This is a genomic window from Cytobacillus citreus (genome assembly GCF_018343665.1).
In the GTDB taxonomy this organism is placed as follows: Bacteria; Bacillota; Bacilli; order Bacillales; family Cytobacillaceae; genus Cytobacillus; species Cytobacillus citreus.
This window is the reverse complement of sequence record NZ_JAGYPM010000004.1, coordinates 410,370-460,370: the sequence shown is the minus strand read 5'-3', so window position 1 is coordinate 460,370 and position 50,001 is coordinate 410,370. Positions and strand designations below refer to the sequence as shown.

General features: G+C 36.3%; 54 protein-coding genes, 1 pseudogene and 1 riboswitch (1 of these 56 cut by a window edge). Of the genes and pseudogenes, 16 read left to right on the top strand and 39 right to left on the bottom strand.

The window, feature by feature from the left end:
* Window positions 1-104: 104 nt before the first annotated feature.
* The 8 genes from KHA94_RS18785 to KHA94_RS18750 form a co-directional block, all read right to left on the bottom strand.
* On the bottom strand, window positions 105-536 hold the full coding sequence (locus KHA94_RS18785; protein WP_213103652.1) for a GNAT family N-acetyltransferase: 432 nt from the start codon (window positions 534-536) through the stop codon (window positions 105-107).
* Between the two features lie 190 nt (window positions 537-726).
* The gene (locus tag KHA94_RS18780; protein WP_213103651.1) at window positions 727-1,227 is read right to left on the bottom strand and encodes a GNAT family N-acetyltransferase; all 501 of its coding nucleotides are present in this window, start codon (window positions 1,225-1,227) and stop codon (window positions 727-729) included.
* Window positions 1,228-1,315: 88 nt separating this feature from the next.
* Complete coding sequence (locus KHA94_RS18775; protein ID WP_213103650.1) at window positions 1,316-1,630, bottom strand: hypothetical protein; 315 nt, start codon at window positions 1,628-1,630, stop codon at window positions 1,316-1,318.
* 470 nt (window positions 1,631-2,100) lie between these two features.
* Complete coding sequence (locus KHA94_RS18770) at window positions 2,101-2,892, bottom strand: DUF817 domain-containing protein (protein ID WP_213103931.1); 792 nt, start codon at window positions 2,890-2,892, stop codon at window positions 2,101-2,103.
* A gap of 106 nt (window positions 2,893-2,998) precedes the next feature.
* Window positions 2,999-3,220, bottom strand: a complete 222-nt coding sequence (locus KHA94_RS18765) for a helix-turn-helix domain-containing protein (RefSeq protein WP_057775318.1) — start codon at window positions 3,218-3,220, stop codon at window positions 2,999-3,001.
* 10 nt (window positions 3,221-3,230) lie between these two features.
* Window positions 3,231-3,713: a DUF2975 domain-containing protein gene (locus KHA94_RS18760; protein ID WP_213103649.1), complete on the bottom strand. Its 483-nt coding sequence runs from the start codon at window positions 3,711-3,713 to the stop codon at window positions 3,231-3,233.
* A 292-nt stretch (window positions 3,714-4,005) separates the two neighbouring features.
* Window positions 4,006-4,557, bottom strand: a complete 552-nt coding sequence (locus KHA94_RS18755; protein ID WP_213103648.1) for a GNAT family N-acetyltransferase — start codon at window positions 4,555-4,557, stop codon at window positions 4,006-4,008.
* 236 nt (window positions 4,558-4,793) lie between these two features.
* Window positions 4,794-5,339, bottom strand: coding sequence for a Chromate resistance protein ChrB (locus tag KHA94_RS18750; protein WP_213103647.1), 546 nt, complete (start codon window positions 5,337-5,339; stop codon window positions 4,794-4,796).
* 114 nt (window positions 5,340-5,453) lie between these two features.
* Between KHA94_RS18750 and KHA94_RS18745 the strand changes: the two genes are divergently transcribed.
* Window positions 5,454-5,846, top strand: a complete 393-nt coding sequence (locus KHA94_RS18745) for a YkvA family protein (RefSeq protein WP_338030840.1) — start codon at window positions 5,454-5,456, stop codon at window positions 5,844-5,846.
* 157 nt (window positions 5,847-6,003) lie between these two features.
* A complete protein-coding gene (locus tag KHA94_RS18740) occupies window positions 6,004-7,809 on the top strand; it encodes a transglycosylase domain-containing protein (RefSeq protein ID WP_213103646.1) in 1,806 nt (601 codons plus the stop codon).
* Between the two features lie 86 nt (window positions 7,810-7,895).
* On the opposite strand, the gene KHA94_RS18735 is transcribed toward KHA94_RS18740, so the two are convergent.
* A complete protein-coding gene (locus KHA94_RS18735) occupies window positions 7,896-9,065 on the bottom strand; it encodes an oxalate decarboxylase family bicupin (RefSeq protein WP_213103645.1) in 1,170 nt (389 codons plus the stop codon).
* 241 nt (window positions 9,066-9,306) lie between these two features.
* Between KHA94_RS18735 and KHA94_RS18730 the strand changes: the two genes are divergently transcribed.
* Window positions 9,307-9,759 (top strand): AraC family transcriptional regulator, encoded by a 453-nt coding sequence (locus tag KHA94_RS18730; RefSeq protein ID WP_213103644.1) that lies wholly within the window; start codon window positions 9,307-9,309, stop codon window positions 9,757-9,759.
* Window positions 9,760-9,949: 190 nt separating this feature from the next.
* Here KHA94_RS18730 and KHA94_RS18725 read toward each other — a convergent pair.
* Both KHA94_RS18725 and cax read right to left on the bottom strand, forming a co-directional pair.
* Window positions 9,950-10,304 (bottom strand): annotated as a pseudogene (locus KHA94_RS18725) (ester cyclase).
* A 148-nt stretch (window positions 10,305-10,452) separates the two neighbouring features.
* The gene (gene cax / locus KHA94_RS18720; RefSeq protein ID WP_213103643.1) at window positions 10,453-11,511 is read right to left on the bottom strand and encodes a calcium/proton exchanger; all 1,059 of its coding nucleotides are present in this window, start codon (window positions 11,509-11,511) and stop codon (window positions 10,453-10,455) included.
* A gap of 327 nt (window positions 11,512-11,838) precedes the next feature.
* Here cax and KHA94_RS18715 point away from each other — a divergent pair, with 327 nt between their 5' ends.
* From KHA94_RS18715 to KHA94_RS18705, 3 genes are all read left to right on the top strand, one after another.
* Window positions 11,839-13,017 carry an MFS transporter gene (locus KHA94_RS18715; RefSeq protein ID WP_213103642.1) on the top strand — a complete coding sequence of 393 codons (1,179 nt, stop codon included), beginning with the start codon at window positions 11,839-11,841 and terminating at the stop codon, window positions 13,015-13,017.
* 42 nt (window positions 13,018-13,059) lie between these two features.
* The gene (locus KHA94_RS18710; protein ID WP_213103641.1) at window positions 13,060-13,884 is read left to right on the top strand and encodes a DUF4362 domain-containing protein; all 825 of its coding nucleotides are present in this window, start codon (window positions 13,060-13,062) and stop codon (window positions 13,882-13,884) included.
* 233 nt (window positions 13,885-14,117) lie between these two features.
* The gene (locus KHA94_RS18705) at window positions 14,118-16,037 is read left to right on the top strand and encodes a heavy metal translocating P-type ATPase (protein WP_213103640.1); all 1,920 of its coding nucleotides are present in this window, start codon (window positions 14,118-14,120) and stop codon (window positions 16,035-16,037) included.
* A gap of 264 nt (window positions 16,038-16,301) precedes the next feature.
* Here KHA94_RS18705 and KHA94_RS18700 read toward each other — a convergent pair whose 3' ends face one another.
* From KHA94_RS18700 to KHA94_RS18690, 3 genes are all read right to left on the bottom strand, one after another.
* Window positions 16,302-17,126: a YihY/virulence factor BrkB family protein gene (locus KHA94_RS18700; RefSeq protein WP_213103639.1), complete on the bottom strand. Its 825-nt coding sequence runs from the start codon at window positions 17,124-17,126 to the stop codon at window positions 16,302-16,304.
* 24 nt (window positions 17,127-17,150) lie between these two features.
* Entirely contained in the window at window positions 17,151-17,519 is a 369-nt protein-coding gene (locus KHA94_RS18695; protein ID WP_213103638.1) for a YtxH domain-containing protein, read from the bottom strand.
* A gap of 115 nt (window positions 17,520-17,634) precedes the next feature.
* Window positions 17,635-18,105 (bottom strand): low molecular weight protein-tyrosine-phosphatase, encoded by a 471-nt coding sequence (locus KHA94_RS18690; protein ID WP_213103637.1) that lies wholly within the window; start codon window positions 18,103-18,105, stop codon window positions 17,635-17,637.
* Window positions 18,106-18,348: 243 nt separating this feature from the next.
* On the opposite strand from KHA94_RS18690, the gene KHA94_RS18685 reads away from it, so the two are divergent.
* Window positions 18,349-18,573 carry a DUF1128 domain-containing protein gene (locus KHA94_RS18685; RefSeq protein WP_213103636.1) on the top strand — a complete coding sequence of 75 codons (225 nt, stop codon included), beginning with the start codon at window positions 18,349-18,351 and terminating at the stop codon, window positions 18,571-18,573.
* Between the two features lie 57 nt (window positions 18,574-18,630).
* On the opposite strand, the gene KHA94_RS18680 is transcribed toward KHA94_RS18685, so the two are convergent.
* From KHA94_RS18680 to KHA94_RS18645, 8 genes are all read right to left on the bottom strand, one after another.
* A complete protein-coding gene (locus tag KHA94_RS18680; RefSeq protein ID WP_249365598.1) occupies window positions 18,631-19,221 on the bottom strand; it encodes a molecular chaperone TorD family protein in 591 nt (196 codons plus the stop codon).
* A gap of 22 nt (window positions 19,222-19,243) precedes the next feature.
* Complete coding sequence (locus KHA94_RS18675; RefSeq protein ID WP_213103635.1) at window positions 19,244-22,342, bottom strand: molybdopterin-dependent oxidoreductase; 3,099 nt, start codon at window positions 22,340-22,342, stop codon at window positions 19,244-19,246.
* Window positions 22,335-23,624 carry an NrfD/PsrC family molybdoenzyme membrane anchor subunit gene (gene nrfD, locus KHA94_RS18670; RefSeq protein ID WP_213103634.1) on the bottom strand — a complete coding sequence of 430 codons (1,290 nt, stop codon included), beginning with the start codon at window positions 23,622-23,624 and terminating at the stop codon, window positions 22,335-22,337. Before nrfD ends, KHA94_RS18675 begins: the two co-directional genes overlap by 8 nt.
* A 40-nt stretch (window positions 23,625-23,664) precedes the next feature.
* Window positions 23,665-24,573, bottom strand: coding sequence for a 4Fe-4S dicluster domain-containing protein (locus KHA94_RS18665; protein WP_213103633.1), 909 nt, complete (start codon window positions 24,571-24,573; stop codon window positions 23,665-23,667).
* A gap of 15 nt (window positions 24,574-24,588) precedes the next feature.
* Window positions 24,589-24,795 (bottom strand): twin-arginine translocase TatA/TatE family subunit, encoded by a 207-nt coding sequence (tatA, locus tag KHA94_RS18660; protein WP_057775361.1) that lies wholly within the window; start codon window positions 24,793-24,795, stop codon window positions 24,589-24,591.
* A gap of 196 nt (window positions 24,796-24,991) precedes the next feature.
* Entirely contained in the window at window positions 24,992-26,329 is a 1,338-nt protein-coding gene (locus KHA94_RS18655) for a sigma-54-dependent transcriptional regulator (RefSeq protein WP_213103632.1), read from the bottom strand.
* Window positions 26,326-28,419, bottom strand: a complete 2,094-nt coding sequence (locus KHA94_RS18650) for a PAS domain-containing sensor histidine kinase (RefSeq protein WP_213103631.1) — start codon at window positions 28,417-28,419, stop codon at window positions 26,326-26,328. Before KHA94_RS18650 ends, KHA94_RS18655 begins: the two co-directional genes overlap by 4 nt.
* Window positions 28,416-29,417, bottom strand: coding sequence for an ABC transporter substrate-binding protein (locus tag KHA94_RS18645; RefSeq protein WP_213103630.1), 1,002 nt, complete (start codon window positions 29,415-29,417; stop codon window positions 28,416-28,418). The genes KHA94_RS18650 and KHA94_RS18645 overlap by 4 nt, the downstream gene beginning before the upstream one ends.
* A gap of 297 nt (window positions 29,418-29,714) precedes the next feature.
* Between KHA94_RS18645 and mnmH the strand changes: the two genes are divergently transcribed.
* Window positions 29,715-30,773 (top strand): tRNA 2-selenouridine(34) synthase MnmH, encoded by a 1,059-nt coding sequence (gene mnmH, locus KHA94_RS18640; protein WP_213103629.1) that lies wholly within the window; start codon window positions 29,715-29,717, stop codon window positions 30,771-30,773.
* 226 nt (window positions 30,774-30,999) lie between these two features.
* The gene (locus KHA94_RS18635; RefSeq protein WP_213103628.1) at window positions 31,000-31,323 is read left to right on the top strand and encodes a helix-turn-helix domain-containing protein; all 324 of its coding nucleotides are present in this window, start codon (window positions 31,000-31,002) and stop codon (window positions 31,321-31,323) included.
* 184 nt (window positions 31,324-31,507) lie between these two features.
* Here KHA94_RS18635 and KHA94_RS18630 read toward each other — a convergent pair whose 3' ends face one another.
* The 6 genes from KHA94_RS18630 to sipW form a co-directional block, all read right to left on the bottom strand.
* Window positions 31,508-31,639 carry an anti-repressor SinI family protein gene (locus KHA94_RS18630; RefSeq protein WP_338030821.1) on the bottom strand — a complete coding sequence of 44 codons (132 nt, stop codon included), beginning with the start codon at window positions 31,637-31,639 and terminating at the stop codon, window positions 31,508-31,510.
* Between the two features lie 33 nt (window positions 31,640-31,672).
* A riboswitch (cyclic di-GMP riboswitch) is annotated at window positions 31,673-31,835 on the bottom strand.
* A 331-nt stretch (window positions 31,836-32,166) separates the two neighbouring features.
* Window positions 32,167-32,463 (bottom strand): DUF5658 family protein, encoded by a 297-nt coding sequence (locus KHA94_RS18625; RefSeq protein ID WP_213103627.1) that lies wholly within the window; start codon window positions 32,461-32,463, stop codon window positions 32,167-32,169.
* A 310-nt stretch (window positions 32,464-32,773) separates the two neighbouring features.
* Window positions 32,774-32,968 carry a hypothetical protein gene (locus tag KHA94_RS18620; RefSeq protein ID WP_213103626.1) on the bottom strand — a complete coding sequence of 65 codons (195 nt, stop codon included), beginning with the start codon at window positions 32,966-32,968 and terminating at the stop codon, window positions 32,774-32,776.
* 64 nt (window positions 32,969-33,032) lie between these two features.
* Entirely contained in the window at window positions 33,033-33,875 is an 843-nt protein-coding gene (locus tag KHA94_RS18615) for a TasA family protein (protein ID WP_213103625.1), read from the bottom strand.
* Window positions 33,876-33,943: 68 nt separating this feature from the next.
* A complete protein-coding gene (locus KHA94_RS18610) occupies window positions 33,944-34,549 on the bottom strand; it encodes a CalY family protein (protein WP_213103624.1) in 606 nt (201 codons plus the stop codon).
* An 81-nt stretch (window positions 34,550-34,630) separates the two neighbouring features.
* Entirely contained in the window at window positions 34,631-35,221 is a 591-nt protein-coding gene (gene sipW, locus KHA94_RS18605) for a signal peptidase I SipW (RefSeq protein ID WP_213103623.1), read from the bottom strand.
* 336 nt (window positions 35,222-35,557) lie between these two features.
* On the opposite strand from sipW, the gene KHA94_RS18600 reads away from it, so the two are divergent.
* Together KHA94_RS18600 and KHA94_RS18595 are read left to right on the top strand one after the other, a co-directional pair.
* Window positions 35,558-35,896: a helix-turn-helix domain-containing protein gene (locus KHA94_RS18600; protein WP_249365640.1), complete on the top strand. Its 339-nt coding sequence runs from the start codon at window positions 35,558-35,560 to the stop codon at window positions 35,894-35,896.
* On the top strand, window positions 35,893-36,513 hold the full coding sequence (locus KHA94_RS18595; RefSeq protein ID WP_213103621.1) for a class D sortase: 621 nt from the start codon (window positions 35,893-35,895) through the stop codon (window positions 36,511-36,513). The genes KHA94_RS18600 and KHA94_RS18595 overlap by 4 nt, the downstream gene beginning before the upstream one ends.
* A 51-nt stretch (window positions 36,514-36,564) precedes the next feature.
* On the opposite strand, the gene KHA94_RS18590 is transcribed toward KHA94_RS18595, so the two are convergent.
* Complete coding sequence (locus KHA94_RS18590; protein ID WP_213103620.1) at window positions 36,565-37,476, bottom strand: pseudouridine-5'-phosphate glycosidase; 912 nt, start codon at window positions 37,474-37,476, stop codon at window positions 36,565-36,567.
* A gap of 17 nt (window positions 37,477-37,493) precedes the next feature.
* Window positions 37,494-38,588: a carbohydrate kinase gene (locus tag KHA94_RS18585; RefSeq protein WP_213103927.1), complete on the bottom strand. Its 1,095-nt coding sequence runs from the start codon at window positions 38,586-38,588 to the stop codon at window positions 37,494-37,496.
* Between the two features lie 186 nt (window positions 38,589-38,774).
* On the opposite strand from KHA94_RS18585, the gene KHA94_RS18580 reads away from it, so the two are divergent.
* Window positions 38,775-39,395, top strand: coding sequence for a nitrous oxide reductase accessory protein NosL (locus KHA94_RS18580; protein ID WP_213103619.1), 621 nt, complete (start codon window positions 38,775-38,777; stop codon window positions 39,393-39,395).
* 47 nt (window positions 39,396-39,442) lie between these two features.
* Here the strand turns inward: KHA94_RS18580 and KHA94_RS18575 are convergent, their stop codons facing one another.
* From KHA94_RS18575 to nosD, 4 genes are read right to left on the bottom strand one after another with little or no spacing between them, the layout of a single operon-like run.
* The gene (locus KHA94_RS18575; RefSeq protein ID WP_213103618.1) at window positions 39,443-40,174 is read right to left on the bottom strand and encodes an ABC transporter ATP-binding protein; all 732 of its coding nucleotides are present in this window, start codon (window positions 40,172-40,174) and stop codon (window positions 39,443-39,445) included.
* Complete coding sequence (locus tag KHA94_RS18570; RefSeq protein WP_213103617.1) at window positions 40,167-40,991, bottom strand: ABC transporter permease; 825 nt, start codon at window positions 40,989-40,991, stop codon at window positions 40,167-40,169. The genes KHA94_RS18575 and KHA94_RS18570 overlap by 8 nt, the downstream gene beginning before the upstream one ends.
* Window positions 40,988-41,449 (bottom strand): nitrous oxide reductase accessory protein NosL, encoded by a 462-nt coding sequence (locus tag KHA94_RS18565; RefSeq protein WP_213103616.1) that lies wholly within the window; start codon window positions 41,447-41,449, stop codon window positions 40,988-40,990. Before KHA94_RS18565 ends, KHA94_RS18570 begins: the two co-directional genes overlap by 4 nt.
* Window positions 41,446-42,807 carry a nitrous oxide reductase family maturation protein NosD gene (gene nosD, locus KHA94_RS18560; protein ID WP_213103615.1) on the bottom strand — a complete coding sequence of 454 codons (1,362 nt, stop codon included), beginning with the start codon at window positions 42,805-42,807 and terminating at the stop codon, window positions 41,446-41,448. The genes KHA94_RS18565 and nosD overlap by 4 nt, the downstream gene beginning before the upstream one ends.
* Window positions 42,808-42,988: 181 nt before the next feature.
* Here nosD and KHA94_RS18555 point away from each other — a divergent pair, with 181 nt between their 5' ends.
* Both KHA94_RS18555 and KHA94_RS18550 read left to right on the top strand, forming a co-directional pair.
* Window positions 42,989-43,408, top strand: a complete 420-nt coding sequence (locus tag KHA94_RS18555; protein WP_213103614.1) for a MarR family winged helix-turn-helix transcriptional regulator — start codon at window positions 42,989-42,991, stop codon at window positions 43,406-43,408.
* Between the two features lie 51 nt (window positions 43,409-43,459).
* Window positions 43,460-44,665, top strand: coding sequence for an MFS transporter (locus tag KHA94_RS18550; RefSeq protein WP_213103613.1), 1,206 nt, complete (start codon window positions 43,460-43,462; stop codon window positions 44,663-44,665).
* Window positions 44,666-45,108: 443 nt separating this feature from the next.
* On the opposite strand, the gene motB is transcribed toward KHA94_RS18550, so the two are convergent.
* The 3 genes from motB to KHA94_RS18535 all read right to left on the bottom strand — a co-directional run bounded on the left by motB (window position 45,109) and on the right by KHA94_RS18535 (window position 48,474).
* Window positions 45,109-45,885 (bottom strand): flagellar motor protein MotB, encoded by a 777-nt coding sequence (gene motB, locus KHA94_RS18545; protein ID WP_213103612.1) that lies wholly within the window; start codon window positions 45,883-45,885, stop codon window positions 45,109-45,111.
* Window positions 45,878-46,672, bottom strand: a complete 795-nt coding sequence (gene motA, locus KHA94_RS18540) for a flagellar motor stator protein MotA (protein ID WP_213103611.1) — start codon at window positions 46,670-46,672, stop codon at window positions 45,878-45,880. The genes motB and motA overlap by 8 nt, the downstream gene beginning before the upstream one ends.
* A gap of 704 nt (window positions 46,673-47,376) precedes the next feature.
* A complete protein-coding gene (locus KHA94_RS18535; protein WP_420828182.1) occupies window positions 47,377-48,474 on the bottom strand; it encodes a CotH kinase family protein in 1,098 nt (365 codons plus the stop codon).
* Window positions 48,475-48,846: 372 nt separating this feature from the next.
* Here KHA94_RS18535 and KHA94_RS18530 point away from each other — a divergent pair, with 372 nt between their 5' ends.
* Complete coding sequence (locus KHA94_RS18530) at window positions 48,847-49,008, top strand: CotG/ExsB N-terminal domain-containing protein (RefSeq protein WP_213103609.1); 162 nt, start codon at window positions 48,847-48,849, stop codon at window positions 49,006-49,008.
* Between the two features lie 123 nt (window positions 49,009-49,131).
* On the opposite strand, the gene KHA94_RS18525 is transcribed toward KHA94_RS18530, so the two are convergent.
* Window positions 49,132-49,506, bottom strand: coding sequence for a DnaJ family domain-containing protein (locus tag KHA94_RS18525; RefSeq protein ID WP_213103608.1), 375 nt, complete (start codon window positions 49,504-49,506; stop codon window positions 49,132-49,134).
* 174 nt (window positions 49,507-49,680) lie between these two features.
* Between KHA94_RS18525 and KHA94_RS18520 the strand changes: the two genes are divergently transcribed.
* Window positions 49,681-49,860: a hypothetical protein gene (locus KHA94_RS18520; protein WP_057776053.1), complete on the top strand. Its 180-nt coding sequence runs from the start codon at window positions 49,681-49,683 to the stop codon at window positions 49,858-49,860.
* Window positions 49,861-49,905: 45 nt separating this feature from the next.
* Here the strand turns inward: KHA94_RS18520 and hutH are convergent, their stop codons facing one another.
* A protein-coding gene (gene hutH, locus KHA94_RS18515; RefSeq protein WP_213103607.1) for a histidine ammonia-lyase crosses the window boundary here: on the bottom strand, window positions 49,906-50,001 show its 3' portion. Its footprint extends 1,404 nt past the window's final position; 96 of the gene's 1,500 nt are visible here — the last part of the coding sequence; its start codon lies off the right edge, out of view; the stop codon is at window positions 49,906-49,908.

Sequence of the window (50,001 nt, the reverse complement as noted above, 5' to 3'; positions counted from 1 at the left end):
ATCCCTACGTGCGTCAGTATCAGCAATACTGGGGCTTTAGATAAATTAAATAAATAAATCTATCGGCATGGCTAATCCATGCCTTTTCTGTGTACCTGTTTGTCTCAAAAGCAACAAGAAGGAGTTATTTCGCTTCTCCAACTAAACTGCTCCGATAGTTCAATACCTTGTATCAAGTGACAACCACGTTCTTCTGCACGTTGAATTGCCCATTTTATTAGCTCAGTACCCACACCTTTACCTCTTACAGAAGCTGATGTTCTCACTCCTTCGATAGTAGCTCTCCATCCACCTTGATGTGTTATATAAGGTGTAAAAGTAATTTGTTGTACCCCAATCACTTCATTGCCGTCACAAGCCACTACTAACTCGTTATTAGGGTCAGATGTAATAGCCTCAAATGCTTTTATGTAACTAATAGGAAGTGGATGCTCATAACGCTCACGTTTACTTCCCAAAACATCATCAGCAAGCATTGCAACAATACTATCTAAATCTTTTTCAGTAGCCATTCTAAACCTTATTTCTGTCTTCAATCAAATCCCCCCCAGTAAACCTTTTATTAATTTCTATGCTAATTCAATTCAATCTATAAGTTAATTGCAATTGTTTTATGATATTTAATAAGTTTTACTTATTAACAGATATTCTTATTCAACTATTCTGCCCGTTAGATAATAAAAGGTTTCTTAATCAAGAACCACGTCAACCGTCTTACGGTATTTATTACATATCTGAAGGTTCAAGCTTCAGAATAAATTCTTCAACATCCTTGCCTCTTACGTTGGAAAAACCCTTATCTTCAGAGATGATTTTAAACCCACATTTTTCCAATACCCTGATGGAGGCGACGTTATCTTTAGCGGCACGAGCATAAAGCGGACGTACCTTAATATACTCCAGAAACTCGGACACCGCTTTAGTTGCAATACCTTGACCCCAATATTCCTTCCCAATCCAGTAGCTTACTTCGGGTTCGCCGAACTGTTCAAAGTTTGAGACGTATCCAGTGACAATGCCATTGAATAATATAGTCTTAATTGTGATGGTCTCGTCAGCGATAATATTTGTCCAATGGTCAAAAAATGCGTCCTTATCAGTGGGGTCTTTAGTTGTAAAGGCAGCCATATAGTTCGCCGTTGAATCTAGTTGTTGTTCGAAAAAGATAGGAAGATCTTCATATGTGATATCCCGTAGCTTCACTTCACTTTTGCTAATGGATTCCATATAATTCACAAGCTCCTTAACATATTTTTGAGTATTAATTCTTCCAAGTTTAAAGAAATTCCTTCTTCAACCGTACAATTTCGACATCCTACTTTGCTGTTCTGTCACGATATACAATCATAGCAATTGCATTTAATATGATGGTAACGATGAGAAGAACTGCAGAGACGTACGCCGTAGCACCCGATATGTCCATAAGAGCAGACCAGTCCTCAACCTTTACCAAATGATAGTTATAGAAAATCTGGAAATATAGCGAAATAGCACAAGCACTGATGCTAATAATGGAAAGAGAGACCCAATTATGATGGAAATTCTTTTTATATCGCATAAGATTAACAACAGGAAGTATCCACGCAATTAGTCCAAGCACAAGACTGCCAAGATTAAGCCAACCAATCATGTCAAATTCTCCTTTGTATATTTTGATTCTTCATTTCTTGTTCAGTAATTCTGCCTCGTTAAAATAATGACTTCAATAATAAGAGTGTCAATCCTTTTCGAATTTCCCTCCTAAAAGTTACTTCTTGTTATTAGACGAAAGTTCCAGTCTTTACGTTTCCATACATTAAGTGAATTTTTTCACAAGAATCCCTAATAAATGCATTTCGGCAGTATTAGCAAAAGCTATTTATAAAGAAAAAAGCAACATTTCGAACTCTGCTTTTTCCAATTTATCGCAGATTAACGGGCAGTAAGACCCCACTAGAAGGTTGCGAGAGAATCGAAGAAACCTAAGTGGGGGATGAAAGAACGCCACCGCTGATGGAAGTTTCACTTTATCTTATTCGGACTTTTGTACGCTAGGAGAACTTCAACCGAAAAAAAGTCGAATTCCCTACTATGCTAAGGAACCGACTTTTTTAAAAACAGTTATAAAAATTGACTTGCATCTATCCTAGTGGAATTTTTCCCCTTAACCTGCTTTAACGTCGCTACTATAAGGAAGCTAACAATCACTAATAGGAGCCATGAACTCACCTTTCCTAGATGAACGAGACTCCAGCTATCTGTTTGGTTTGGATATTTCCAAGCTCCAAAGAACGTTGCGATATTTTCCGCTACCCATATAAAAAATCCGATGAGCACAAAAGAAAGAGCGAGTGGCATACGGTAACGAGTTCCACCAACCTCGTATGTGACCCATGATTGCCAAAACACGATAATGACAAGTCCAGATAGCCACCAACGAATATCAATCCAAAAATGATGGGTGAAGAAATTCAAATAAATTGCAGCTGCAAGAGGTACAACGACCAAAAACGGTGGCCACTTAATCAGTTCAACCTTCAACCTCCTCCACGCCTGGCAAAGATAACTCGCTACACTTGCGTACATGAATCCGCTATACAAAGGCACTCCAAAAATTTTGAAATATCCTTCCTCCGGATAAGACCAGGAGCCCATATGTACCTTGAAAATTTCAAGTGCAAGTCCAATAAGGTGGAACAATGTGATAACCTTTAGTTCATCTCGTGTTTCAAGCCCAGAACGCACCATCCACCACTGCATCAGAAGACAGATGATGAGCATCCAGTCATACCGTGGCAGGAAGGGAAGTGGCATGAATTTTGTAAAAGCCAAAGAGGCAAAAATAACAACAGGAAACAAACATGATAGGGCCTGCTCCCAACCAAAACGAACGAGTTGTTTTAGTGCTCTCATGATTTGTGCCTCCATTTTTTTAATGGTTAAATTCATGAGTACCCCCCTTTTAAGATTTGATTCATTGAAATAATGGAAAAAGTTCAAACGTTAAATTACCATTTTTTTAATCTTGGGTGTCTTCATCACTTCGGTATTCTAAAATATCTCCGGGTTGACATTCTAAAGCCTTACAAATCGCCTCTAAAGTTGATAATCGAATCGCTTTTGCCTTTCCATTTTTCAAAATAGAAAGGTTAGCCATTGTTATTCCAACCCTCTCCGAAAGTTCCGTTACGCTCATTTTCCTTTTAGCCAGCATCACATCAATATTGATTATAATTGCCATGTTATTCACCTCAGACCGTTAAATCATTTTCTGATTTTATATCAATCGCTTCTTTTAACAGTTTTTGAAGAACAGCAGCAAAGACTGCAATCACCATGGAAGCAAAAGGAACAAGTAATCCGATAAAGATGACAACTGGGGCGTCGTCCCTCTCCGCAAAGAGATAGAAGAGTGGCAAGACTAGCACATGCAAAATGCTGATTGTGATCGCACATTGTTTGATTTTCTTTAAAGCTTTTACAGAAATTTGCGAGAAAGCTTTATTTTTGTCAATATAGCGTAAAAGTTTGAAAGCCTGATACAAAGCAAAATAAAACGGAATCACCGATACATAAAAAACGATGTAAACGAGATATTTTATATAAGCAAACTCTGGAAGTAATTTTGCTGCAATATTCGCAATCTCAGGCACCAAAAAGATGCACAATGCAAGAATCGGAATTCCAATAAGAATAACAGCTATCTTTAAAAAGAGCGTTGACACTTGTTTCATAAAAAGCACCCCACTTATTCATTGTCAATTTGAATTTAACACACTATTTATCGTTTTACAATAAATTTTTATTTATTTTAATGATATTTTTATTGATAAAAAATGTTGATTTTAGACAAAAATAAAAAGCATTCCTCATTACAAAGAAATGCTCTATAAGACTTAAAACTATTCAATTTATAAAGTGAAACTTCCATCAGCGGGGGTTTTCTTTCAACCCCCACTTAGGTTTCTTTAATTCTCTCGCAACCTTGAAGTGGGGGTCTTACTGCCCGTTAATCTGCGATAAAATCTAGAATTCTATTGAATTAATTATTCCATAATGCACTAAATCTTCATATCGATTTTCTTTCCTCACCTGGTCAATTAAAATCCCTTCTTCTTTCATGCCTAATTTTTGCATAACTCTTCCTGAAGCTTGATTTGAGTTAAAGTAACGAGCAAATACTTTATGGTATTGTTTTTCATCAAATGCAAATTGTAATATAGCTTGCGCTGCCTCTGTAGCATATCCATTTCCCCAAAATTCTTCACCAATCCAATAGGCTATTTCCCCATTATTAAACTTTTGGTTATTAGATAGCGCTATAGCTCCATATAATTCTCCACTTTCCTTATCTGTTATCGCAAATTCATATGATTTATTAGCATTAAAATTATCAAGATGATGTTCAATCCACGATAAAGCATCCTCTATAGAGTATGGATAAGGCAGGTACAATGTATTTTTAAAAATATTATAATTATTACAAAGTTTAGCAACAGCTGCTGCATCAGATTTTTGAAATAGTCTTAGTTCTAGTCTTTTAGTGGTAATTGTTTTATTTTGATCATCATATATCATTAGAAATCCTCCCTGCTTGAGATAGTACTAATATCGAGGAAGTTAATTGCACAAATATTCCTTCACTAATTTATCTATCCGATTTCTATACTTCGACGAAAAAAGGCGATAACCTTTATTAAGCTATCGCACCAGTTAGCCAAATAAGAAATAAAAGGGTATTTTAAGGTATGTGTTTTCCTCATACTCGTTTACTTATTACAATAAGGAGAGGAAGGACACTTGCCATTTTAGTGTCATCCCTCTAGAATCCCTTCTTGCTTGTAAACATTATTAGTAAACCGTTCAAAAGCAAAATTGCACTCCTCAAATAAAGCTACGGACTTGTCTTGTAATTCACATGAAAAATAATCCCTGCTCTTAATTAAAAGGAGCCATTTTTTTAACCTCCGCAATTCCACCTCATTTTCTTCAATCTCACTAAAGGAAAAGTTAGCTTTGTTGCTTTCATTTTCTATTTCAGCCAGGAATTTATTTGCTTCCTGAATGAATTCGGTGTATTCAATCATGCGCTCTTTATTGAATTCAGATAAAATCAATGCTTCAGATTGCGCTGAAAGTTTTTCTATTTTTAATATAGTCGTCTCTCCTCCATTTTCAGCAATAAGCAACTCCAGTTTTTTTAATTTCTTTATTAATTCATCCCGGTATGGAGTTATGCAAACTGATTGCTGGATGTAATGTACACCTAGTGTTTTCAAATTCCTCCACACCCTCACTCTAACAGAGGAAGGCTCAGCCGGTATTTTGTAAGAGAAAATAATCCAATGTAGCTCAGGCATGTGTTTTACCCCCTAAAGATGTTTTTCTTATTTTATCACAAAATTTCCAGTGTAACAGTTGTTGCATCATACAATAACATAAGATACAATTTATTCGAATTCAATCCACTTAGGGTGATTTACTTGAACGAAACGATGTTGAAAATAAAAAAAAGGGCAAAGCATATAAAGCAAGAGGTATTTGTGCTGGTCGAAGCCAATAAACATCCAAAAGTACCTTTGTATGTCAAACTCCTGTCAATTCTGATTATTGCTTATACCTTCAGCCCTATCGATTTGATTCCTGATTTTATACCTGTTCTAGGCTATCTTGATGAGATTATTCTTGTTCCCTTAGCTATCAGTCTCGTCCTTAAATTAATTCCGGATGATGTATTGGAAGAATGCCGGGAAATTGTAAGAAGATCAGAAAAGGTAAAAAAGAAAAACTGGACAGCTGGAATCATCATTATACTGATATGGATTGCTGTACTATATTGGATTACTTCATTTTTTTTGAATAAATAAGGATTAAAATTTAAAATAAAAAACCGGATTACAGGGACAATAAATAATTATGGTTATATAGATAGCATTCGAACCTTGCATATTTTGTTCTTTGCATGTTTATTCGGATAGCAGTTCGTTTTTCAAGAAAAAAAGAATAAAAATAAAGAGGCGCATCATGATTAACAGAAGAAATAAACTAATTTTGTGTTGTTTTTTTATCCTACTCGTCTTAACAAGTTGTTCACCCACGGAGTATGTAAATGATGTAAACGTAGATCTCAGTAAACTTGATGTATACAGCAATACTGTGATTTATGATAAAAACGGTGAAAAGATCCAAGAACTCCATAATAAAGAACACCCGGAAGTCGTATTCCTGAAAGATCTACCGGAATATCTGAAAATGGCTTTCGTGGTCACAGAAGATAAACGTTTTTTTGAACATAAGGGAGTAGATCCAAAGGGGATCCTGCGGGCATTATACAAAAACATTAAATCAGGGAGTCGCGCTGAGGGAGCAAGCACCATCACCCAACAGCTTGCAAGAAACGTTTTCCTTTCAAACGAAAAGACAATCGAAAGGAAAACAAAAGAGATGGTAATCGCAGCAGAGATTGAGAGGAAATACACAAAGGAACAAATATTGGAGATGTACTTGAATCATATATACTTCGGCAGTGGAGCATATGGGATTCAGGCTGCAGCACAAGAGTATTTCGGGAAGGACGCAAAAGATTTAAATATAGCGGAATCAGCTTTATTGGCTGGGCTGCCAAAAGCCCCGAGTAAATATTCTCCGCGCAATAATATGGATCTTGCCAAAGAAAGAAGAGCAACCGTCCTTTCACTAATGAGAAAGAACAACATAATCACAGAGGCGGAAGAAAAAGAAGCCAACAAAGAGGAAATCAAACTTCCACCTAAAACAACTCAAGAATATAGTGTCTATCAGTCCTACATTGATTACGCCTTGAAAGAGGCTACTTCGGAATACGGTGTGACATTGGAAGATTTATATAGGGGTGGTTATAAAATTTACACAAACCTCGATACCTCCATTCACCACGCCATGAACCAGGCTGTTGAAAATTACCATTTTACGGAAGATGAACCGGATCAGCAAGTCGAGGTCGGCATGACTGCAATTGATCCAAACAGCGGTGCAATCTTAGCCATGTATGGGGGTAGGAACTATGTGTACCAGGATTTCAATCATGCGACAGCAAAATACCAGCCAGGTTCAACGATTAAGCCGCTTGCTGTATATGCACCCGCATTAGAAACGAATGAATGGGAACCCGATTCTTTACTTAAAGATGAGCCGATGAATTTCGGAAACTACTCACCTGAAAATGCAGGGCACCACTATTATGGTGATGTATCAATGGAGGAAGCGGTTGGACGTTCCTTGAATGTGCCTGCTGTTTATCTGCTACAGCAAATTGGTATTGATAAGGGATATGACTTCGTAGAAAACGCGGGTATCGAGTTGGATCCTAATGACCGCAACCTTTCCTTAGCATTAGGTGGTTTAACATATGGTGCATCCACTTTAGACATGGCACAGGGCTATTCCGCTTTTGCAAATGGAGGAAAGATAATAGAGGCTCATGCAATTAGGGAAATAGTTGATTCGCATGGAAAAGCATTGCCACCGCCAGCAATAGAAACAAAAACCATCATGAGCGAAGAAACCGCCAGTGAGATGACAAAAATGCTGCAGGGTGTCATATCTAAACCTTACGGGACTGGAAGGCTTGCGGATATAGGAACACCTCTGGCAGGGAAAACAGGCACCACAGAAGCCAATCTTGAAGGAATTAATGGCAATAAAGATGCATGGTTTGTCGGATACACGCCAAATTTAGTCCTATCTATCCATAGCGGTTTTGATAAAACAGACCGAAACCATTACCTTACAAGCGGCGGAGGAAAGACGCCTGCTGAATTGTTTAAATATGTTATGATGTATGGAATTTGAAAAATTTGACCTTAAAGTAGCACTGGGGAGGAAATAATTCTTCCCCACGTCAAACCTCATAAAAAATTAATTAGTCAGATAGAACCTCATATGCTCTTTTTAACAACTGGCCATTTTTCCTTGCGTAAAGAATCGATCAATTCTGCTCCAACCTTTAAGTTGCTCTTAACTAATTCTTTAGGAGTCAGTGCCAACCATTGATTTAGCGACACGTCTTCAAAGCGATTGCTTTTGAACATCTCCAAAAACCATAATGTTTCAGTACCGGTGTTTTGAATATAGTGTCCAGTAGCAAAGGGTACATACCCGACGTCACCAGCTCTATAATCAAATGTACGGGCTGCGCCGTTTCCAGTAAATACAGTCATTCGCCCTTGTCCGGTAAGGTAATACTGCCACTCGTCGTTATTGGGATGCCAATGAAGTTCTCTCATTGCACCTGATTCAATCTCAACGAGTGCTGCTGCGATTGTTTTTGAAATTTGAAAGTTAGAAGAGTCCACAATTCGTACACTACCACCAGGAGTCCTAATTGGTGTTTGTTTCACCAGCTCGTGCTTGAAGGTTAAAGGAACTTCTCCGTAGGGTGACTGGACTTCTTGACTTTCCAGTGGGCCTGGTACCTCTCCCTGATAAATATATACCTGTTCAGAAGGAATAGAGTTAAATGCACTCTCAGGTACTCCAAAATTGGCCGCCAGAACATCTTTGGGAGTATGTGCAAACCAATCGGAGATGGATAAGGTGGACAGATCGGAAAAGTTTCCGTCATCGAAGACGAGTAGAAATTCACAATGTTCCAACCCTTGAATCGAATGAGGAATTCCTGGGGGAAAGTACCATATATCTCCCGGTCCGATGTCGGCAATAAAATTTCGTCCTTGTTGGTCAACCGCAGTTATACGTGCCCGTCCTAACAGCATATAAGACCATTCTGCTTGTTTATGCCAATGGAGTTCACGTACTCCGCCGGCCGTTAAACTCATATTTACTCCTGCAAGTGTGGTGGCTATTGGAAGTTCTCTCACCGTGATCTCGCGGGACCATCCCCCGTGATCTAATTTCATAGAAGTATCTGAGAATGAGAATTTCAAGTTTGGGAGCAAGCCTGCATCCGTAATTGGCGGGACTAGCATATTCGGATTTTGAAGATCACGCATAATATTACGCGGTCCGGAATCAATCCCTCCAGCTCCATCACTTCGGATTGGTTGAGGCACATTCATCCCCACTTGATTAATCGATCGTTTTTCCATAACTACGCTCCTCTTTTATGGGATTATATAGGAAAAATTCTATTTCATAGTGTATGACTTGGGCTTCAAATGGTACCTATTGATTAGAATTTACTTCAAAAAGAAAAAGGCTGCCTTACTTCTTATTTAAGTAAGCACCCGTAAGAAAATTATCAATTTTAAAAAAACAAATGAATACATTTTTATATCATGATAGCATTTGAAATGTATTAAATAATAATAAAGAAAGGAAAAGGAAACTATGAATATGAAAGTTGAAACTCTTCCAGAATATCGCATTGCATATGTGCGCCAAGTTGGTCCATATGGTCCTGCCAACATTCAAGCAATGGAAAAGTTAAAGAAATGGGCTAAAGAGAGAAATCTTGCTAAATCAGCAATAATATTCGGAATACCACAAGATAACCCTGAAACAACACTTCCTGAAAGCTGCAGATATGATGCTTGTATTGTCATTTCAAAAGATTATCAAATGGATGTTTCTATTTGCGAAAGTAAACTTTCTGGTGGAAAATATGTTATTTTCAAACTCAAACATACAGCGGAAGATATTCAAAAAGCATGGGCTGAAATTTTTCCAGCTTTACAAGACCTTGGATATCAAATTGACAACAAACCAATTTTAGAAAGATACACTGCTGAAATGATTAACAACCATTACTGCGAAATATGTGTACCTGTAAAACCGTATTAATTTAATTGGTACATTTTTCTGGTTCGAAGCTTTATGTCCATCACAGAAAATGAAACATAGAAAAAGAAGAACAATTGGCTTATCAGTAACGATAACTTCTTGTTCTTCTTTCATTATTAAGCCCGTTCATTTAACAAGATTTTAAAAACAAATCTTGTGTAGCTCTTTTATTTTTTAAATAAATTTTGAACTACTTAATATTTTTATTGCACTCTAATTGTTTTTGAATTCCTGATCTATCAATCTGAATCCAATACTCTGAAATTCTTTGATCTTCTATTCTATACACCGCACTAGCCATTTGTATTACTTGGAGTCCTGTAGGTTTGTATCCATCGATTTCTCCTACATGAGTACCTATTTGTTTCCAACATACATATACTTTATTTCCATCTACTAAAAATTCTTGAATTTCTAAAGAAAAACTACCATATGCTTCAATCATTTCTCTTACGTGTTCAGCATAATCTTTAGGTGTCCTTTAATTGATTTGCGTAGTCAGGATTATTACCTGAAATAAATTTATGAATGATTTCAATTGTCATGTCACCCCCCAATCAAAATGGTTAATAACCTTGATAAATAAAGAAAATAACGTGTGCCAATTCACACGTCATTGCATATGCTATCAATCAAGTGTACCGAAAACGGAACCCTTTAGATTTCGTCAGAGTCGTTTTTGTGTAGAATATTTCATAATAAATAAAACCCAATTCCCATAATAAAATACGCAGCTAAAAGGGTGGCCCCTTCAAACCAGTTGGTCTCTCCATCATTTGAAATCGTAATCATCAGGAGTGCCGCAGTAACCATAGTGATTAACTCTGGCAAGGTGAAAACTAATGGCATGGCTACAGGAAACAGCAATGATAAGAGAACTAGCAATGGGGCAACAAACATCGCAACCTGTAAAGTAGAGCCGACTGCAATTTCAACCGCAATATCCATTTTATTTTTGTACGCCATAATAATAGCGGTAGCATGCTCTGCTGCATTTCCAACAATGGCAACAATCACAACACCAATAAACAACTCTGACCATCCAAAGGCTTCACCTACAGATTCAAAAGTATGTACTAAATTTTCGGAAACATAAGCAACAGCTAGTGTGGCTAGCCCGAGTATTGTTAATGCCCTGCTTGTTCCCCACTCTGGCTCTTCCTCGTTATTCCGACCTTCATTCTTATCATCTGTCAAATAAACTCCACGGTGGGTAACAAGCTTGAAAAATAATGCTGCCAAATATAAAGTGATTAAAATAATCGATATGCCTATACTAAAGTTGAGCGTATCGCTTTTTGTCATTGTCTTTGTAAAGATTTCCGGAATAACAAAAGCAACAATGACACCAAACATAAGCAATCCTGAATTATGCCTTGCATCAAAAACATTAAAGGACTGGCGTTTATACTTTAATCCGCCCACAAAAAAAGAAAAACCAGCAACTAATAGCAGATTTCCTAAAACAGAGCCTGTTAATGACGCTAGGACTACCCCAATTAATCCCTCTTTAAGGGCGAAAATAGAGATAATTAATTCAACAGCATTTCCAAAAGTCGCATTCAGCAATCCCCCAATCCTCGGACCTGCCACAATGGCCAGACTCTCAGTAGCCCTCCCCATAAAGCTTGCAAGAGCAATAATCGTTATACAATAAATGATAAAAAGTAAGATACTAGACCAATGCATAAGCGTACCTACAACAGAAAGAGGCACACCAATAAAAACAAGCACGGTGAATATTTTATTCATTAAAAGATCCTCCCAACATCAAAACCAAGTCTAATGAATATTCCATTCATTACTATGAGGGTTCATTCCCATTTAATACAAATTCGCAATTGGGTCATGAGCGGTGAAAAGTTTTTTAAGGATATCCACCCGCTTGACTCCCTATGCTTCTACTTGCAGAAAAGAGTTCACTCCTCGGTCAAACCTATTTCTTCCTATTCTTCCCTAAAAACTGAAAAAAATGATTTTTCTTGCCAAGGATTCTTATTACAGATACCATTTTTATTGTGGCTCTTTTTTTTGTGTATTTTTAATTTAGAATTTTCATTCAGAGTAGAGGTTAGGAAAATGAATAAAGAAAATGTGAGATTTTGGATTTTGGTAAGTATTGTTGCTATTTCAGGATTTAGCCAAGGCATGCTGCTGCCTTTAATCGCGATTATTTTTGAAAATGAGGGCATTTCCTCCAGTTTAAATGGATTAAATGCTACTGGATTATATATTGGGATTTTGCTTGTATCGCCATTCATGGAACACCCTTTAAGGAAATATGGCTATAAACCAATCATTGTTTTGGGAGGACTGCTTGTCGTTGTATCACTCATTTTATTTCCTGTTTGGAAGTCCTTCTGGTTTTGGTTTTTCCTACGGCTATTAATCGGAATTGGCGACCATGCCTTGCATTTTGGAACACAAACATGGATTACTTCTTTCTCTCCGGAGCATAGGAGGGGCCGTAATATTTCAATATATGGATTGTTTTTCGGAGCGGGGTTTGCGGTAGGACCTTTGATGGCACCGCTGATTAAGATTAATGAAGCTCTTCCTTTTATAATTTCATCAGCATTATGCTTAATTGCTTGGTTATTTTTATTTACTCTAAAAAATGATTATCCAGAGCAAACAGTAGAAGTAAATTCATTTAAGGAAACAATGAAGAGGTTTTCAAAAGCAACAAAATATGGCTGGGTAGCCTTTCTACCTCCATTAGGATACGGTTTCCTTGAATCATCATTAAATGGAAGCTTTCCTGTTTACGGGCTGCGGATTGGTCTTGATGTTTCGAGTGTCTCCCTGCTCTTAACCTCATTTGCTATTGGAGGGATTGTCTTTCAATTGCCGCTTGGACTATTAAGTGATCGATATGGGAGAAGGAATATTTTAATGGTCATTTTGTTTGCTGGATTTTTAAGCTTTGCTGCTGCAAGCCTCTTAGAAGAAATGATGATTGCTTTAGCCGCATGTTTATTTATAGCTGGTATGGTTGTCGGATCCACTTTCTCACTCGGCATTAGTTACATGACCGACTTAATGCCGAGAAATATGCTTCCAACCGGAAACCTGCTTTGCGGAGTGGCATTTAGTATCGGCAGCTTAATTGGCCCCTATTTCGGAGGAGTATTCATCCAATATTTTAAATCAATCAGCTTCTTTAATATTATTAGTGCTATGCTTTTACTTATATTCTTAACTATTGTCATATTTGGACAAAAACAAATGGTCTCAAAAAAAGAATCGTATATGTAACTTTTTCCCAACATAGACGTCAATTGGTATGAGGTGAATGAGATGAAAAAATTTCAGTCTATTCTTTTCGTACTTTTATTCTTATCAGGTTGCTCAAATCTAAATCCAGTTCCAAGTTCCACTACATACGAGCCACAACAGAAAGATGTTATTAACAATCACGGAGGAATTGAAAATATCGAACAAATTGATCAATTTGTCAATAATATAAACAATGGAGAAAACGATGAAGTTCGGATTATTCATTATACAATTGAAGGGGACCCAATAATATGGGATTTAACGTACGATGGGACATCCATTCAATCAAGATACTATACTACCTATGACAAATTCGGAGTTGGCAAAGTTGAAAAACACAGTTGTGAAAGAATAACAAAAAGTGAGACGGATACTGAAATTGCGTATAAATTAGAATGTAACGGGCAACAGGAAGATGTATTAACCGTTCAATACGATACTGAAAAACAAGATAAATTCGAATTTCATTTCAAGTACGGGGTAAATAAGAAAAACGAAGTAGATACGGCTAATCAACGACTAGTAAAGGACCTCCAAAATGGGGAAGTTTCGACCGTCAGTGATTTCCAATTTAATCGTAAAGAATTAAACCAAATCTACAAGGCAATGGTATTAGCAAATTATCTTGATCAAAAGGACTTATCAACTAGCTGTAACAAAAAGCCATATGAAAGCTATGAACTTACGGTTTGGATTAATGGTGGGGAAAGACATTTTGAATGGACAGAATGTGATAATAGCAAACATGGCTTGCAAATGAATAAGATGAAAAATAACATCCTTCATGTAATCCAAGATAACGAAACATATAAATCTTTACCTCCAACAAAAGGTTCCTACCAATAATAAAATTTCTAATTTAATAATTATTTTTAAATAGTGAACATTTTCCTGTTCATTTCATAGCTTATATAGTAAACTATAAATAACTTGAAATATCTTTATATCGATGTCTATATTTTTTGCTGTCGCCTTTACGGTGGCAGCTTTCGTCGTTTTATAGGGGTATTGATGGTGATTATTTTTCTCAATTAAAAAGGGTAATTGAAAACAAAATTCAATTAGGGGAGGAATTTTACATGAATGCAGAAGCAAAAGTAATTATAAAAAGCTCGCTAAATGAAAATGAAGGTATATTTGCTAAAGTAAAACAGCATGCCGAATTAATTGCCGCTCTTTTAAGTGGGGTACTCATTGCAGTAGGTTGGCTATTAGATAGAAATGAACTTACTACTGCTTCGGTTGTCACCTATGTATTTGCCTTTATTATTGGAGGCTTTGCAAAAGCAAAAGAAGGTATTGAAGAAACAATTGCCAATAAAGAATTAAATGTTGAAATGCTCATGATATTCGCCGCCGTTGGTTCAGCTATTATTGGCTACTGGACAGAAGGAGCCATCCTTATTTTTATCTTTGCTGTCAGTGGGGCTCTTGAAACATATACGATGAATAAAAGTCATAAAGAGATTTCAGCGTTAATGGAAATTCAGCCAGAGGAAGCTTTAAGAGTTACTGGTGGGAATGAAGAAAAGGTTCATGTATCTAAATTATCAATTGGAGACCTTATATTAGTAAAACCTGGGGAAAGGGTTCCTTCTGATGGGAAAATTATTAAAGGGCATACAACCATTGATGAAGCTGCGATTACAGGTGAATCATTCCCTGTTTCTAAGGATAATGGGGATCATGTTTTTGCTGGAACAGTCAATTTAAATGGATCCATTACTGTTGAAATAACGAAACCGAATAGTGAAACCCTATTTCAAAAGATCATTCAACTCGTACAGTCTGCACAAAGCGAGAAATCTCCTTCTCAGCTGTTCATTGAACGATTTGAAGGAACCTACGTGAAAGTCGTTTTAGCCGTCGTTGTCCTAATGATGTTCGTCCCCCACTTCCTATTAGGATGGAGCTGGACAGAAACCTTCTATCGGGCGATGATTTTACTTGTTGTTGCTTCACCATGCGCCCTTGTTGCTTCGATTATGCCGGCAACACTGTCTGCCATTTCGAATGGTGCAAGACATGGTATTCTTTTTAAAGGCGGAGTTCATTTAGAGAATTTAAGCCATTTAAAAGCGATTGCTTTTGATAAAACGGGAACACTTACAAAGGGAAAGCCTGAGGTAACTGATATTATTGTGGCAGAAGGCCTTTCGGAGAACGAAGTCTTACGAATCGCTGCATCTATTGAAAGTCACTCGACTCATCCATTAGCAAATGCGATCGTAAAATATGCTAAAGAAAACCTCGAAGAATCTCTCATTCATCCTGAAAGTATTAAAGATGTAGCAGGATGGGGTGTAAAGGCTCATATCGAAAACGAGGAATGGAAAATTGGTAAAGCAGCCTTTGTAGGCATCGAAGCTGCCCAAAGCTTTAAAAACGGTGCGGCGGCTAAAATGGCTAGTGAAGGTAAAACCGTCGTCTTTGTACAGAAGGGTGAAGAAATTGTCGCAATCCTTGCCCTTCAAGATGTCGTCCGCGAAGAAACTAAAAAAGCAATTGATCAATTAAATAAGCAAGGCATATATACGATCATGCTTACTGGAGATAGTCAAAATACTGGTAAGGCCATCGCTAAAGAGTCCCATGTTCATGATTATATTGCTGAATGTTTACCAGAAAATAAAGTAGAGCATCTTAAGAATTTACAGGAAAAATACGGAACTGTAGCAATGGTCGGTGACGGAATTAATGATGCACCTGCTTTAGCAACAGCAAATGTTGGAATTGCCATGGGGGAAGGAACGGATGTTGCCCTTGAAACAGCCGATATCGTTCTTATGAAAAATGACCTGCCTCGTATTGCAGAAGCCATTAACCTTTCAAGAAAGATGAATCGCATCATTAAGCAAAATGTTATTTTTTCAATCACCGTTATTATGATGCTGATTGCTTCAAACTTCCTTCAGTTTGTTGACCTTCCATTTGGGGTTATTGCACATGAGGGAAGTACAATATTGGTCATTCTCAACAGCTTAAGATTATTGAAATAATAGGATTATCAAGGTTATGAAAATAGAGCTTGAAGAATTGTTCTTCAAGCTCTATTTCATTCATACATTAATGATATCCATTTTGTCCGTTAGCAGAACCTGAGGTTTTTTGACTTGGTTTGTTCTGACCCTTTTGCTTTGTTCCACCGTCTTTTTTCGTTTTCTTCGTCATAAATATAAGCCTCCTTTAAAGACCAATATCTTTCCCCTGTCTTATTCTTTGATAATGGCTCCATATTATTGTAGGAAACTTATAGCATTTTCTTAACAATTCTCATTTTTGTATTTACTATATACGGCATTGATTTCTCCACCTATGATGATGATAACTCCGGTTAAGTAGAACCATATCATAAGGACAATAATCGCTCCAATACTTCCATATGTTGCTGAGAAATGGCCGAAATTAGACACATAAAATGAGAAGGCTAGGGAAGATAATATCCAACCTATCGTGGCAAAAATGGCTCCAGGAATAACAATTATACAAGCTAGCTTTTTATTTGGGCCCATCCAATACAAGCCTGTAAATACAATAAACAGTATGATGGAGCTTATTAGCCAGCGAAAAGTGTTCCAAACAGACATAAACTCATCCGAAAGACCAAATTTAGCAAATAAAAAAATTCCAAGATATTCTCCAAAGACAGGCAGCATCAAAGCAATAATAAATACAAACAGCATCGCAAAAGTAAATAAAATAGCCATTCCTCTAGCCCGGAAAAATGGACGGCTTTCTTTCACATCATATGCTTTATTGAAGGCTCGTACAATGGCATTGATACCATTGGATGCTGACCAAATCGTAGCAACAAATCCAAAGGAAAGCAGATTCGGATTTTTTTGTGAGAGTTGGCTAATATTAGCCTCGATTAATTCCATACTATCTTCAGGTGCGAAATCTCGAATGACTGCTAGTAAATCCTCTTGAGTAATTGGTAAATAAGGCAGGAGTGATACTAAAAAAAGAAGTAATGGAAAAAGCGATAGCAGGAAGAAATAGGCCAATTGTGCAGCAAGCCCAAATAAGTCATCTTCCATCACTCTTTTCCATATTTGCGCAAGCAAAGTCGAAAAGGCTCGTCCCATTCCATCGCCTCACTAAATAATGTACTAATTCAAAGATCTTTTATTAGATGTCTCTTTATTATTTGGTTCATCCTGATCTTCTTCAGAAAAGGCATCCTTTGTATCCTCAACTAGCTGTGAAACCTGAGGAGTGCTCTCTTTCAACTCTTCTACTTTTTCTACAATAAAAGAAAGATCCTCGCTTACTTGTTCATATGTTGATTTTAAGTTATTGGTCATTTCTTTCACCTGACCGATCGCTTCACTTGGGTTCTTTACATAATAAGAAACCTCGCTCGTTGCTTTTTTACAATTTGTCATGACAGATTGACGCGTGTTTTTATCAAAAAGGGTTAATGCTCCACCCGCAATGGCTCCAAAAATAACACCCTTCCAAAATAATGATTTCCCCATTTCATTCACTCCATTTTTCTATAGTTTAAGGTATTTCTGGATGGTTCTTTTCTCCTCAGAATAAAAAATCCTGCCATTTATCTAGGCAGCATCTTATTAAAATTAAGCTCCCATCCTATATATTATGTGTTGTACGAAGCTCTTTTAGCAGTTGTTCACAGCCTTTTTTAACAAGCTCGTACACTTCTTCAAAGTTACCGGTAAAATACGGATCAGGGACATTTTTATTTGTAGCATCCTCTAAATAATCAAGCAATCTAACAATATGTGCTGTTGAATTACTCTTCTTTAACTTTTCGATGTTTTGAATATTGGATGTGTCCATCGCCACGACGTATTGGAAATCATGTAAATCCTCTGGACCAATTTGCCTAGCCTTTATTCCATTAGAAGATATATTGTATTTTCTTAATATATTTTTTGTCCCTTCATGTGGCGGATTTCCAACATGCCAATTCCCTGTGCCTGCGGAATCTACAATGATCTTATGCTCTAATCCTTCCCTCTTGACTAAATCACGAAACATCGCCTCAGCCATTGGCGAGCGACAAATATTTCCTAAACAAACAAATAATACTTTAATCATATGTAAACCTCCTTGCATCCATTTTCTTTTATATTTTATTCTTCTGCAACTGAAACACTTATTTTCCCGTTGACATTTAATACGGAACATGGAAAGATGAGTATACTTAATAGGAAAAATGCTGTACACATAGCAAGGAATTAACAGCTAGCTGCAGCCATAAATATTTCATAAGTAGAAAAGCGCGACGTCCTGTAAATCTGGGTTAGGAGCCGCAGCTAAACATTAAAGGAGGAGAGCAGGATGAATTTAGCTCAAAAATCAACTGAGAATGTAGAGTATATGATTGAAAAAATCAAAGAAAAGCTTAAGGTTCTGAACTTTGGAGCAATTAAGCCATCGCATTTTGATGAGGAAATGTATGAAGAATTAAAAGATATTTATGATCTCGTTATGAAAAAAAACAATTTCAGTCCGAATGAAATGCAAGCTTTAGCAGAAGAATTAGGCAATTTAAGAAAAAAATAAAGCAGCTTCGATAGCTGCTTTATTTTTATATGATTGGAAATTTAGACAAACACTAATTTAAGCTACTTCCCGCCATTCTTCTTGCATCATTTTTATATAAAATGTTAAAAACTCTTTAAAAAATGTGTGCTTTATTTTAGGATGAGCATTTTTTTCCAGTATTGGGAGAATGGGCAAAATATAATGACATATCACAAATCGTTTTAGTTCAGCTAGTTTTCCTTTGTAGTCTTCATCCTTTTCAGCATCAGCTTTAATGCTCTCCTGGATTAAAGATCCGAGAAAAGCAGTAATGCACCCAAAATGATCAGGATAAATTTCTTTTTCAAGCGGATACAAGAAACCTGTCTTCTCATATAATCCAATCAGGCATAACAAATCTTTTTTCCGTTCTTCGTGTTCATCATGCCCCTTTTTAATATAGGAAGAAAAGTAAGGCGAGACAAAATAGTCACCAGGAATGAAAAAGTGGTTTTCATACCATAACTTGACATCTTCCTGATTATAATGAGAATGAAAAGGGAAATTCTCTTTCAAATTATCATCCATATTTCGAAAAAACTCTTCATAACGATCCCATTCTCCAAGCCATATGCATGATAAAATATTAATTAGGACAAGCTGTCCATGTTGTTCCTCTTTTGTCATTATCATCATTATCACCTTTTGTTTAAACTTTTTTAATATCAACGAAAACGTCCTGCTGAGCTGGTCCTCCGATTAAAAGGTCTGCTAAAAATCCTTCAAAATAACTATCGTCATTATCAGCGAGAGCATTTACTGAGAATCCTTGTCCTCTTTCTCTCGCATATCCTGATTCTTCATGCATAGGTGTATTCGTATCAAATGGCAGATGACCGTATTTCTGTGCCGGTTTTATTGTTTTTCCATCAATTTTTTCCTCTTTTGAACCGTATGCATAGTGGCCAAAGCTAAAGTTTGCTCCTACAACACCTGGTTTGATCCCTGGTGTAACGAGTACTTTTGCCTTTTCTTTTGTACTGTTGGAAATGATATAAACAAAATCAGCTGTTTTAATTCCTTTTTTCTTTGCATCTATCGGGTTTATCCATAAATAGTTCTCATCTCGGACTTCACGAAGCCACGCATTACTTTCATTTCGATGGGTTCCCATATTTCTTGATTTCCAGTTAATAAACTGAAAAGGTTTATTGGATGTATATACTTCACCGTTATATTTTCTAATTTCATCTGCAAAAGGAACTCCCTCAAAAAACTTACCTGTATAGGAACTTTTAAATCCTGCTGCCTTTTCATCATAGAAATGAACAAGATTTGCCCATTGATATTTAATATGAGGTCCGATATGTTCATCACCTTGAGCCTCAAATCTTCCTCCACGATTTAAGACATATACAACCTTTTTCCATTCCTCTGGTGAAACTGCACTTTTCAGCTTATTTAAATCAAAATACTTTCCTAATGCTAGTTTTCTTGCTTTCTCAAAAATAGCTATTTCTTCAGGACTTGCATCATTTACTGGTTTTTTGCCATCAAAGGCAATATTCGCAGCCATTTTAATATAATAATCTTCTGGACTATGAATGGAAGATCCATCTGGAAGCGCTTTATCTCCAACACCCGGAAGACCCATTTCTTTCAAAAGATCAATATACACTTGTTCTGTTTGTCTTGCATGTGGTACAACACGAGTTACAGGCTGAATAACACTTGCAAATTTATATTTCACTATCGGGAAAATAGCCTCTGTATTCCAACTCTCTAAATAAGATAAATCAGGCAATACATAATCTGCATATTTCGTTGATTCTCCAATGACAATATCAGAAGAGATAACAAGTTCGACTACTTTTGTATCTTTTAGAAATTTCTCCTGCATATCTGACCTTGGACCTGACACAATCGGTGATGTTCGGTTCATAATAAGTGCTCTAATCTTATACGGGTAGCCTTCCGCAGAACTTGGAAGAACATCTTGAATTAGTTTGTTCCCTAAAGGATACCAAGGACGTTTTGCCGGATAACCATCTTTTTTGAACAATGACGTTTTTTCATACGGCGTTTTATGACGAGTAACTGCAATTCCCCAAGAATTATTTGGATTTGGTACAGCAGCTAAATCATAACGTCCTTCAGTTATTTTATATTTTGCACCTAGTGAAGTGTCACCACCTACCCAGTCATGATTTCCTACTAAATGATTTAGCATATTTATTGCACGAGTACTGTAATATCCATTTGTGTGCATGGCCGGTCCTCGATAGGAGTGGATTCCCACCTTCTTGCCATGGGAAGTGAACTCTTTCGCTATTTGGACAATTAAATCTACGGACACATCACACTGCTTTGAGTATTCTTCGATTGTTTTTTCAAGCGCTTTTTCTTTAAAAATAGTAAAAGTAGATTTTACCTTAATCCCATTAATTGTAGTACTTACCTCTAAGTCACCATTTGCCGCTTTTGTATGCGGAACAGGTTTTCCATTTTCAAGAACGATAAACTCTTCTTCACCTATTCCCAAATCCTTAGCCCTTAAAAACGGTCTCTTTGGATCTCCTACATTTACAAGATAAGTGGCATCACTCCAGGTTGGTTCATTGTCTAAATGTGCTGCTTTCTCATTTGGGTTTCGTAAGTAGGTCTCATCATAACGATTATTCTCAATGATCCATCTGCACATTGCCATTGCAAGAGCCCCATCACCACCTGGCTTTACCGGAACCCATGTATCTGCTTTTTCAGCCGTCTTGCTATAACGAGGATCAATTACAACCATTTTCATCCCACGATCTATCGCATTCGTAATTTGTGGGGCAAATGTAGTTGGGCCACGATTAGCTATCATAGGATTTGTTCCCCATACTAAAACATATTCCACTTTTTCATAATCAGGGATCATCCGTTTCTTCTGCTTTGTTGAATCGTAAGAACGAACATTCCCCATTACACTCGTAATTCCACAATAACCGCCATGATCATAATAATTCGCCGTACCTAGACTTTTAGTTGCTATACGTTCAATGAAATCTCTTCGATGTCCAGACATGATCGCAATTTGATTTGATTTAGGTCCAAAATCAGGATGTTTCGTATCGATTAATACATCTTTATATTTTTGATCGAAAGCTGATTTTTCCATTTCTCCTGCTTGTACCTTTTCCCAATCAGCCATAACACCTTCTTCAGGAACAAATGCCCATATTTCTTTTAATCCCGGTGTTTTTAAATCCTTACTGCCTTCTAATATCTCTTTATACGCTTCTTCCCAGCTGACTGTTTTCCAAACCCCGCTGCCTCTTTCACCTACGCGTTTTAATGGCTGCTGTACACGAAATGTATCATACGTTGTTTGAATTCCAGCTTGACCTTTTAAGCAAGTTCGTCCTCCACGGAAGCCTCTTCCGCTTTTGGCTACATCTCCGGTTCCTTTTACAGCTTGTTCAAGAGGAGTATCATAGTTAATATGACCGTAAGGAACCATATTGATCGGACTATATTGATTTCCCGCAATTTTTCTAACGATAGATGAGTATGCTCCTCCAGCACTTCCAGCAACAACATAGGCTTTAATTGTACATGTGGAGTTACATTGCTGACATGATGTAAATATGACATTTTCTGCTGTGTAGTCCTGATAATCCGTCCCTACTCCATGTAAATCATCTGTCCATACTCCGTTTATTACCTGTTTGACCGGACCAACAAACGCAGGACCAATAACGGCAACCGCTCCAAATGCTCCTAATGCTTTAAGAAAGCCTCTTCGATTCACTTTATCTTTACTCATGTTTACTCACTCCATTTTCATGAGAGTCAATTTCATCAATTGGAAATAGCTTCTCGCCAATTGTATACAGGATTAAACACATTGCGATAATTCCAAAAGATGTCAGCCACTCTGAAAGATTCATATAATAATTTCCATACGGCATTCCATCTATTTTTGGCATAATTAAAGTTGGAATGACCATATTGAACCGTACTCCAACGACTCCAATTAGCACCATAACAGAGGCACCTAGAATCCAATTTATAGATTCTCGTGTTTTTTTGATTATTAATATGACAAGTGGGAAGAACAAAGCAAATCCCATTTGGAATATCCAGAAAGACCATGAATAAGGGCTTCCCATTATTAATTGAAGCGTTCCAAGTTCTTCATGCTCTAAACCATAAAAACCAACTAAAAATTCATACCAGACCATAATGATTTCAATGACGATAAATAAGGAAAGCATGCTTCCAAGGGATCGAATCATTGAAGTATCTACTTGCTGTTTTTTTACTTTGCATTTAATCACATAAATGGCAATGGATAATGCTGTACCAGATACTAAAGCAGATATAATAAAAATTAATGGGAACAAGGCAGAATTCAAGTAAGGCTGTGCTTTAAGAACGGCAAAAATAGACCCTGTTCCACCATGTACACCAAGTATGGCAAGTGGAATCCCAATAATACCCATTATTTTTAGTCGCTTTTTATCCTTCACTTTATCGATATCTGTATATTCCTTTTTATTGAAAGTAAGGAATCGTGATAATTTTCCTTTGAAATTATCATTTTTGGCTACAACGATAAGGTCATTTCTCATTGAAAAATACAACTCAACTATAAGAAGAACAAGATAGACAATATAGAAATGAATTTCCCATGACATTGTACTCGTTACATTCCAATAAATGACAGAGTTCATGACGTGATCCGGGCGACCGATATCCAAAAAAACAAACAAAATGCCAGTAATCATACAGACAATCGCAGAAAGTAAAGCAGATCTGCCGATTTTTTCGAATTTCTCCATCCCAAATCCATAAACTAATGTGGATAATAAAAAGGAACCAGCACTTAAACCAATAAAATAGATATAAAAGGCAATCCAACCGCCCCAAGGTACTATATTAGATAGATTAGTAGATTCCATTCCTTCCATAAAATATCCAGTAATGATCGAATAAATCCCTATACCAAAAACGATTAAGATGGAAATCCAGTATATTTTTTCAAGCTTTCCATTCTTTTGTTTAGGAGCATGCATCTTGTTATCTATATTTTCTTTCAAAATCATTAAAACCACTCCTTTTATTGAAGCTATAATGATTGCTTCCTTATCTTAAATACACAACTCTCGGCTTTGTACCTAGTTCTTCCTTCAGACGAAATGCTCTTGGGCTTGCAGCGAGCTTCGACACAACACTATTCGGGTCATTCATATCTCCAAAATAACGTGCGTCTCCAATACAAGTTTCCACACATGCAGGCTCTTCCCCCCGCTGGAGGCGATGATAACAAAAACTGCACTTTCTAACCGTTTCCTCAGGGATTGCTCCTTTTTTGCGTTTCCCGCGTTCTACCCCATATTCCGGGCTTGTTACATCATTAAAACCAGCCATTTCTTGTTCATAGCTCGTGCCAAAGTCATAAGATCGTGATCCATATGGACAAGCTACCATACAATAACGACAGCCAATACAGCGATCATTATCAATTGTGACGATTCCATTCTCCATTTTATAGGTTGCTCTTGTCGGACATACTTGAACACATGGAGGATTATCACACTGCATACAAGGCTTCGGCAAATTCGTTATTGAAAAGTTAGGAAAATCACCTTTAATCGTTTCGAGTACAACATTATAAGATACTCCTGGCGGTGTTCTATTTTCTGCTTTACAAGAAACAGTGCATGTATCACAGCCAATACATTTTTTTAAATCAATGACCATCCCCCATTTGGGATCAGTTCCGGATTTGGCTTTAGAGTTCTGGTTAGTATCCATTGGTCCACTAGCATATTGATCACCAAATTCTTTTATAAGGGATGCTGAATAAACTTTATGAAAATCTTCAATTTTTAAACTTCCATTAATGACCTTTCTTGCATCTCTTGCCATATTCTTACCTAACTGAGAATCATATGGACTAGCAGCCAGCACTTTATTGGAATCAGGAACAAAATGATCTGCGAGCTTTGAATAATCTTCAGGTTGTAAATGATTATTTGAATTGAAGGCCATGCTGATGACTCCTTTCTATTTTGACAATGTTTCTTTTGCCTCTTTTATATCTTCCTTAATGTCCTCTGTAACTTCACTTGTCAGTTCACGAGCTGATTTTTTAAACTCTCTTAATGTTTGTCCTACTGCCCTCCCAATTTCAGGAAGCTTTTTCGGACCAAAGATGATAAGTGCCAAAACTAAAATTAATATTAAACCTGGAATACCTATGTTTGATAACATCGTCTGTCACATCCTTTTTTTATTGTTCATTAATAAAAATTGCAAGTTTCGTGCCAACATGTAGATTCTTTTAAAAAAATCGTTATATCCTCATTCTTGTAAGCAAAAAAAGACAGACAGAAAAAAGTGCTTTCTGTCCGTCTTAATAAATCATGACTTTTTGTCATACTATACCGAATTGTCATATGCCATTTTGTCATTCTTCAATTAAATTGTATTGATCAATTTTCCGGTACAAGTTTCTTACACTTATCCCTAATACCTCAGCCGCCTTTGTTTTGTTCCACTTTACATTTATAAGCACACTTTTAATATGGTCTTTTTCTAATTCCTCTAAAGTGCAAAGAGGATCCTGCTTTATTTGACCATTTGCTCTGCTCCGGTTCGGAAGCAATAAATCTTCCACTTCAATTTGCTTACCTGCCGATAATAATTGGCCTCTTTCTATTAAATGATGCAGCTCTCTTACATTCCCCGGAAACTCATAGTTTTGGAGCTCTAGCAGAGCTTCATCAGAAATCAATATCTCTGGAGACTTTCCATTCTTAATGAAATGGTGAATTAATAACGGAATGTCTTCCTTTCTATTTCTTAGAGGTGGAATCGCTAGCCTGACGACATTTAATCTGTAAAATAGATCCTCTCGAAAATGCCCCTCTTCCACCGCTTTCTCCATATTACGATTCGTTGCCGCAACGACCCGCACTTTTACTCTTCTTTCCCTTACGTCTCCAACTCGTCTAAATTCTCCTAATTCTAAAAAACGAAGCAGCTTTACTTGCAGTGCTAGAGGCATTTCCCCTAATTCATCCAAAAACAATGTTCCGCCATCAGCTGCCTCGACAAGTCCTTTTTTGTCCTGATTTGCTCCAGTAAAAGCCCCTTTAACATGCCCAAATAGCTCACTTTCAAGCAATTGCTCCGGAAGGGCGCCTGAATTAACGGCTACGAAAGGCTCTTCTGCACGGCAGCTCCAATAATGTAAAGCCTTCGCAAACAGCTCCTTTCCTGTTCCGCTTTCACCTTCTATAAGAACAGGAACGTCACTATCTGCAATTCTGCGGGTTAATGCGAGCACTTCTTTAAAAATTGGGCTTTCTCCAATTATATGAAATTCATTATGCTGCTTAATAATTTTTTTCATACTTTCATTTTTTACTTTTAGCTTTTTATTTTCCTCAGCTTTTTTAATCGTTAATTCTAGTTCTGATAGATTATAAGGTTTTGTTAAATAGTCAAACGCGCCAAATTTCATTGCTTCTATTGCTGTCTCTATCGTTCCATGACCAGTCAGCATTAAAATTTCGGTCTCAGGCTCAATTTTTTTTGTTTCCTTTAAAAGGGAGATTCCATCCATTTTCGGAAGACGAATATCATAAATAGCAATATCAAAAAATTGCTGTTTTAATAATAACAAGGCATCCTCTGCCGTTTCAGCGAAATGAACCTCATACCCTTTTCTCGTTAATCTTTTAACAAGTAGATCAAGGAGATCCTTTTCATCATCAACAACTAAAAGCCGCACCCCGCTCATTGCACTTCCTCCCTTTTTTTATTTCTAACTGGTATTCTAACTTTTACAGTTGTCCCTATACCTACTTTACTCTCAATTTCGATCGTGCCCCCAAATTCCTCTACAATCCCATAGCATACAGATAATCCTAATCCCGTTCCTTTTCCAACTGGCTTCGTCGTATAAAACGGATCAAAGATCTTGCCCAATCTTTCTTTCGAAATCCCGCAGCCATTATCTATTACAAGGATGGATACAAAATTCTCTTCGGCTTTTACTTCAACACCTATTTCGCCTGTTTCTTCTACTGCATCCCTCGCATTATTAATTAAATTCACAAGAACTTGCATAAGCTTTAAGCTATCACCGAGCAGGAGAGGCAATTCTTCTGCAATTTTGATCTTTAGTTGTATTTGCTTCTTTTTTAAAGATGATTCCACGAGACTTATGCTATTTTGAATCGTTTTATTCACATCGATCTGAGATAGTGTCCAGTTAGTCTTACGAGAGAAATTTAATAAATTACTAGTTATTCGCTTGCATCTTTCCGTGTTTTCTTTAATTTTACTTAAGTAAAGAGACATTTCAGTCATATCTAATTCATCATCTGGAGAAGCTAATCTGTCACTTAAATCCTCAGCATAAGCATTAATGGTTGCAAGAGGATTATTGACTTCGTGAGCAAAGCTTGATGCCATCAAGCCAAGTGCACTAAGTTTATCGGTTTGAATGATCTTTTCTTCCCATTGTTTTTGTTTTGTAACATCTTCAATCACAACGAGGAATTCCCCCTCATCTTGTATGGCATGATTTAATGCGAATACCCTATGGCGAAATAGCTTATCTTCCCCTCCATCCCTATTCATACTCATAATCATCTCTCCTTTCCACTCAATATCCGGACAAGTAATCGGACAATTTTCACACGGCACATTCTTCCCGCCTATTAATGTATAGCATGGCAATTGAATTTCCTCATTTGAAAGCCAGTTGCTCAGCCGTGGATTCATCCAAGTTACGTTATAATTTTTCGTTACAAGCGCTAAGCCTGCACCAATGCCATTTACGACAACATTTAACCTTTCCTTCTCCTGTTCGAGCCGGAGTGACTTTTCTTGAAGTTCCTCACTCATTTCGTTAAATGCTTGTGAAAGCTTTCCTAGCTCATCATGACGGATCAATCCAATCGGAGATGGCCTTTTTCCAGCTTTTAAATGATTCATCCCTTTTTCTATGTGGATAATTGGTGTTGTAAAGTATAATCCTGCATAAATACTAATTAGGCTGACGATAAGTGTAACAAGTGCTACAGCGAATAATCCGTTTTGAAACATATTATTGATTGGTTCATATATTGTCTCTGCAGGCTGTTCCATCACCATTGTCCATCCTAAATCACTTATTTCCGTTTTTAACCCCAGTACATTGCGATCTTTTTCCACAGTTCTTTTTTGCCATAGTTTGCTGTAGTCCTGATGGGCAATTACGTTTCCCTCTCGGTCCATTAGATACAAATAGGCAGAATCCTCCTGTCTCAAGGAAGAAATGTGACCAATGGTCTTCTGGAGCTGAATAATAACTCCAATCCCTTTCCGATTTCCATTTTCTACATACGGAATCGCAAGCTTCATGACAGGTTGTCCAAATCTATTAAATTCGACTTCTCCATAAACTTTATTTTTTGTTTGAAAATCAAGCCACATCTTATCAGAGAACCATTGCTCATTTGATTCAGGCATATTTAGGTTATACCTGGAAACCTTTTTTTCAACGAATCCTTTATGATCGGTCACAACTACTTCTTCTATTGATTCATTTTGCTGGAGAAGTTCATAGAAAGCTGCTTTATTTTTCTCATGCTGTTTGAGAGAAGAGAATATTTGAAGTTGCTGGAATGTTTGATTAAACTCCATTTCAATTTCACTTGATAAGATCTGAAGCATTAATTCTTGTTTATCCAGAATTCTTACTTCAAGATCAGCTTTAACATGTGAGTAATAGTAATAGCTAATGAATAATAGAGGAATTGTTGACATGATTACCCCAAAAGCAAGTACCTTAATTCGAATCGGTTGTGAAAGAAACCAATTTATTAGACGTTTAATCATCATTGGGATGCCTCACTCTCATCATCAATGAAATCAGCAATATCCATAAGATCATTATTTAATTCAATTCCTAGCTCATCCTTGATTTTTGGGTTTACGATAAAGCGGATGCTGTCAGGAAGCTCGACAGGAATATCTGCTGGCGAATTTCCTTGAATGATTAAGCTTACATATCTTGCTGCCTGATATCCTTGATCAAAAAAACTCGTTCCATAGCTTGCAAGGAACCCTTCCTCTACTTCATCGCCATATATCCCCATTACAGGTATTTTGTATTTCTTTGAAAACTGAGAGATTTCTTTTATAAGAGATTCAATTCGGAAACCTGGCAAGATTAACAATGCATCATTTTTTTGTAAATTCTGGCTTAACTTTGCTTCAAATTCTGCGTCGCTTACATTCGTTGGGAGAATTTGAAGTGAAAGATCTGCAGCAGCCTCGATTGTATTCTCCAAGCTCAGTACACTTACTTCAACGTCCTTGTCATACAAAACGTGAAACCTCTGTACTGACGGGACTAATTCATGAAAAAGCTCCAATCTTTTTCCCGCTAAACCCGTGTGAAAATTATTTATTCCTGTAAAAAGACCTCCTGGAGAACGATAATCCTCAATTATACCGGTTTCCTTTGGAGCAGCTACTCCAGCAAAAACGACTGGAATTCTTATTTTCTGCTCCTCCATTTTTTCCTTTAAGGCAATTGTTTCAACTCCGCCAAGAGTGACGATTAGATCTGGCTTCTTTTTTAGTAATTCATTAATTTTGTTATCCAGCAATCCCTGATTATCCTTAGCATTTTTAACTTCAAAATCGATTGCATCTTCCTCATAACCAAGCTCTTTCAATCCTTTTTTTAGTCCAGTTAGCTTTTCCAGTCTGCTATCGCCAATCATCAAAACACCCACTTTAAATGGAGTATTTTCATGAACGCTAAAATAGTTATTAATAAAGACTGAAACAGTCACAACCGTTAGAATGAAGAAATACCATTTTGTTTTCATTTAAAAACTCCTCGTACTAAAAGACGTTTTGTTATCTCCCTTCACTATACCGAATCATCTTCATATTCCACCTGCACAAAAAGGATAATTATATGAATTTTCTTTTATAAACTACGATAAACTTCTCTGTTGATTTCCGCTCCAATCAACAACAAAATAGCATTACCAAAACTGCTCTTTAACACAGCTTTTAAAAAACAGAAAATAAACATTTTTAATTCAAAATGCAATTGGGTTTTCAATTTGTTCATGAATGGATAAAATAGTCTTTATAGATGTAGACTCGGAGGAAATAACATGAGAGAGATTAGTATTGACCAACTCCTTACCTTAAAAGATGTCATTCCTGTTGATGTTAGATCCCCAGGGGAATTTAACGAGTTTCGGATTCCTGGAGCTGTCAATATTCCTTTATTCACCAACGAAGAGCGTGCAACCATCGGAACTCTTTATAAGCAGGAAGGAACAGATGCAGCAAAATGGAGGGCAATGGAAGTAGTATCGCCAAAACTCCCTTCTATATTAGGTCAAATAAAAGCCTTGAAGGAAAATGGCAAGCAACCTGTCATCTATTGTTGGAGAGGCGGGATGCGCAGTAAAGCAGTTGCTACATTTCTATCATTTGCAGGAATATCCATCCCTCGATTAATAGGAGGATACAGAGCTTACCGTCAATATATTTTAGAGGAAATACCGATCCTAATACCTAAAAAGGCTATTACGATACATGGGATGACAGGCGTGGGGAAAACAGAAGTACTGGAAAAGTTAAGAGAAAGAGGTATGCCTGTTATAGATTTAGAGGCAATGGCTGGCCATCGTGGCTCCATCTTTGGAACATTTGGATTATTCGAGGGTCATAATCAGAAAACCTTTGATTCGCTGCTTTTTCAAACATTAAATGAAATTAAAGATTCGCCTTTTTTCTTAGTAGAAGCTGAAAGTAAACGGATCGGAAAAGTAGTTCAGCCTGATGAATTACAAAACAAAAAGCATCAAGGATTCAATATATACCTTCAAGCATCATTATCCTCACGAATCGAGCGTATTCATCGTGAGTATGTAAAGCCTTATCTTCATGATAACTGGTTTCATGAAAAAGTAATCGAGCGTTTATCTCATATAAATAAACGAATCAAAGATAATGAAATCATTGCCGCCTTAAATGATGCAGCAATGAGCCAAAACTATAAATTAGTCATTCAAATTCTACTAGAAAAATATTACGATCCCCGATATGCGCATAAACAGCTTGACTACGAAGGGCCCTTTCATCATATTCATGCAGAGAATACTGATGCGGCTGTTGAAGAAGTCATTCAAATCATCCATTCACAAAGTGCTCTCGTCAGATGACAAGAGCACTTTTATTCTTCTTTTTCGTTTAGCCCAGTTAATTTTATTCACGCACTGTCTAGCCCCTCGATGAACCTTTTCGAATATTCCTTATTTCTTTTTTAAATATGTACAAATTTTTTTTAAAACTGTTAAAGGAATATGTTAAGATGTTAATATATATTTTGAACAATACGTTCTCAATACGGAACCATTTTATTTTTATTGATAAGGTGTGTGAGATTGGATGATCGGTGATCGCGTAAAATTACTTCGTAAAGAAAAGAAAATGTCGTTATCCGAGCTGGCAGAACAAGCTGGCGTTGCCAAGTCATACTTAAGTTCACTCGAAAGAAACTTACAGACCAACCCTTCTATACAATTTCTTGAAAAAATTTCTGCAGTACTCAATGTACCTGTCGATCATTTAATACATGAAGAGCCAAATAAAGACGAATTAGACTCTGAATGGATTGATATTGTTCAAGAAGCAATGAGCTCTGGCGTGACAAAAGAACAATTTAGAGAGTTTCTCGAATTTAATAAATGGAGAATTGATCAGAGTAAATAAAGAATAGACAATTGCTCACAAGCTATTTCAAAAATTATTAACTGTAAAGAAGACGTTTGGATCAAAGGGTGTACTCCTGCTTCTACGTCTTTTTTTTATAAATAAAAAAAGTATTCCTTAAAATGCTGTATGCCCATTAAGAAATACTTAAGTATTTCATCCATTTTTCAGCAATTCTCTATGATTAGCTTATATTCACCCCATTTTTCAAAAGAAATTCTCTTATTTCATCTTTCTCAATTCCCATATTCTTAGCTTCAACGATCAATTTCATCCATTCAAAATCTAATTCTTCCATATTCATTGTAGTCCCCACCACATTATTCCCCCTAAAATAACTTATCGTATCTCAGGCAATCCAGCCATCTTAGTATGGAGCTTAGGTCTTTCCAAAAAATGGTTACATACTATATAATATGAACCATTACCCCAGAAATTACTTAATCTCTTTTTCATACCTTAGATCTGTGACTTTGCGTCTCTATTTTTCAATAGATTTGCCATTTTCTGAATATTTATTATTAGGTAAATTTTCATCTATATGTATTTTATTGAATTTCTTAAGACTAATAGTGTTATTTTTTGTCTTCAAAAGGAAAATTTTTTGGTCATTTTTCAACATTAATTCGACATATTTCCCTTCAAAAGTCTCTTGAAAGATTATTGTTTGGAATATATCTAAGAAAAGCTTTAATATAATTGCGGATAAATAGAAGAATTTGTAAAAACCAGTCGAGCAATTTTTTGAAGAAAAAGAATAATATGTAACTTTAGTCACTGACTAATTATAAATACCTATAATCCGTTTTGGGTGAATAGGTAATTAAAATCGTGTATTTGGGATTAAAATATTTGTATGATCCATACCCCATGATAGAGGCAAACAAATGTATATAATAAGGAGGCTCCAACTGCCAAATATTTAATTGAATTGCTCATCGGCATCTTTTTCAAAATGATAAATGCAAATAGTATACATGAGAGAATCATTTTATATGCAAGAAAGCTAAGGGGATTAAATTTATACATGGCAATCATAAACGGATTACTTTCGTCAATTAAGGAGAAGTGAAGTCCCCAAAAGGTGACAGCCCCATCAAATAAATTCAGTAAAGCTAGATAGGAGAAAACCTTCTTCATTTTCATCACCTCTTATTACTAGAATAAAGTACAATAAGCCTTCCAAATGTTAAGTCACCATTGAATAACAACTTCTCAATCGAAATTTTTTATCTCATTCTATTCATTGTTTTTGAGCATTTTTTTCCAAATAGTCGATCACCATTTGTTTTTCTATACCTAAGTTTTTGGCTTCCATAATTAATTGGAGCCATTCTTGATCTATTTCCGAGATTTTGCTTTGTCTTCTACCATAGATTATTCCTCCATAACCCGAATAGTATAAGTGCTTTCAGAGTATGAATTTGTATACTAGCTTTTTAAATAAACACTAGCTTAATTTATTTTGGTAGAAGTCCATTTTCTTTTGAAATGGCAGAACCTTAACATTAATTCTTTCCAATGTCATCGCGTCTAAGAATGGATACTCTGTTAAATCATTTTTACAAATCGGACATAACCAAATACCGATTTCACTGCTGCTAAATGATGGCCGAAAACAACGATCACAATTTTTTTGATACATACGACACCTCCTTGTTAGTAAAACTAAAGCCTTAATGATTAATAGTTACCCGTCAGACCTCGTTTTAACGCTCTTGACGGAATTTTCTGAAGTATAAAAGTAATAGAATACCTCCTGAACCAAGAAGCGCTCCACCAATTAGAAGAATGTTATAATTATTAATTGCTGTATTTGGAAGAAGCTTTTCTCTCATTTCTGGGGAAACAATAATTTGGTCTTTTGATTCTACTGGATTCGTTTCTTCACCACTAACCTCTTCAGGGTCATTCCCTTTCTGTGGATCTTCTTCACTTGGAGGAGTGGTATTTTCTGAGTGATTGTCTACTTTTGGTGTGTTTTCTTCACCTGATGGGTTTTCTTCTCCAGGCGGATTCTCTTCACCCGGTGGATTCTCTTCTCCAGGAGGTCCTGGTGGATCGCCGCCACCTGATTCACCGATTGCTTCAGCTACGAATAAAATTTCTACTTCTGCTTCAGAGCTTTGAAAACTATTTCCCAGGTCATAAGGCATAGTAACTTGAAAAAATAGTGATTCAGTACTACCCTTTGCTAATTTTCTTGGTGTAAAGCCCTTAAATTCATTCATTTTTCCTTCGAATAAAACTTCCTCACCTATTTTCACAACTAGATTTAGCTCTTCTAGCAAGCTTTTAACAGATTTTTTCTTTCCCAAGACAGCCATATATTTAAAATCCTGCATACCTTCGTTTAATATGGTGATATCCCTTGGCATCCAGTCGCCTGGTTTTAAATTTCCTACTTTAAAAAGGTAGCCGTGAGGATTTGTATTGATATCAATTTCTTTTTTTGCAGCATTTACTTTTATTTGTCCTAACAACATAAAAAAGATTAAATTTGCTAGTATTAATATCTTTATCGGTCTTACTAACAATTTCCGATTATACATGGCATGACCTCACATCAATTGATTTGATAAAAGGTGGGAACGAATTCCCACCTTTCATCAGAACTTTATTATCTTTCTTCTCCTTCAGTTTGAGTAGCATTGAATGTCCACTCAAGCTGTAAGGAATCTCCTTGGAATTGGTTTTGGTCTTGACCATTGTCAACAAATTCAAATTGTACGTATAATGTATCGTCAGTACCTGGAGCTAAATAACCATTAAAAAATTGATTCCAGAATTCATCCCAGAATATGATAACGTCCGGTGAGTTCATGTCGCTATAGTTGTCTTTCAAATCTTTTAAAGTTTTTGAGAAGATAGGAACACTATCTTTGTCAGCGTTATACAGGAAGTTAACTCTGATATGCTCTCCAAAATCCTCCACGTTATTACCCTTTGCGTCTGTTACTTTATAATCTGTAGAAAGTAATACATCATCAATGTCTAAAGAACCGTTGTTGACTAACTTAAACTCTCTTAACATAGTATCGCCAGGTTTAATGTTATCAACATTTACAATTGTTTTTGGATTAACAGATAGATCCAATGTACCAGCTGCAAATGTGTTGTTCGTTACTTCAGTATCGCTAAAGTATGCAAATGTTCCTCCTCCGACTAATGATAACCCTAGTGCTGCTGATGCGATTCCTAAACCAAATTTTTTCTTAATGCTCATTCTCCATTTCCTCCTCTTACCCTTTTTGGGTATGTATAAAATTTTTATTTTGACCCTTGATTTACAAGGAGTTCAAACCGTTTAGGCAGTCTTTTCTTCGTTGTCTTGTTTTTTGGATTTTGGATCGATTTCTCTTAAGGCTTGATAAATACTAAATGCTGCATAACCTAGCAATAATATCCCTGGGCCAATTAATAGAATGGCACTGCCTTCCTTGGATTGGGCAAAGTCTATAAAGTATCCAATATAAGGGATTGTAAAACCTGTATAAATAGCCTGAACATTCTCTGATAGTACCGGGTTCATGTCAGCCGCTTGGTTATTATCCCCTTTTGTCTCATACATCACATGTTCACCACTTGTAGTGACGCCCATAATCCGGTGAGTGATTAATTTTTCATCACTTGCTACGAAAGTAATGACATTTCCCTTTTTAAGATTTCTCTTTTCATCCTTTTCCAGCGGCTTTACTGCTATTACAGACCCCGTTAGAAAGGTCGGCTCCATTGATCCAGATAAAACGGTTTTTAGCTGGTATCCCATAATTTCAGGCTCTCCACCTGATGCTTTTGAGGATACTACTAAAACAGCCATTAATATGAGATTAATAAACAATATTGTTGTCACTAGATTACTAATAAACTTTCTTGTTTTTTTCCAAGCAGATTTCACAGCTTGTCCACCTTTCTATTTGATATAGAGGTTAAGGTTTTCTATTACATACAAGCAATTACGTTCTTTAACCAAGACTACATCGTTCTTTTTATCGAACTTCCAATTTGAGTATAGTTCAATCGGATTATTTTTAAAAATTCCAAATTCAGCCGTTTTTTCGTTTTAAAGAACAATTTTCAATTATTTTCTTAACTTATCTTCATTTTTCTCAATATTTCGTATTTTTTATTGAACAATTTGTTCGTTATAATGAATTAACAAAAAATGAAGTTTCATTGTGGAAAATATAGAGCCCGTAAATTTGTGATAAAAGGGGAAATCATTGTGGTGGGGATGCGAATAAAACGATTACGAATAAAAAAAGGGTATTCTATTAATGAGCTTTCTGAAAAATCAGGAATATCTAAGTCCTATTTAAGTTACATTGAAAGGGGAATACAACAGAATCCTTCCTTGCAAGTCTTATCAAGATTAGCGAATACTCTTGATACAGATGTGGAGGATCTGCTAGATAATAAGAAAAAAGAAGAGATTATTGAGTTGCAAAATATTGATGATGACTGGATTCAGCTAGTTCATGAGGCCATTCAAAACGGAATTACAAAGAAGGATTTTGCCTATTATTTAGACTTTATAAAATTTAAGAAACTGAATGGGGGCAATGATCATTGAGAATTGGAAAAAGTATTTTCCTAATAGCTGCCATTCTTTTATTATTTGGCTCTGTTCTTGTTTTCATCTCCATATCTGATATTTATAAACTAGAGAAGAATAAAGATATTTCATTAATTGAAGCAAAGGAAAAAATCCAAATAATTGAAAAAGATTCACCTCAGCCTATGCTTAATAAAGAACAAAAGATTGAATATTCATTCAAAAAAGGGGAAGCAATTGGAATATTAGAAATCCCGCGCCTTCAAGCCAAACTTCCCATTATTGAGGGAACAAGTGAATACGAACTAGAAAAAGGTGTCGGTCATTATTCTGGCACTGTACTACCTGGCCAGCCAGACCAAATATTGCTTTCTGGTCATCGTGAAACAGTCTTTCGCCAGCTTGGAGAATTAGAAATGGGTGATATTTTTCAAGTAATCATGCCATATGGAACCTTTCGCTATGAGATTACACACGCACAAATTGTTGAGGCTGATGACTCAACTGTTATTAAGTCCACGGCACCAACCGAAACACTGACCGTCTCAACCTGCTACCCCTTTTCATACATCGGAGATGCACCTTATCGATATGTATTAACAGCTAATCGAATAGATAATCCAGTTACAAATTAAAAAAGGCCAGTCCGTCCAATGCATCGCATCTGACAGGACATGGCCCCATTCTTATTTCTGTAAATTCACAGCAATTCTTGAACCAACCTCAGCATTATGCTTAACAAGGGCAATATTTGCGATTAAGCTTTTCCCTTCAGTTAATTCCTTCAACTTTCCTAATAGGAATGGCGTTACTTTTTTACCTGAAATATTGTTTTCTTTCGCTTCTTGTAACGCTGTTTCAATTAATTTAGTAATAAAAGTCTCGTCTAGTGCATCTGCTTCTGGGATTGGGTTTGCAATTACTACACCGCCATTTAATCCAAGCTCCCATTTCGTACGGATCATGTCTGCAGCTTCTTGTGTTGTGTCAACACGGTAGTTTACGCTAAATGGGCTTGTACGTGTGTAGAATGCTGGAAAAATATCCGTTTCAATGCCGACAACTGGCACACCATATGTTTCAAGGTATTCTAGTGTAAGCCCTAAATCAAGGATTGATTTGGCACCCGCACATACAACAGCAACATTTGTTTGTGCCAATTCTTGAAGGTCAGCAGAGATATCCATTGTTGTTTCCGCTTCACGGTGAACCCCACCAATACCACCGGTTACAAAGACTTCAATACCTGCAAGTTGTGCACAATACATTGTTGCAGCAACCGTTGTTGCACCATTTTTCTTTTGTGCTATTAAAAATGGCAGGTCGCGTCGGCTAGCTTTTTCAACTTCCTTGCTTTGAGCTAAAAATTCAAGCTCATCGTCAGAAAGACCAATTTTAATTTTGCCATTAATGATAGCAATAGTTGCTGGAACAGCACCATTTTTTCGAATAATTTCTTCAACTTCTTTTGCTGTTTCCACATTTTGCGGATATGGCATTCCATGTGAAATAATCGTTGATTCCAATGCTACAATTGCTTTATTTGCTTTCTTAGCTTCTAGTACCTCAGTTGAATATTCTATCCAGTTTTCTAACATGATGTCATAACTCCTTATTAAAAGTATTGTTTAAACGTTTCTTGTAATCGAAGATGATTTAAATTTGGATTAACTGTTTCATGTGATTGAAGAGTCAATATGGAGCAGGCAATTCCAATTTTACAAGCATTTTCAGTCTCTAAGCCTTTCAAATGAGCATACATAATTCCTGCGACAAGGGAATCACCTGCACCTGTAACATCCTCAACATTGACCTTTGGAGGAAGAAGTACGCCTGCTTCACCCAATTTTGTAAAAAAGATTAAACCCTTATCTCCTCGAGTGATAACGACTTTTTCTACCCCTTTTTCCATGAGTTTCTCAGCCGATTTGAAAAAATCCCCCTCATCATTGATCTTCATTCCTGACAATGCCTCAGCTTCATCTTTATTTGCAATCAACCAAGTGACCCCTTGCAGATCTTCAGGTAGCTTTTTTGCTTTTGGCGAAGAGACAGGTGTAATGCAAAGAGGGATATTTTCCTCTTTACAACGAACAATGATTTGCTTTAACACTTTGTCTGGAAAATTCGTATCTATGACGACCATTTCTGATGATGCTAGATAGCCCCACCTTTTTTCAATAAAATCGATATCAATAGAGTCATAAATAGACATATCGGCAAGAGCGACAGCCATTTCTCCTTCATTATCAAGAACCGCTGTATAAGTCCCTGTTGCCGAATGGGCAGACACGAGAGATGGGCTAATATCAACATAGGCTTTTGTATCATTTAGAAGCCATTTCCCTTCATGATCATCCCCAACAACCGTCACAAGAGCGACATCACAGCCAAGTCTTCCTAGATTTTCTGCAATATTTCGTGCGACCCCTCCGCATGATTGAGAACTTTCGGCAGGATTAGACGTTCCAAATTGAAGATTACTTAAAGCCTGAATTTTTCTGTCTACATTGGCCCCCCCAATACAGACAATATCCTTTCTTTCCGGTAGAACATAGGCTCTACCAAGCAGCTTCCCTTCTTTTGTTAGAGAAGAGATATAGCCTGCAACAGCTGATCTTGACAGCCCTGTCTTTTCCGCTAGTTCATTTTGTGAAATAAATGGGTCATTTTTAATGAGCCTTAATATTAACTGTTCCTTTTCATTCATCATCCTTCAGTCCTCGGAAATAAACTTATGTTTTTATAATAAACTTTTGTTCACAATAAAGCAATAGTGTTCTTAAATTTGTAATAATTCCCCTTATAACCTCACTTTTATTCCTTATTCTCCTCATTTTTTTATCACAATTATTCATTAAACTGTTCTTGAGAATAATTACTGGGGGTAAGATGAATGAAGAAACTAGTTTTATTATTGCTAAGTGGATTGACAGTATTTGCTTTAGCTGCCTGTGGAGACAAATCAGCTGATAGTGGGACAGCCAAAGAAAAGCCAAAAGTAGATACTGAAAATATTAATGAGGAGACTACGGCTCAAACAGCTAGTTCAATTGAACCGACAGAAGAACATAAATGTGCTTTTTGTGATATGAAAATTTATTTAAAGGATGAAACAATGGGCGTCTTTACTGCACAAGCACTTAACTCAAAAGGGGAGAATCTTTTTTTTGATGATTCTGGCTGCCTGTTAAACTATGAAAGAAAAACCGGTGAAAAACTAGATGAGAAGTGGGTTCGGGACTATCTATCAGCCGATTGGATTGACGCAGAGAAAGCAATTCCAGTCCACTCTGACATGCAAACACCGATGAAATATGGATATGCTTTTTTTGAAACACAAGATAGCGCAGATAAATTCACAAGTGAGAAAACAGATATGGAAGCTACCCTTTCTAGTTGGGAAGAGATAGATAAGGTTTCAAATGAAAGATATATAAAAAAGATGGAAAAGATGAAAAATAAAGAAGAAGACGATCATAATGAACATGACGATGAATCTGAAAATAGTCATTAAACATTAATATTCGAATAAAAACCGCTGCAAACTTTGCAGCGGTTTTACTATTTTACACCGACTATTTGTTTTTCAAAAAAAACTTTTTCTAGAGAATTATACTTTCCAGCAGTATTTGTTAAAACATCTATATTTTCATGATATATTAGCTTTCCTTCTTCAAGGAAGATAGCTGTATCAGCAATTTCCTCTACGATTGACAGAATATGAGTGGAAAAAAGGATCGTTTTCCCTGCCTCTTTTTCTTCTTTTATTATTTCTTTAAAACGAAATACCCAGAAAGGATCAAGCCCGTTCGTTGGTTCATCAAGGATAAGGAGGGGCGCTGCTGAAAGGAGAGCCTGAGCAAGCGAGAGCCGCTGCTGCATTCCTTTTGAATAATGCTTAATCAATTTCCTACGATCTTCAAATAAACCAACCCTTTTTAGCACTTCATCGACTCTAGACTTTGCAATCCCTTGCAAGCCAGCAAAAAAAAGGAGCATTTCCAATCCTGTTAGCTGATTAGGGAATATCATATCATCAGGCATATAAGAAAAAAAAGCCTTATATCGCTCACTCATTGGATCAACTGGTTTCCCATCTGCCTTCATTGTTCCGCTCGTTGGCTTTATTATCCCTGTCAGCAATTTAATAAGCGTACTTTTTCCAGCCCCATTTCCACCACAAAGAGCTGTTATTTCTCCTTTTTTAATAGGAAAAGAGATTTCTCCAATTTGCTTATGTTCAGTATAACGTTTCGTTATACCTTCTAATTCTATTAAGTATTCTTTACTCATTTCCTATTCTCCTTTTAACAAACAGGTGGCTAAAATAAAAAGGTACTGTCACCCATAAGAGTGATGCTATAACAAATAGACATTGCCCTAACCAGCCATTTGCCCATACTGTTAAATCGTACAAATTTGGTCCAAAAACAGACGCTCCATCTAAAGAAAGGATTGCCCATACTCTAATTAGTTCCACCGGATTTAAGAAGATTGAAATCGACAATAATGTAAGAATCCACTCTTTTGTGACAAATATACTCAGTCCCATGACAATGAACTCATAAAATAAAACTGAGATGGCCCAAACAATTAAACTCATACCTAATGCCTGAAAACGCGTTCTCGACCATAAACCAATCATCATCGACAATGCTAAAAAAAATACTGCTAATAATAAAGATAGAAAATAGAATAAAAACATTACTGAAATAGAGGTATCTGCATTTCCAATAAACATGACAATGGCCGCTGCCCCATACCCAAAAGTAATAACAGACCATAGCGACAAGAAAAGACCTATATATTTTCCGACTAGAACAGATTTGACTGAAACAGGATAGGTTAAAAGCAGCATTAACCCCCTATCTTCTTTTTCGCCGGCTATAAATAAGCTCCCTATTAGAAGTGCAATTAATGGTATTAATAATAGATTTAAATTAAGGAGGCTGGCAGTCATGCGGCTGAATCCAGTATAACCAGATTGACCTGAATTTCCAAAATATGTGACAAATACAGCTAAGAGTGCAAACAGCATACCGAAACTGCCAAGCCACTTACTTCTCATAATAAGAGTCAGCTGCTGTCGAGCAATTTTGTATATACTCATTGTTTCCAACTCCATTGGTGCTTGAGAAATCGTTCGTAATTATATAACTCGCCTTTTCCCTGCTCCTTCATATAACTTTCTGCCCTTTCTTGATCTTTAAAAGTGACGATGCCATTTGCCATCGGGGTCCAAAACTCAGGGTGATAGGCATGAAAAGCGTCTTTAAGCTCAAGCCATTCTCCTGTTTCCGAATCTCTAACGAATTGTTTTGCTACTTCATCCTTAGCAAGGGACTTATCCTTTTCTAAAAACTCAACCATGCAGCCAATATCATCAAACTTAAATACATCTCCTTCTAATGAAATAATTTCAGTTGCATAATTTTCATGGGCAATGCTCATATTGCATATTTCGCAAACATCAATTTCTGGATTAATCTCTACTGGCTCAAAAGACTGTGTTCCTGCACAGCCAGAAAGTATTATAATACCGATAAAATAGACTAGTATTTTTCTCATTCCATTCGTTTTCCCTTCAATAGAATAAATACTGACGAACTCGTTAAAATTAGGCCGTAAATTAATAATGATAACTTGCTTTTCTCTTTTTGATTTTTCTTTTCTTTTTCAAAATGCACCGGTAAGGTTAGCGGTTTTTCATCATATACATTTGCTGTCCCGATGGAGGGAAACATTGATTCTGCTTTACTCCATATTTTGATAGCAGGGCTTTCAAAATAAAACTGCCAATACGGATGACTCTTTAGAATCTGATCATAAATTGAGCCTGCTTTATATGGTATTTCCCCAATACCATCACCTGTTAAATCATAGCTGCTATAATCATCCCAGTAGTTTCCTTTTTGTTGTCCATTAAGAAGGATATCCTTATCGGCAATCTTCGACTGGACTACATTCCCGATAAAATTATTTTCCGTCAACACGTTATCTATGTTATCTCCCTTAAACTCTATCCCTACTTGATTCGCAGCTATTAAATTTTGCCTAATATGTGTCTGCTCCGCATTTTCAAAATAAAGACCTGAGCTATTCTGCCTTATTTCATTTTCTTCGATAACAATATTGGAAGAATCATAAATGAGAATGCCAAAGCCTCTAAAATGAAACTGATCGGTAATTTGATTTCGATTAAACTGAAGATTCTTAGAATCCATGATCATAAAACCAGTCACATTTTTTTGAATGTCGTTTTCTTCAGCTGAAATATCTTCACTGAACATGAAATGGAAGCCGTATCTGGAATCTTCAACGGTATTATTTTGAATGTTACTTTTTGAATTAGAATCAAAATAAATCCCATCTTGGACATTTTTTATCCGATTATTCCCAATGAAGTTCCCATGCCCATAATAAAGATGGATCCCATTGCCACGCTTAGAAAAATGGGTATCAAAACTTTCAATGTCATTATTTTTGATAATATTGTTCGAACTTTTTTCAGAATAAATCCCAAACAATACATTAGAAATATGGTTAGAATCTATTACAACGTCCTTTACTTCCTTCAATAATATCCCGCTGTTATCCTTATCCTTTCCGCTATTCTGGATCGTAAATCCCTTTATGACAACTCCATCAGAAGCAATCGTTATGACATTTCCATTTCCTCTTCCATCAATGATCGCTCCATTTTGGGCGACGAGAGTTATTGGTTTAGAAATTGTGATGGATCCACGATATAACCCCTCTTGAATATTTAATGTATCACCAGGTTCTGCATGATCAATCATTTCCTGAAGATTCATATCAGATTCCACTGTCACTTCTGCTGCTGCAGCATCCGTATTCCAAGGGATGAACAAGAAAAATATGCACCCATAGAACAACAGCAGCCCGTCATTTATCACTTTCCCCATTGTCCACATCCTCTGCCTTATATATTTACCAATCTAGCAAATACTTGTGAAAGAAAGTTGAAAATATTATGGTAAATCGATGAAGTGAAATAATCTTTTTTGTGTTTTAAATCACATGTGTAGATATTTCACAAATAATACTATATAGTTAGCTAGGTAACTATTATTCAAAGGGGATTATATGAAAAACAATCAAAGCGAGCTATTTCATCATATTTACCAATTTACACGCCATTTTTCGAAGCTATTAAACGAAAATCTGGTGCCGCTGGGTCTATATTCCGCACAATGGGCCATCATCTATCAGCTAAAAACAGAAGGTTCGAGTACGCAAAAAGAGCTGTCTTCTTATCTTGGAGTGGAGGCTCCTACTATGTCACGGACATTAGGAAGGTTAGAAAAGTCAGGATGGATAGCAAGGATACCTGGCATAGATAAACGCGAAAAGAAAATTAAACTAACTGATGCAGCACTTGCAGAGTACCCTAATTGGTTAAATGCTGTTCGTTCATCAGAAGAGCAAGTTCTTCACCAAATTACAGATACAGAAATCGTACAGATGTTAGATTTAATGAAAAGGATGAAAGATAATTTTTCATAAAAAAATAATGAACTTAATAGTTAGAGGCTAATCTTTTAGTTGGAGGACATCATGAAGAAACAATCATTATGGACAAAAGACTTTTTAAGTATTTCAATTACAAGCTTTTTTCTTTTTATCGGATTTTATATTTTGCTTACAACATTACCTATTTATGTATTAGAGGATTTGAGTGGTAATGAAACACAGGTCGGGTTAGTTCTTTCTGTTTTTCTCATGGCAGCTGTGCTGTGCAGGCCTTTTACAGGCAAATGGATTGATGAGTTAGGGCGCAAAAAAATATTGATCCTTTCATTGGCCATTTTCTCAATATCCTCTATTCTTTATTTTTGGACAGATTCTCTACCTTTATTACTCGGTTTACGATTCTTACATGGAATCGGATTCGGAATGGCTACGACTGCTACAGGAGCCATTGTTGCTGATATTATTCCAAATGAACGTAAAGGCGAAGGTCTTGGCTATTACGCTATGTTTATGAACTTAGCGATGGTTATTGGACCTTTTGCAGGATTAACCATTATTCAGTATGCTAGCTTTAATTGGATATTTGGTTTAAGTTCTATCCTTGCTATTTTTGCTCTGCTCCTATCCTTACTAGTCCAAGTTCCAAAAAGCATGCCAAGTCCTAAAAATACTGCAGATGCTAAATTTTCTCTTTCTAGCTTCTTCGAAAAGAGTGCTTTACCTGTTTCCATCGTTGCCGGTATTCTAGCCTTTGGTTATTCTGGAATCCTTTCGTTCATTTCTGTCTATGCTAAACAGCTCGGCTTACTGACAGCAGCAAGCTTCTTTTTTGTTGTATATGCTGTGTTCATATTAATTTCCCGGCCATTTACTGGACGATGGTTTGATGTATACGGAGAAAATAAAATTATTTACCCGACCATTATTTTATTTGCAATCGGGATGTTGTTGCTAAGTCAGGCTAATAATACTTTTCTATTTTTACTCGCTGGTGCCATTATTGGGCTAGGCTATGGTACTCTCACCCCTAGTCTGCAAACAGTTGCGATTAAAAATTCTGATCCTTCAAGGAGAGGATTAGCGACATCAACATTCTTCACATTTTTAGATTTAGGTATTGGACTCGGCTCCTATACTCTTGGAATGATCGTTGTGTATACCGGTTTCTCATCTCTATATTTGATCCTTGTTGGCGTTATTTTGTTTGCTTTCATGATTTATTACTACCTGCACGGCAAAAAAACAAGTGCAGATCAACCAGTTACATCGAAAGCAGATTTACCAATATAAAGTGAAACTTCAATCAGTGGGGGTTTTCCTTCATCCCCCACTGATTGTTAGTTGCGGCCCACAGGAAGTGGGTCACGCAGACGTTGCCACACGATGTGGCGCTTTTAGTCTGTGTTCATTTTATGGCCTTTTACGGGCTGTTGATCCCCCACTTAGAAATTTATTCTTAACTCAACTTCTTGAAGTGGGGGTCTTACAGCCCGTTAATCTGCGATAAAATGAAATTTCAATAAGTGGGGAGAAGAAATCGGCTTACATGCCGATTTCTTTTTATAAACGGATGTTTTTATAACAAGGTTGCTTTTACCAAGTTTAATATTATTCTTTGTCAGCATGTTTGATTTATTTATCAGCCAAAATGGCTGGTTTGTCAGCCAATCAACGAAAACATCGATATTTTTGAAATGTGCCTTTAAAAATAAAAAAACTAAACCCGCTAAGGTTTAGTTCCCAGTTCTTGGTAATATTAATATTTCTACCCTTCTATTTCTGGATTTTCCTTCTGCTGTATCATTGGAGGCAACCGGTTGAAATTCTCCAAACCCTTTGGCACTAAACGAACTCGGATCTAAGTTTTCATTTTGTAATACGATTTTCATAAAATTAATTGCCCTCATAACACTTAATTCCCAGTTCGATTCAAAAGGAGCGTTCCCGATTGGTACATTATCTGTATGTCCACTTATAATAATATTTCTAGGGGGGTCCATCACAAGAAGATCTGAGATTTCTTTTGCAACCTTTATATCTTCCTCCCTTACTTCAGCGCTTCCGGGAGCAAATAAAACATTATCTCTAATAGAAACCAATAATCCTTCGTCAGTTAATGACGTTTCTAATTTTTCACCTAAGTTGTTCTTATTGATATAAGAATTTACTTTATTTTGTATCATTTCCAGCTCTTCACGATCAATTTTCTGCTGTAATTTTTGTTCTTTTTCCTTAGCTTCGTTCCCTTTATCCTTCTCACCGATATCAGTACTCGATGTTTCCATTTCTCCATCAGGCATCGGACTAGGAAATTCAAAAATTCCTGTTCCTCCATTTAAGGCGCTATTAAATGCTTTTGAAAGTTCTTGGAATTTTTGTGCATCAACAGAACTCATTGCAAAAAGAACGATAAATAAGGCTAGAAGCAAGGTTAATAGATCCGCATATGGAAGCAGCCATGATTCATCGACATGTCCATCATCATGACTTTTCTTTTTCCTTTTACTCATCTTTCTTCACACTGCCTTCTTCAAGAAAAACCTTTCTCTCTCCTACAGGCAAATAAGAAGCTAGTTTTTGTTCTATTACTCTTGGCGCCTCACCTTCGAGAACCGACAAAACCCCTTCAATCATCATTGCTTTCAACTTCGCTTCCTGCCTGGATTTCCGCTTTAGCTTATTTGCAAAAGGATGCCATAGCACATATCCTGTAAAAATCCCTAATAAAGTAGCTACAAAGGCAGCACTAATGGCATGACCTAATGTATCCGTATCACTCATATTCCCTAATGCAGCAATTAGACCGATTACGGCTCCCAATACCCCTAGAGTAGGAGCATAAGTTCCTGCCTGAGTAAAGATTAATGCTCCGGCCTGATGTCTTTCTTCCATTGCATCAATCTCTTCATTCAAAACATCACGTATGTAATCAGCACTTTGTCCATCAACAGCAAGTGAAAGTCCATTTTTCAAAAACGGATCATCTATTTCACTTGTCTTCGCTTCAAGAGCAAGCAAGCCTTCTTTTCTAGCAAGCTGAGCCCAATCAGAAATCATTTTTATTAAATCAACTGGATTCATTTGCTTTTTTTCCTTAAAAATAATGCCAAATAATTTCGGGATTCTTTTTATTTCACTCGTTGGAAATGCTATTGTTACTGTAGCTGCTGTTCCAAGTAAAATAATTAATATGGCAGCTGGGTTAATTATCACTGCTGGACTAACTCCCTTTAATATCATTCCAACCCCAACCGCGATGATTCCTAAAATAAGACCAATTATCGTTGTTTTATCCATATTCTCTCACCTATCTTAAATAAAGATTCTCTATTGTTATTTCGACATTTTTCTCGCAAACTTTAGAATCAAATTAATTATTTGTTATTAACAATAGAAAACACACTTTAATTTAAGGGTATAGAAATATGAATAAAGCTAATCACAAAGAAAAGAAAGGAATAAAACTCCCTACCTTCCTTTGATCATAGCCTTTTCAAAAAAAATTTTGTCCTAATAAATAGCTTCTATTTCCATTACGATATGCTTATACCGTTTGAGGTAAGCCATCATGAAGCAGTATCTTACCTAACCATTTCTCTTTGAGTTTTACTAGAAGAAGAAACCTCTTCTGAAACAACAACATCTTCTTCTGAAAAAATCACTTCTTCTGAAACAATCACTTCTTCTGAAGCAATCACTTCTTCTTCTTCTATCTGTTCGGCGACATGTTCGGCGGCGACGATCTGTTCTGCGATCTGTTCTGCGATCTGTTCGGCGACGATCTGTTCTTACAATAACTCTATTGGCGAAAATTGTAATTTCATTGGCTTTAATGACTTTTCTTCTTCCTGTTTGATGGGACATTAATTTCCCCCCTTTCGGTTTCACTAATATAGAATATGTTATAGGTTTAATATGGAATGGACAAAAACCCAGATTTATTTACCTATTTTCTAAAAATGCTCATTTTTTTTGATTTAAAAAACCACCATATCCCTAAACTAGTTTAGGCCTTGTTTTTTCAGTTCATTCTTCATATAGTTGTTTCTATCCATTATATATTGGCATATGAATTCCGGCTCCATATCAAATTGTTGAATATAATCTTTTTTATATGGATCTTTTAAAACAAAAGGGCGGAGAAGTGTATGCAGTTCCTGTATTCTAGGTTTCATAAAGTCGACTGTAAATTGATTATTGAGGATTTTAAGGAGGATTTTATAATATAATTTTCTAAATGAAGGAACATCGAGCATTCTTGCTGATAAGGTATTAAATCCATCTATTCGAACATAGTCATATTCCATAATATCCCCATGAACATCTCTTCCCCAAGTGCCATCATAATCCCATGGAAGGACCTCGAATAAACCTGAGTCTCCTGTCCTGCATAGGGCATAGTTTTGAACAAATCCATCAAAGTTCTGGGTACAGACCACGCCTGCAAGCCAACGCAAATACTTTTCAACATCAATGTAATTTCCTATCTCTTGTTCAAATTCTTTCCTTAAGAGTGTATTTGCTTTAAAAATAAATTCTTGTAAGATCAGTCGTTCTTCGTCCATTCCATACTTTATTTCATAGCCCATTTCTAAAGATTTCTTAGGAGCATTATCATATTCACTAATTAGTGAAAAATTAGCATCTCCATCAATTGCATAGAAAATCGACTCTACTGGAATGTTCCTTTTCTTGAAATAGTATTCATCTACTGACTCTAATTGCAGATAAACACCTTCTGGCTTTCCATTCAAAACAAGAAAAACATGCTCTGCTGAGGGAGTCATTACACCAATATTTGAAAAAAAATCAAAAGAAAGCTTATTTCTTAATAATGAATGGTCTTTATATTCTGCATTTAAATGCAGCTCTTTTGCCCCTTTCCATGTCTTAGGTTTATAAAAGTGAATATGATACGATTTCTTATTGAATTCTCGAACATAAAATCCTCGGAACAAAACATCGATGTCATACTTTTTATTATTAATGTTTATTTTTCCTATTACAGGATTTTCGGACCAAACATTCTTCTTTAAATCGAGGAGACTCTTTGGATTAATAAACAAATTATAGATAGGTATTTCTTCTTTTTTCAAAATAAATCACCCCTAACTGAGCCGTTATTAAATCGTATGACAGACATTCGTAGGGTGACAGTCCCTAATAATCCATTTTGCTAAAATAGGCATTAGTCTAAGTCAAAACTTCGCTAAAATCCGTATGCTATTAATATAAAGAAAACTCGCCGATTGGCGAGCCTTGGAAAGGCACAGACTGAGGCGTAGTTGCACTTATCGCGCTCATATATGCCACGTCCTGTGGCATTCGCCCGACTAGGACTTCCTGTCCGTTGTACTTGATTCCTAAAATTGGCAACTACGTCGAATCATCTTCTGCGCTGACAATTTATACGCTTAACGTGCGAAAAAGAATGATGTTTTAGAGTGACAATTAATAAGGAGGATTTAATTTTGAGAAGGTATACTGAAACGGAAATTCGCCGTGCAGTTGCTGAAGTAGTAGCTGCAGGAATGGAAAAGTTTCTATATCAAGAGCCATTTTCTTCAGAGAGTTCGAGGCAGTCTGCGAGAAGGAAAAGTTATACCACTTCTGACAGGAAAAAAAGTACATGAGAATTTAGATTAAAAAATAGGCAAGGGACTGTCCCAAAGCAAAGGTGTCAGACACCATAAGCAAAGAGCTTCTCAAAATTGAGAAGCCCCTTTATTTATAAAACCAAAACCATTTTAGGAATTTTAAAACATTTTTTTACTAATTTTTTGTTCATAGTTTTTAAAAAGAGAAGAATTCGTGTTTTTGCCCCTCTTCGCTATCATACTGTTAAAGCGAAGCATTTTTTCATTTAATTTCTTTTGCAATTTTTGTTTTTCGTCTGGATCCTCACATTTTCTTATTAATTCCTCTATTGTAAGCATTTCTTTTTTTAACTGATTATCCTCTTCGGTATATCCTGCATTTTTCAATACCCGATACGCCATCCGTATATCCTCTGGAACTGATGCTAAGTCATCAAATGGAAGTGGTTTCCCGTAGCCGGGTAAATGTTCAAATTCCTTTTCTTTATAAGCCTTTTTTATCCGATCTTCAGAAATAATTGAAAAAAGGTCCATGCCAATAACCTCCCTCTACTGTTTCCAAGGTGAATACATTCATTGTTCCTTTTATTATATACTTTAATAAATGAACTGACATGATTTATGCAAGAAGAAAGGCATTTTTCGTTGTACATAGGATTTTTCTAATTTGGAAAAACTACATAAAGAAATATGAAAGGAGTTGATACTTTGGCTCGCGGAGCAAACTTTAATCATAAAAATAAAAACCATCCAGGCAATTTCCCTAAAAAATCAATTATAGAGAACAAGGCAACTGAGGCACAGGAGGATGAAGAGTTTCTCGTTGTTCAGGAAGCCTTTAAAAACCGAATAGAAGGACATGACGGAACAGAATTTAGAGATAAGTAAATGTAAAAATAGGGTCTAATAATGAAGACCCTATTTTTAAAATTTTTACAACATAAATGATTTAATATCAAGCTTCTTCAGCCATGCAGAACATGCCTCAGTATCTTTTGAGAAAATACGATCCTTCGTAATAGAAGGCAC

What these genes read in the sequence shown, in the direction of transcription:
- KHA94_RS18780 (WP_213103651.1), bottom strand. Translation starts at nt 1,227, where the DNA reads ATGGAATCCATTAGCAAAAGTGAAGTGAAGCTACGGGATATCACATAT.
- KHA94_RS18775 (WP_213103650.1), bottom strand. Translation starts at nt 1,630, where the DNA reads ATGATTGGTTGGCTTAATCTTGGCAGTCTTGTGCTTGGACTAATTGCG.
- KHA94_RS18770 (WP_213103931.1), bottom strand. Translation starts at nt 2,892, where the DNA reads ATGAGAGCACTAAAACAACTCGTTCGTTTTGGTTGGGAGCAGGCCCTA.
- KHA94_RS18765 (WP_057775318.1), bottom strand. Translation starts at nt 3,220, where the DNA reads ATGGCAATTATAATCAATATTGATGTGATGCTGGCTAAAAGGAAAATG.
- KHA94_RS18760 (WP_213103649.1), bottom strand. Translation starts at nt 3,713, where the DNA reads ATGAAACAAGTGTCAACGCTCTTTTTAAAGATAGCTGTTATTCTTATT.
- KHA94_RS18755 (WP_213103648.1), bottom strand. Translation starts at nt 4,557, where the DNA reads ATGATATATGATGATCAAAATAAAACAATTACCACTAAAAGACTAGAA.
- KHA94_RS18750 (WP_213103647.1), bottom strand. Translation starts at nt 5,339, where the DNA reads ATGCCTGAGCTACATTGGATTATTTTCTCTTACAAAATACCGGCTGAG.
- KHA94_RS18740 (WP_213103646.1), top strand. Translation starts at nt 6,004, where the DNA reads ATGATTAACAGAAGAAATAAACTAATTTTGTGTTGTTTTTTTATCCTA.
- KHA94_RS18735 (WP_213103645.1), bottom strand. Translation starts at nt 9,065, where the DNA reads ATGGAAAAACGATCGATTAATCAAGTGGGGATGAATGTGCCTCAACCA.
- KHA94_RS18730 (WP_213103644.1), top strand. Translation starts at nt 9,307, where the DNA reads ATGAATATGAAAGTTGAAACTCTTCCAGAATATCGCATTGCATATGTG.
- cax (WP_213103643.1), bottom strand. Translation starts at nt 11,511, where the DNA reads ATGAATAAAATATTCACCGTGCTTGTTTTTATTGGTGTGCCTCTTTCT.
- KHA94_RS18715 (WP_213103642.1), top strand. Translation starts at nt 11,839, where the DNA reads ATGAATAAAGAAAATGTGAGATTTTGGATTTTGGTAAGTATTGTTGCT.
- KHA94_RS18710 (WP_213103641.1), top strand. Translation starts at nt 13,060, where the DNA reads ATGAAAAAATTTCAGTCTATTCTTTTCGTACTTTTATTCTTATCAGGT.
- KHA94_RS18705 (WP_213103640.1), top strand. Translation starts at nt 14,118, where the DNA reads ATGAATGCAGAAGCAAAAGTAATTATAAAAAGCTCGCTAAATGAAAAT.
- KHA94_RS18700 (WP_213103639.1), bottom strand. Translation starts at nt 17,126, where the DNA reads ATGGGACGAGCCTTTTCGACTTTGCTTGCGCAAATATGGAAAAGAGTG.
- KHA94_RS18695 (WP_213103638.1), bottom strand. Translation starts at nt 17,519, where the DNA reads ATGGGGAAATCATTATTTTGGAAGGGTGTTATTTTTGGAGCCATTGCG.
- KHA94_RS18690 (WP_213103637.1), bottom strand. Translation starts at nt 18,105, where the DNA reads ATGATTAAAGTATTATTTGTTTGTTTAGGAAATATTTGTCGCTCGCCA.
- KHA94_RS18685 (WP_213103636.1), top strand. Translation starts at nt 18,349, where the DNA reads ATGAATTTAGCTCAAAAATCAACTGAGAATGTAGAGTATATGATTGAA.
- KHA94_RS18680 (WP_249365598.1), bottom strand. Translation starts at nt 19,221, where the DNA reads ATGACAAAAGAGGAACAACATGGACAGCTTGTCCTAATTAATATTTTA.
- KHA94_RS18675 (WP_213103635.1), bottom strand. Translation starts at nt 22,342, where the DNA reads ATGAGTAAAGATAAAGTGAATCGAAGAGGCTTTCTTAAAGCATTAGGA.
- nrfD (WP_213103634.1), bottom strand. Translation starts at nt 23,624, where the DNA reads ATGATTTTGAAAGAAAATATAGATAACAAGATGCATGCTCCTAAACAA.
- KHA94_RS18665 (WP_213103633.1), bottom strand. Translation starts at nt 24,573, where the DNA reads ATGGCCTTCAATTCAAATAATCATTTACAACCTGAAGATTATTCAAAG.
- tatA (WP_057775361.1), bottom strand. Translation starts at nt 24,795, where the DNA reads ATGTTATCAAACATAGGTATTCCAGGTTTAATATTAATTTTAGTTTTG.
- KHA94_RS18655 (WP_213103632.1), bottom strand. Translation starts at nt 26,329, where the DNA reads ATGAGCGGGGTGCGGCTTTTAGTTGTTGATGATGAAAAGGATCTCCTT.
- KHA94_RS18650 (WP_213103631.1), bottom strand. Translation starts at nt 28,419, where the DNA reads ATGATGATTAAACGTCTAATAAATTGGTTTCTTTCACAACCGATTCGA.
- KHA94_RS18645 (WP_213103630.1), bottom strand. Translation starts at nt 29,417, where the DNA reads ATGAAAACAAAATGGTATTTCTTCATTCTAACGGTTGTGACTGTTTCA.
- mnmH (WP_213103629.1), top strand. Translation starts at nt 29,715, where the DNA reads ATGAGAGAGATTAGTATTGACCAACTCCTTACCTTAAAAGATGTCATT.
- KHA94_RS18635 (WP_213103628.1), top strand. Translation starts at nt 31,000, where the DNA reads ATGATCGGTGATCGCGTAAAATTACTTCGTAAAGAAAAGAAAATGTCG.
- KHA94_RS18625 (WP_213103627.1), bottom strand. Translation starts at nt 32,463, where the DNA reads ATGAAGAAGGTTTTCTCCTATCTAGCTTTACTGAATTTATTTGATGGG.
- KHA94_RS18620 (WP_213103626.1), bottom strand. Translation starts at nt 32,968, where the DNA reads ATGTATCAAAAAAATTGTGATCGTTGTTTTCGGCCATCATTTAGCAGC.
- KHA94_RS18615 (WP_213103625.1), bottom strand. Translation starts at nt 33,875, where the DNA reads ATGTATAATCGGAAATTGTTAGTAAGACCGATAAAGATATTAATACTA.
- KHA94_RS18610 (WP_213103624.1), bottom strand. Translation starts at nt 34,549, where the DNA reads ATGAGCATTAAGAAAAAATTTGGTTTAGGAATCGCATCAGCAGCACTA.
- KHA94_RS18600 (WP_249365640.1), top strand. Translation starts at nt 35,558, where the DNA reads ATGCGAATAAAACGATTACGAATAAAAAAAGGGTATTCTATTAATGAG.
- KHA94_RS18590 (WP_213103620.1), bottom strand. Translation starts at nt 37,476, where the DNA reads ATGTTAGAAAACTGGATAGAATATTCAACTGAGGTACTAGAAGCTAAG.
- KHA94_RS18585 (WP_213103927.1), bottom strand. Translation starts at nt 38,588, where the DNA reads ATGAATGAAAAGGAACAGTTAATATTAAGGCTCATTAAAAATGACCCA.
- KHA94_RS18580 (WP_213103619.1), top strand. Translation starts at nt 38,775, where the DNA reads ATGAAGAAACTAGTTTTATTATTGCTAAGTGGATTGACAGTATTTGCT.
- KHA94_RS18575 (WP_213103618.1), bottom strand. Translation starts at nt 40,174, where the DNA reads ATGAGTAAAGAATACTTAATAGAATTAGAAGGTATAACGAAACGTTAT.
- KHA94_RS18570 (WP_213103617.1), bottom strand. Translation starts at nt 40,991, where the DNA reads ATGAGTATATACAAAATTGCTCGACAGCAGCTGACTCTTATTATGAGA.
- KHA94_RS18565 (WP_213103616.1), bottom strand. Translation starts at nt 41,449, where the DNA reads ATGAGAAAAATACTAGTCTATTTTATCGGTATTATAATACTTTCTGGC.
- nosD (WP_213103615.1), bottom strand. Translation starts at nt 42,807, where the DNA reads ATGGGGAAAGTGATAAATGACGGGCTGCTGTTGTTCTATGGGTGCATA.
- KHA94_RS18555 (WP_213103614.1), top strand. Translation starts at nt 42,989, where the DNA reads ATGAAAAACAATCAAAGCGAGCTATTTCATCATATTTACCAATTTACA.
- KHA94_RS18550 (WP_213103613.1), top strand. Translation starts at nt 43,460, where the DNA reads ATGAAGAAACAATCATTATGGACAAAAGACTTTTTAAGTATTTCAATT.
- motB (WP_213103612.1), bottom strand. Translation starts at nt 45,885, where the DNA reads ATGAGTAAAAGGAAAAAGAAAAGTCATGATGATGGACATGTCGATGAA.
- motA (WP_213103611.1), bottom strand. Translation starts at nt 46,672, where the DNA reads ATGGATAAAACAACGATAATTGGTCTTATTTTAGGAATCATCGCGGTT.
- KHA94_RS18525 (WP_213103608.1), bottom strand. Translation starts at nt 49,506, where the DNA reads ATGGACCTTTTTTCAATTATTTCTGAAGATCGGATAAAAAAGGCTTAT.